The sequence below is a fragment of the Flagellimonas abyssi genome (genome assembly GCF_019457905.1).
Classification (GTDB): Bacteria; Bacteroidota; Bacteroidia; order Flavobacteriales; family Flavobacteriaceae; genus Flagellimonas; species Flagellimonas abyssi.
Window position 1 is genome coordinate 1 of record NZ_JAHZSV010000002.1, and the last position, 57,671, is coordinate 57,671.

Consider the following 57,671-nt stretch of genomic DNA (forward strand, 5'->3'; position numbering starts at 1 on the left):
GGCAGATGCTCTATCCAGCTGAGCTACGCGACCAAAGTTTGCGGGTGCAAAGATACTAATGTAACCGATTGTAAAAAATATTTTTTTGATTTCTTGTCTTTTTTATCAAAAGTCTTTTACAATCGGTTACCAACTCTTTTACTTAAATCCTATCTCTTTCAATCCTTTATGGCTGATTTTGATTACTTCCAAAGGTTTCTTGTCCCATGTCATATCCTGTTCAACAAAGTACTTTTCCATTCCAGATATGTCTTTTTTATCCAAAATTCTTTTAAAATCTATAGTACCCTCACCTACAGGAGCAAATTTTCCTTCTTCATCCATATCCTTCACATGCCATAGTTTAAATCTGCCTGGATATTTTTCAAAATAGGATACCGGGTCTGCTTCCGCTCTGGTAACCCAATACAGATCCATTTGGAAGTTCACATACTTAGGGTCGGTATTCTCCAACAAGTAGACAATAGGCTTTATCCCATCTTCATTGTCCTTATACTCAAAGTCATGGTTGTGATAAAGGAGTTTTAAGCCTGCAGCTTCGCATTTTTTCCCGATTGTGGTCAAAATTTCAGTAAAGTCCTCCATGGTACCTTTCATACCCATAGTACGGCTCTCAGGGTCAAAAGTGAACATTCCCATAGGTGGTACCGGAATAGTGAAATATTCAAACCCAGCTGCCTTTGTATCCGCTATCTGCTGATCAGCATTTTCCAACGTAACACCTCCCATGTGCGTGCTGACAGGAGTTAATCCAATACTCTCTACATACGATTTAAAATCCTGGGGGTCCATTCCATAAAATTTTCCATCCGCATAACCTGCCGCTTCAATATAAGCATAACCGGCATCCGCAACTTTCTGCAAGGTTGCCTTGGCATCTTCTCCCATATTTTCTCGCACGGTATAAAGGGCAAGTCCACCAAAGTTCTCTTGAGCATAAAATGTAGTAGCGAAAAACATTGAGGCCAGGGCAAGAATCCCTTTTGTAATAATTCTTTCTTTCATTATTAAAGTTTGAAGTTAATTTTAGTTTCTATGTGGTTACAAGATACTGATTATTGATTTTATGAAATGTGGGTAAAACTAAAAAATCCGTTAAGTAATTAGCTACTCAACGGATTCTTCAATACCAGAAAAAACAGATAATTCTATATCTCACTCATTCGTATGGCTAAATTAACCTTGATTTCGTTGTCCACCTTAATCATGCCCAGCATTTTTTTGGGCGGTTCCAGTTCAAAGTCACTCAATTTGAGCTCCAAGGTTCCCTTAACTTGAATGTTTTTTGTTTGTTCGCAATAGAGCTGAGTCTCAATAGTACGCTTAACACCTGCTATTTCTATCTCCAAACCTACATCTACCCTTCCTTTATTTGCTGCAGGAGGGTCTACGTAGAGTAGTTTCAAGTTTACCTTTGGGTGACGTTTTGTTTTGAGCAATTCCTTAAAATCCTTGTTGATGGCCTTTCCGCCACAATCAAAACAATCGTTCACTAATTTCAGCTCCGCATTTTTAAAGACGATATGCTCGGATTTTTCATCGTAGATCAAACGGATGGGCATTTCCAGTTCCTCCAAATTGTATACGCAGCTGAACTGATTTACATTGGTAGTGCCCGAAATCACCACCTCGCTTTCCGAGGCTACCCTCACCTTGGTTTCTCTTTCGGGGTCGTTGAAGCTTAGCCCGATAAAAAAAAGCAATCCGAAGAATATAGTTTTTGTGATATGTGGCATTGAGGTCAACATGATAACTAAAATACTAGTTTTAAGGGTAAAGACCTAGGACATTGCTGTCCCAGGCCCTTTTAAAATCAATTGTATCGGTTAGAAACTGATGACAGCTTCCAATAAAAGTCCTTTGAACTCACCATCGTGGAAAATACTTGTGGTGTCATAACCATCGTATTGTTGGTTTACGTATTCTATTTTGGCCAAGATGTTCTTGGTCAAGAATACACCTCCGCCCAATTGGAATCTGTCAATGGTAATCTCTGATCCTGATGGGTCATCGGATGTCACGGTATTGTAACGGGTACCTACGAAAAAGTTCTCTGTGCCCCCAAATCTGTAGATCAGTTCACCTGCCAATTGAGTGGCGGTTCTGTCATCTGTTTCGGCATCTGCCTTTCCTGAAGCTGTCTCAAAGGTTCCAAAGAACTCCAATCCTTTATATTTCACAAACGGGTTGATCATAAAGGCGGTAATCTCATTTCTAAGACCGGGGTTGTATCTACCTGATCTAAAGTTACCAGAGGTTGATGCCTCAGTGTCCTCCATTACCAAGTAGTATCTAGAGCCTGAACGGTCCGCACTGTAAAGGTATACGTTACCTGATTTGCCTGTACTGTACATGGAACCTGTAAGTCTCAACCTCAAATCCTCACTAACTTGGGCATCATACCCTAGTTTTGCCAAGATTGAAGCTCCAGTGGTTTCTGGATTGTTCACCGCTTGGTTCAACTTACCATTGGAAAGTCCAAACATGGCAATGAATCCATTTTTTCTGAAGTAAACTTCACCACCCACCTCTGTGGTAAACGCATCCATGATCAAGTTACCAACAAATGGGTTGTGCATGGCTTGGGCGTTATCGGTTCTTCTGAAGTGCGCATCACCGTAGTTGTTTTCCATATGACCCACTTTAATGGTCAAATACTTCATGGCTTCTTCCAAGAATCCAGGGCTGATAAAGTCCAAATTATCTACTTGAAAATAACCTCCTTTAACATATGGCTCTGGGTGGTGACGAGATGATAAATAAGTTCTTAAGTGCATTCTCACACCCTTGGCCAATGCCACGTCCAAATCCAAGTTGGCGGTTGCTAGGTTAAAGTTATCGCCGATTGGAATAAGTTCCACAGCTCCAGAGTTCTCATGATCAATAGCTTGAAATTGTAACGTGGATGATCCCCCTACCCTAACTTTAATGCCATCAAAGGTGGAAACTGTATCTTTTGGAGCTTCAAATACATTCACTCCATTTTTGTCAGGAGATCTAAAATTATCCAGTTGTCGGTTTTGGGAATATCCCATAAGGCCTACTAAGAAAGCAGCAGCTAATAATCCGTATTTTGTGTATTTTTTCATCGTTGTATATTTATTAGTTGAGTATTAAGATTAAATTATTTCCAAATTGTGTTGTAGTGAACCTCTATTTCATCACCGGTAGTGATAGTGCCCAAAAGAGCTTTAGGAGGATCAATTTTATAATCGGTCATTTTTAGGCCTTTCTTACCTTCCAGCAACACCTTTCCATCATTAATGGTCAAATTGAAAGGAAGGTCTATTGTATTTGTGCTTCCTGCAATGGTCAGGTTACCTGTAGCGACCACTTTGTATTTGTTGGAAGCTGATGTCACCGGAGATATACTCTTCACGCTTTTGAGCTCAAATACTATTTCCTTGTGATCTTTTGTCTCCAAAGCCTTATAGGTATTCTTGTCCATGGCACCCTTACCGCTTTTTAAACTTTCGGACACCACTGTAAACTTTAGGGAGGTGATTTTTGGAAGCTCTCCGGTATTGTCCAAAGCAATCAAGCCTGATTTTTGCTCCGCAACCTCTTCCCAATCATGCAGGGTAGAAGTTCCTGTCACTTTAACTTCACCTTCCCCGTTGTTCAGCTTAAAACTTTGTGCTGAAAGTGCCAAGGGAACCAGAGTAAATGTTATCCAAAGGATAGCTGCCTTTAAAAGCGATTGTCGATGTGATGTATGATATTGCATAGTTTTTGGTTTTTGTTGGGTCAAAGATCTATTACTGAGTTTTCCTAAAAGATGATATATGTCAGGTTTTTCCTAAATGGTTGGTTTTTAACAGCAGAACCGTCAAAATTTTCTTTCTTTTTCTAAAAAAAGTTGGATTAATCATTTCTGTGGTATACAAAAATCATTCAACCGATCGTGTTTGTCCAGCGATTTTCCCAAGAGTGAACTTTGACTTCTCCTCAGAGCCAAAAGGCTGATTTTTATCATATTCTAACCTTCTTCCAGCCACTACTTTTACGTATCAATTTTAACACATATCAATCTTTAATAGATATACATATGGACACACTTGTAGAAAAACAGCTCAGCGTATACTCATTTGGCAATAAAAAGGCAGATGGTGGACGCGATATGAAGAACCTGCTTGGGGGCAAAGGCGCCAACTTGGCCGAAATGAGCCGAATCGGTATTCCTGTACCTCCCGGCTTTACCATTACAACTGAAGTTTGTACACAATATAATGAAGAGGGACGTGATGCGGTCATTGATCGCATAGAGCCCGAAGTAAGGAATGCCATAAATCATATTGAAGAAACCATGGGGGCCATATTTGGCGATGATGAGAACCCATTATTGATATCCGTCCGCTCTGGTGCAAGGGTCTCCATGCCCGGTATGATGGATACCGTGCTTAATCTTGGACTTAATGATGAATCCATAAAAGGTGTCATCAAAATGACCGGAAATGAAAGATTTGCTTGGGATTCCTACCGAAGGTTCATTCAAATGTACAGCAGCGTGGTGATGGGACTAAAACCAGAATCCAAGGACGACCTTGACCCTTTCGAGGAAATCATCGACCACTTAAAGGACAAAAGAAGAATTGAGCAGGACACCCAGTTTACCGTTCAAGACCTTCAGGATTTGGTGTATGACTTCAAGGACATCGTTAAAAAAAGAACAGGAGAGCCCTTCCCCAATAATCCTTGGGACCAACTTTGGGGAGCCATTGCAGCGGTGTTTGACAGTTGGAACGGGGATAGGGCGATATACTACAGAAAAATGCACGGATATCCCGAAGATTGGGGAACCGCCGTTAACGTACAGGCCATGGTCTTCGGAAACATGGGCGAGGATTCCGGTACAGGAGTTTGCTTTACCAGGGATGCCGGAACCGGGGAAAACAAGTTCAATGGTGAATATTTGATCAATGCCCAGGGCGAGGATGTTGTGGCCGGTGTCCGCACACCACAACAGATCACATTGCTGGGTTCTCAACGTTGGGCCAAATTGGCACAGGTGGAAGAAGAGGAACGCAAAGAAAGTTATCCTTCCCTAGAAGAGCTCATGCCCGACATTTACAAGGAACTGTTCGAGTATCAAAATAAGCTTGAAACACATTACCAAGATATGCAGGATATGGAGTTTACCATACAACAGGGCAAACTATGGATTTTGCAAACCCGTAATGGTAAACGTACTGGAGCTGCAATGGTAAAGATCGCCATGGACTTGCTCAAAGAAGGTTCCATAGATGAAAAAACGGCCCTAATGCGCATAGAGCCCAATAAACTGAACGAACTTCTCCACCCCATCTTTGACCTAGAAGCCTTGCAAGAAGCAGATGTGATCGCCCAAGGACTCCCCGCCTCTCCCGGTGCGGCCACAGGACAGATCGTTTTCTTTGCTGATGAGGCCAGCAAATACAAGAACAGTATTTTGGTACGTGTGGAAACATCTCCCGAAGATGTGGAAGGCATGAACATTGCCAAGGGCATCGTAACGGCCCGTGGAGGTATGACTTCCCATGCTGCCGTTGTTGCCAGAGGTATGGGAAAATGTTGTGTCTCAGGTGCAGGTGCTCTCAAGATCAACTATAAGACCCGGACTTTAAAAGTCGGCGACCACGAGTATCACGAAGGCGACTGGATTTCCATCAATGGTTCTACCGGAAATATCCTGGAAGGAAAGGTTGCGACAAAGGAACCTGAATTGAGTGGCGAATTTGCCGAATTAATGGAACTCTCTGACAGTTATGCCACCATGGAGGTCCGAACCAATGCCGATACGCCCAAAGATGCGCTTATCGCACGAAACTTTGGGGCAAAAGGAATCGGGCTTACCCGTACCGAGCATATGTTCTTCGAGGTGGACCGAATCAAAGCCATGCGTGAAATGATTTTGGCGGACACCATAAAAGGCAGGAAACAGGCCCTTAAAGAGCTGCTCCCTATGCAACGTAAGGACTTTGAGGGAATTTTTAGGGCCATGGAAGGTCTTCCCGTTACCGTGAGGTTATTGGATCCACCGTTACATGAATTTGTGCCCCATCAATTGGCCACACAAAAGGAGTTGGCAGAAGAGCTGCACATTTCCTTGGCCGCTGTGAAAGGAAAAGTGGCGGAACTGGAAGAATTTAATCCGATGATGGGCCATCGTGGCTGTAGATTGGGAAATTCATACCCAGAAATCACTGAAATGCAGACGCAGGCAATTTTGGAGGCTGCCCTCAATGTGAAGAAAGATGGCATCAACATGAAGCCCGAAATTATGATTCCTTTGGTAGGAACCGTGGAAGAATTCAAACAGCAAAAGGCCATAATCGATACAGTTGCGCAAGATATCTTTAAAAAGAGAAAGGATACCGTGGAATATTCCGTAGGTACCATGATCGAGGTACCAAGAGCAGCCTTGATAGCGGACAAGATTGCCGAAACAGCAGACTTCTTCTCTTTTGGAACAAATGACCTTACCCAAATGACGTTTGGATACTCTAGGGACGATTCCGGCAAGTTCTTGCCCACCTATCTTGAAAAAGGTATTTTAAAAGAAGATCCATTTGAAGTATTGGACCAAGAAGGCGTAGGACAATTGGTGGAACTTGGAACCCTACGGGGACGTATGACTAGGGCCAACCTAAAAGTAGGCATATGTGGCGAACATGGTGGCGAACCAAGTTCTGTTGGCTTCTGCCAAAAAGTGGGAATGAACTATGTGAGCTGCTCACCCTTTAGGGTACCCATTGCGAGGGTTGCAGCGGCACAAGCAGCAATAGCATAACTGGCAAATACCTAACCATTCTGTTTTTTAATCCCCGACGCTTTATTTTATAGGGTGCCGGGGATTTTCATAAGTAATTTGCGTTCTTTGTCCCATGCAAGCGGAGAAAAACATGACCAACGAAAAAACTGCGGTCCGAACAACATACTTCAGCATTGCCGGTAACATAACACTGGCACTGGTCAAAGGGGCTGCAGGATTTTTTGGAAACTCATACGCCTTGATTGCGGATGCCATTGAGTCCACTACGGATATTTTTTCATCTGCCTTGGTCCTTCTAGGGTTCAAATATGCGGAAAAGCCCCCGGATGAAAACCATCCTTACGGACATGGGAAGATAGAACCGCTCATTACGTTTATCGTTGTGGCATTTTTGGTGACCTCGGCAACCATAATCGCCTACGAGAGCATTCAACACATACAGACGCCGCATAAAGTCCCGGAACCATGGACCTTGTTCGTATTGACGGGTATAATTATCTGGAAGGAAATTTCGTTCCAGATAGTCATAAGAAAAAGTAAACAGACACAGAGTTCATCACTGCGAGCGGATGCTTGGCACCATAGAAGCGATGCCATCACCTCTGTAATGGCCTTTCTGGGCATTTCGATAGCACTCATATTTGGTGAAGGCTACGAAACCGCGGATGATTGGGCTGCACTCTTGGCTTCAGCATTCATCCTTTACAACAGTTATTTGATTTTCAGACCTGCACTTGGTGAAATCATGGACGAACACCAATATGATGACCTCATCGAAGAAATTAGACAAAGGGCGCTGGAGGTAAAGGGTATATTGGGTACGGAAAAATGCTTTATCCGAAAATCAGGAATGAAATACCATGTAGATCTTCATGCTATCGTAAGTGGGGATATATCCGTGGAAAAGGGACATTGGATCGCCCATGCCCTAAAAGATCATTTACGTAAGGTAATTCCAAACCTTGGGCATGTACTCATTCATATAGAACCGGACCAATACACTTATAAATAATACGTTACAGTTTGGTCTATCGGTCAAATGAGCTATCTTTTTACTCTAATCCGACCGTTATGACCAGAATTTCCCTTTTATTTTCCTGTATCGCACTTTTGGTGATATCCTGTGGACAGCCAGAAAAATCAAAATTTGACATCGCCGTTAGTTTTGATGAATCCGTTAGCACCGAAAACAAAGATGGACGATTGTTGTTGATGCTTTCAAACGACGATTCAAAAGAACCTCGATTTCAAATCAACGATGGACTCAATACCCAACTCATTTTCGGAATGAACGTCGAAGCTATGGCACCGGGGCAACCCATTACTTTTGATGAATCCATTTTTGGGTACCCCTACCCTAGCCTAGATAACGTGCCTCCCGGAGAATACCAAGCACAAGCGCTGTTGCATATTTATGAAACTTTTGATTTATCTACAGGACATACCGTAAAGCTGCCCATGGATAATGGCGAAGGCCAGCACTGGAACACTTCGCCCGGTAATTTGTACAGCAAACCTTTTAAGGTCACCATCGGTGACAATGGTATTGAAAATGTTTCGATTGTGATGGATCAAGAAATTCCTCCCATTCCAGAACCCGAGGATACCGAGTGGATAAAGCATATTAAAATCAAGTCCGAAAAATTATCGGATTTCTATGGACGGGACATGTATTTGGGGGCGCATGTTCTTCTGCCGAAAGGTTTTGACGAGCATCCCGAAGCCAAGTATCCGTTGATGGTATTTCATGGACATTTTCCCAGTGACTTTGGCGGTTTTAGGACCACACCGCCAGACCCGAACCTAAAACCGGAATATTCTGCCCGTTTTGATTTGGAAGGATACAACATCATACAACAACAAGAAGCTTACGATTTTTATCAAAGATGGAACGAGCCCGATTTCCCACGCTTCCTTATTATCGAGATACAGCATCCTACCCCTTACTATGATGATTCTTATGCGGTGAACTCGGCCAGCCAAGGTCCATATGGTGACGCCATTACCTACGAGCTCATCCCAGAAATCGAAAAACAGTTCAGAGGCATGGGTGAAGGATGGTCGCGGTTTTTATATGGAGGTTCCACAGGGGGTTGGGAAGCCCTTGCCGTTCAGGTCAAATATCCGGAGGAATACAACGGTTGCTTTGCCGCCTGCCCGGACCCTATCGATTTTAGGGCATACTGCCTTACCAACATTTATGAAGATGAGAATGCCTACTATTATGATTCCGCTCACAAAAAGCTGGAGGTTCCTTCCCATCGAAATTATTTGGGCGATATACAGTCTACCTTAAGACAGGGCAACCATTTGGAACTCGTATTGGGTGACAAATCACGTTCAGGGCAACAATGGGATATTTGGGAAGCCACTTATTCCCCGCAGGGCGATGATGGTTATCCCGTTCGGATTTGGGATAAAATGACAGGGGATATAGACCACGAAGTGGCTGAGTATTGGAAAGAGAACTATGACCTTCGCCATATACTGGAAAGGGATTGGGAAAAGCTCGGACCGCAGCTCAAAGGTAAAATCCATATCTATTGTGGTGACATGGACAATTATTATCTGAACAACGCCGTGTATTTGATGGAGGACTTTCTGGAAAGCACTACCGAGCCTTATTATGATGGAGAAGTATTGTACGGGGACCGTGCAGAGCATTGCTGGAACGGAGACCCCGACCAACCCAATGCCATCAGTAGATTACGGTACAATTCGATGTACGTCCCTAAGATCATGAAACGAATTGCCGAAAGTGCACCGCAAGGCGCAGATTTGACCAGCTGGAGGTATCAATAATAAAAAATGGGGGCTTTTTTGCCCCCATTACTTTGATTGGATATTTAGTACGTTTACCTGTACAGGGTAAAGTGCCCAACAAATTCCCTGGTATCCTCATCACCATTTAGTTTGATGATATACCAATAATCACCTGTCGGCAAATCAGCCTGATTATAGAAACCGTCCCATGGATCGGTATCTTGCAACATTTTGTATATGCTTCTTCCATACCTATCAAAAATGGATATGGTGATGTTCGGGAATACTTCAATGTTCCTTGGCTTCCAAGTATCGTTCAACCCATCACCATCTGGTGTAAAGAAATTCGGGATCTCAATATCGATGAACTCCATAAAGATTTCCTGGGTAACGCTACATCCATTTTCATCGGTAACGGTTACAGCGTAAGTCGCTGTCTCACGAATCAAGAATGTATTGTCATCTCCATAAGACACCCCATCTACCTCAAAGGTGTAGTCAGGATTACCTCCTGTGACGGTGGCCGTTATCTCATTGATGTTGTCATTACTTAATTCCAAGGTCAATGGATCAAATCCTTCCACTTCAAAAGTAAAGGTACGGTCACAACCATTGGCGTGGGCCACGGTAAGGGTATGTTCCCCTGGTGCCAAGTTGGTGAAATCCGGGGTCAGGACCATATCGTTCGGGTCATTGGAATCCAAGCCGTACAATAAGTCTGCGATAACACTTTGGTCTTCAAAACTGATATCTAGATAGTTCGTTGGTGAATCACCATCGCACTCGTAGACCACCTCCACGGTGCCTTCCAAGTTTACCCCTGGGTTTATGGTAACAATTTCGGTCGTCATACAACCATTCGCATCTCTTATAAATACTACGTAGTCACCACTGGCCAGGTTGCCATAACCCATCTGTCCCTCTACAAAATTCTCATCTTGACTAGAGTTCAAGCTTGTGCTATATGGAGCTGTTCCGCCTTGGACTTCCAAGTTGATCAAACCATCCTCACTGCCAAAACAAATCTGATGTTCCGCCGTGGAGGTAACGGTGAGGGCATCCGGTTGGGTAATGGTAAAGTCCAATACTTCAAAACATCCGTTGGCATCTTGTACTATCACCGTATAATCACCGGCCGCAAGATCTGTGAATGCTCCTTCATCAACAAATTGGTTCAGGTTGGGTGAAATTGCATACTGATAGCCTGCTGTCCCCCCAGATACATTAAGAACAATGCTACCATCATCAGCACCCATACAAGTAACATCGGTAAGATCGCTGGTAATTGCAAGAGGTGCTGGTTCCGTAACATTTATGGCTCCTGATACCCATTCACAATCACCACTGATTACTCCTGCATAGTAGGTACCTTGCGCAAGTCCATCAAAGTAGCCGTTTGAATTGGTCGGTGCCACTGGAATGGTCATGGCACTATCTTGGTACAGTCCATAAACGTAGTTTCCTAGACCTCCATCCGCATCTACGGAAATGAATGCGGTGCTATCACCATTACAGTTTACATGAGGATTATAGTTTTCTACTACGGCGGTCAATGGAACAACATCGATTACGGTAACGCCACTACTTAATACGGGGTCACAACCGTTCGCATCAATTACGTAAAACTGATATGGGGCAGTGCTCGGACTTACATCAAAAACGTGGGTGGTTCCACCAGACATATCGGTAAAAGGACCTGATTCTGATGTACTATATTGATACACATTCCCGGGCATTAATGGGGTTCCTCCCGATACCGTTAGTGTCAACTGGGCAGGGGTATCACAGGTAAGTATACTTGACATAACCAGATTCGCCCTCACCGGGGTAGGATCATTAATTACAACCTCGGTAGTTGTAACGGTACAACCCGCATCATCACTTATATTGATGGAATACGTTCCGGCGCTCAAATTACTAAAAGTGTTTGCTATTTGTGTTGAAGTAGTCGTGACGACACTTCCATTTTCAATTCTATTTAAGCTATACAATACAGTTCCCACACCACCAGATGTCAACGTAGCCGCAATGCTTCCGTCGGAATCACCGATACAATCCAAAGTTTGGGTGGCCGGTGTAATATCCGCCAATAAGGGATCTACGGTTTGAATGGTTCCGCTCAACGTGTCGTTGGTACAACCCGCCGCATCGGTAACTTCGATGGTATAAGTTCCGTCGTTCAAATTGGTGAACACATAACTGTATACATTGGTCTGCGATATTCCCAAAGAAGGTATCGAAATTGTGTACGGAGCAATACCTCCCGTTGGCGTAACCGACAACCTTCCTTGGTCGTTTGCGCAAGATGCATTGCCAATCTCAGTGATGGTCGCATCCAAAACAGCATCTGCTCCGCCTACGGTAATCGTGGTTTCCTCGGTACAGAAGGGGAAGTCGCCCTGAACCACCTCAACACGGTAAGTGCCCTTGGGCAAATCAATATTTCCGCTGGTTGTTCCGCTTCCGCTTCCTGAAGGACCGTATTGCGTATCGTCACTTGTATCGCTCAATGTGCCATTGGTATTGTAAACGGTCCAAGTGAAATCACCGGAATATCCTCCTGTTAGTTCAAAATGATATTGGGCATCGTCACCTGCACATACCACTGGAGCATCTTCGACCATATTGATTTGGAACTGTTCGATTTCTTCCACATTGTGAGTAACGATTATGGAACAGCCCGTATCTGTATTGGTTACTCGGTAGGAATGCAATCCTACCTGTAGTCCCGTGAAGGTTCCGACAGCGTTGGTATTGCCCGTTGAAACTTCCTCAAATTCATAGTCATGAGGCCCTGTAGTGGAATCCGACAACAAACCTTGTGCGGTAATGGTGATAGTCTCTCCTCCGTTGGCACAAGAAATGTCGTAATCCACATTTATGGTCGCATCCTGTAGCTCATCAAACTGTTGAATAGTAGCGGTGGTAGTTCCCATACATCCCGTATCATCATACACATTGATGGTATAGGTACCTCCTGCTCTATTTGAAATTATAAGTTGGTTGTTGTTTCCATTTTGAACCACATTGCTTGATGGGTCAACAAACTCATATCGAACATAAGTTCCGGTTCCACCGGTAATTGAATTTACCGTTATGCTTGCATTATCAGGGTTATTTCCTGCGGCACATCCAAACTGTACCACATCCGCAGCTGGAATGGTCACAGCGATTGGAGTTGGTTCATTGATTGTCGGAACACTAATGTCCGAAGTACAATCATTGGTGCCTGTTGCCCTTACCACATAATCTCCAGGAGCCAAATCGTTGAATGTCCGTGTGGTGGCATCCCAAGCGAAATCACCTGATGGTATTGGGTTCAATCCGCTATCCAACAGTTCATAGGTCAATGGGGTGATACCATTATCGGTCTGTCTTAGTGCAATACTTCCATCATTTGCTCCATGGCAGCTCACATCTTTTGGTGTGGCGGTGAAGTCTGGTTCTATTGGGTCGGGAACGACTATTGTAAATGTACGCTCGCATGCTTCATGGTCTGTTGTCGCATCCACGTACACTTTGATTTCATATTGTCCTGCGGTTGTGGGATGGAATTCAATGGAATTACCTCCCATGGATGTTTTAGCAACCTCAGGAGATGATGTGGTCAAGTTTTCCACTGAATAATCGTAACTGCCCGAACCTTGTAACGCTTCGATTTCAATAGTGCCATCCGGTGTACTGGAACAATCGATAAGTTTGGTCAATTGGGCATTTGCCTGAAGTGGTGGATTAACTGTTAAAGATTGTGTGGCTGAACAGCCATTGTCATCTATTATGGCAACAGTATAAGTACCAGGAGTGATTCCATTGAACACTCCACCATTATTGAGATATGTGGTTCCACCATCTATGGAATACAAAATATTAGTTGATGAGCTGTTTACCCTAACCGTGGCGGGCATGGCGCAATTTTCCACGCTTACGCCATCTATTACTGGTTTAGGGGCCAAATCCAAATGCACTGTTCCCAAACTTACTGGGCAATCACCATATTGGTCATTGATTTCCACAGTATATGTTCCGGAAGGCGAATTTGCGGGAATTTCAATAGGATTGTCCGACGTAGCTGTTATAGTTGTAAATGGCAGAGGTCCTGTAACTGTATAGGTATAGATTCCACCACCGCCAGTTGGGTTTTGTACTTCAATCAGTCCTGGATTATTGCAGCTGATATCCTGAAGAACATTCAAAGTACCATTGAGCGGTTCAAGTTCTGTCAAAATAGCATTTTCACTTCCAACAAAACAATTATTTGGAGACGCACCTTGGATTTCCACATAATATGTGCCAGGTTCAAGACCAGACAATGGAGCTGTAGGTGTGGTGAAGGAATCTCCTGAAGTGAATCCACTGACTGTTCCTGAACTAACAGGTACAGAAGTATTGGAAATTTCGAAAAGTTCCCAATCAAATGTTCCTCCCAATTGTCCAGGTGTATCTTCTGTGATGGTATAAGTTATTTGTCCGTTGTCAAGACCACCACAAGAAGGTGTTACCTCACTCGTGATAGACACAGGGGGAGGGGCAATATTATTTACATTAACCGTGCTTTGTCTTGTACAACCATCTGTGCCGGAGTCATCCTTTACATAGAATACATAGGTTCGTCCGGGTACCAGTCCCGTCCATGTAAATTTTCCATGTCCTGCTGGAACCGAAAAACCTTCATTATCAATATTCTCACCTGGAATCCATGTGGCTGTTGTGGGGTCAAAATTTGCCGGGTCATCAGAATAGGCATATTCATAGGGGGCAAGACCTTCCTCACCTTGTACAGTTACCTGAAGCTCATTACAATCCACTATTATGGCAGAAATGGTAATGTCCAAATCATCCAAAGGATAAGGCATAATGAACGAGGGTAAATCTGTTTCACAAATTACGTTGTTTGACCCATCAATGGTTCGAATGGATGGGTTTACTGTCGTTCCCGACGCAAAAGCTGCTCCCATAAAAGTGTCACTCGTCTGCCAAGTCAAACCACCATCTCCACTAAATTCAAGAGTTCCGTTAAGTGTCAAAGGATAATTATCAAACTCAAAGCCATAGAGGTTCGGGTCGGGATCACAATTAGAAGGTAAAATGGGTAGGGTATCCGCAGTCAACTCATCTGGATTGTTTATCGTTTGTGTATCAGTAATGGTACAACCTGTGGCATCGGTTATGTTGATGGTATAGTTTCCAGGTGAAAGATTATAATAAGTTCTGCTCGTCAACAACACATTGGTATCTGTACGATTAGAAGCCCCTCCATTATCCACATCGATGATTTGAATGGTATAAGGGCTTATTCCAGAAATGATGTTGATGAGCATGCTGCCATTTCCATCATGACATTGGGGATCGGATGGAGAAGCTGTCATGGTCAAAGGGGTAGCCGGGTTTATTGTTACCGTCTCCACATATTCACAATATGGGCTATTGTTCGAATTGTCCCTTACATATACATCATAATCTCCTTCATCACCTGCAACTACTGGAAAGGTATCCGTAGTTGAGAACGAACCACTAGGATCATCCCCTGTCGGTACAAAAGCATATTCATAATTCGGTGTACCCCCTGTTGCCGTCACATTGATAGAACCATCCGCGCAGCTACTAACATCCGTTGCAGTAACATTTATCAATAATTGTGCATCAATGGTAACTTGGGTTACTGTATCCTCACATCCAAAAGCATCTTTTACATTAATATCGTACGTACCACTGGCCAATCCTGAAAAGGTATAGGTATCCGGTGTACTTGGATTTGGACTTTGCCATGGTCCTCCATCAATCTGGAAGAGATATCCTCCATTTCCTGAAGTTACGGTAATATCGATTGATGCATTATTGCCACCGTCATAACAACTGGTGTAACTTACATCATAGGCCAATGTATCTGGAGCATCCAATGTTATGATGTTACTTCTTATCTCACAACCAGAAATATCACGTGCAATAATCACATAATCACCAGCAGCAAGACCGTTGAATGTATTTCCTGTTGGATTTGGGAAGGCCACAATAGAACCTCCTAAACCATTCTCCAAGGCATACTCGTATGTTGGTGTCCCTCCTGTTACCGTTGCTTCGATACTTCCCAATGGATCATTACAGCTTGGACTTTGTAGAATACTTGGGTTTATGGCAAGAACTGCTGGCTCGTCAATATCTTGGTTGAGTGCAATGGAGCAGCTTGTATCATCTGCCTTACGGACAATTACACTTTGGGTACCGCTGGACAACGTTGTTGCCGTAGTCACAGGTGATGTTGTTGATGCAATCCAGTTGCTTCCACCATCCATGGAATACTCAAAGCCTGCAATGGCATCAAAATTTTCCACTTCAAACGTGATGGAACCATCGTTTGCTCCGTTACAAGAAATATCTGTATGACCGATTACCGTTGCGCCAAAGCCATTTCCTGCTTCTATGACTACGGGAATATCCATGGTTCTTGGACAAGATTCTGGTACCTGTTCCACCAAAATATCGTCGATGGCCACATCGTTACCGCTATTGCCTATTTTTTTGGAAATCAGAATAAAATCCAGTTCGGTATGCACCCCTGGGTTTATGGTAAAATCAAAGGTGTTCCAAATTCGGTTCTTTGGGATATCATTGGTCTGAACTTCACCTATTACAGTACTTGTGCCAGGTATTCTCATCTGCACATAAATATCTGGGTCTAATTGACTTCCGCTTCCCAACAAATTGATTGCCGCGAAGGAAATACGCATATCTTGATTGGGTATAATGTCCTTAATTGGTTTTTGATAGATTATTTGACCTGGTGCCGGAGAACCTACATTGATTACCAAATATCTACCATTGGAATCGGAGCCTCCAGAAGTATGGTCCGTTGGCCTTATCCATGGCCCAAAAGGAGAAACTATATAGCTAGTAATGGAATAATCGAAATCATTGATTTGTGTATTACTACCAACTTGGTCTTCATAAGTATAGCCCAATACATAAGGACTATCAACGGTAGGTCCGCTCCCAAAGTCCTCTAGCAACAGTACACTTGGGTTTGGCGGGTCACTCTCTGCATATTCTGCAGTAATGGTATAGGTTCCCGGTGCAATCCCAGAAAAAGTACCATCGGTGGATGTTGTTGCACTGGGCGATGTATTTATGGAATAGCTATAATCGTAAACCGTTTGGTCCGGAGTTAGCACCACATTTCCATTCCCGTCACAATCATAAGCTAAATCCAAATCAAAGTTTGGAATTGGCAATGGTGGGTCTATGGTTATCGGCAATGTAATTTGGCACCCCCTGGCATCTCTGGCAACCAAAATATGATTCCCTGGTGGCAACAGACCAATTCTTACCGAAGGATCCATCGGGTCGTCGGCAATGAAGGAACTTCCCCCATCAAAACTAAATTCGTATGGTGCGGTCCCTCCTTCAATATTGGTAAACCTTACTTCAGAATTACCATTTGCGTCACAAGTCCCAGTACTGGAAATACCAGCATTTGCCTTGAAGGTTTCCGGGTCGTCCAACGTAAAAGTTGTGCTGTCTTCGCAACCATCAGCGCTTCTCACTCTAATGGTATAGGTTCCCGGTGATAAATTCACAAAAGTCGGGTCGCTTTGTTGCGTGGCCCAATCATCGATACTATAAGTATAAGGAGTTTGGGACCCTGATACGTTCATGGTAACCTGTCCTGTATTGGATCCTTCGCAGGTAATCTCCGAGTCGATGGTCGGAGCTGCTACGGTTAGACTTCCCAAATCATTAATTGTGACTTCATTGGAAAGTGCCCAACAATTGTTACCGTCCACCACCACAAATTGGTACGTCCCTTCTTCCCCCGATGGAAAATTGAAAACTCCCGGGGCAATGGTATCCCTTTGAAATTCAATGGAAGGGATATCTGAGATACCCGAGTAAGATGTGCTGCCATCTTTTGCCCAAATGGCATATAAATAGGATGGACTTGGATCACCTTGTGAAGCACTCAATGTTATAGTACCATCAGTACAGGTTATTTGTTTGGTGGTTGATGCAGTAACTAATGGATTGGGAATTTCCACTATGGTAAACGCCTCGGTTTCTACACATCCATCATCTGTACCCACAACTACCACATAATCTCCAGCAAGAAGGTTTTCGAAGGTAAAGTCACTATTGGCATTTGCCAAATTCTGATTTACAAAGGTTCCCGGATTTCCAGAACCGTCATCCTCGTATAAAACATAACCATAATTGGCCCTTGCTTGGGTCGCCTGGATTCGAACACTGCCCTGCCCCAAACAAGTTACCGGTTCTGTGGTCAGACTGATACTAAGGTCTCTTTGTTGTATCCCTATTTCTTCGGTACTGAAGACACAGCTACCGTCCAAAGGGTCTCCTGTGACTGGGTCCAATTGGGTAAAATCAACACGGTAAGTTCCTGGGGTACTAATGTTAAAATTAGGTCCATTGTTATCGGTATAGGAAATCAAGACTGTTTCCGATGATGTATCCACCAATTGATAGCCATATCCAGAACCTACATTTTGAATTCTGATATGTCCATCAGTGGAACAAAAAATATTCTGCGTATCATAATCAAAATCAAGATTGTTCTGAAATACATCAAAGTAGAAAATGCTGTTACATCCACCTGCATATGACAATACGAGCCTATAACGCCCTCCTGTATTGGCTGTGAAGGAGTTTCCTGTCTCCACTTGATTCCATATACAGCCCATTTGCGTATTTGGACAATCGGGATTGGTCGCGGCACAGCTGGCTTCGTCCAATTTTTCCCATCTAATGGCCTGGGCATCCGTAATATTCAGGACGATATCCTGCGTATCGTTTGTTCCGCATAGAAATATTTGCGGCAGCTGTGAACCATCATTCGCACAGGTCACTATTTCACCTTGTATATCGTTTGTGGTATCGGCATCCCCATTCAAATTGTTGAAGTAAGTGATTATTGGGTTTACCTGAGTTGTTCCAAAACGTGTCACCTCCATAGATTCAATATTGGTTCCACAACTGGCAGATTCTTTTCTAACCAAGTAATTTCCTGTCTCTTGCACAGTAACCGTTGTTGGGTCATTATCTGAATCTCCATCGGTATAAACCGTATCGGTTGCATCAATTTGGCCATTTTGGTTCAAATCACGGTACCAAGTGTAGGTATCGTAGCCCTGTCCTGCTGTAATTACGGTGCTAGCGCCACAGATTTGGATTTCACTTTCAAAAACACAATTGGTCAAATCGTCCAATAAAAAGTTGGTGGCCCCATTGGTCACAAAGCCACAACTGTTCACATTGGATACACTCGGGTCATTTGAAATGGTCTGACCGCTTGTAACTCCATCGTATGTGGAGAATGCGGTATTATGAATGGTAGAACTACAGGCTGCAACAAAATCGTGACAGTTATCGGATACCTCGACACGAATGATTATTTCATAAGTGTTTCCTCCTTCCGTTACCAATGCATCCGGTACTTCAAAAATTATTTCTTCTGGATCCGTACCACTGGTTGTCATGGTAACACCAGGAGCACCGGATAAATCTATATTGTTTAAATTGACATTATCAGGAAGTACATCACGAATGGTAAAATTGGTAGCATCGTCGTTACCCCGGTTCCAAAATCGTAAAACATACTCCAAGGACTGTCCAAGATTGACACCATCTCCGGTGATATCGTTTCCAACAAGGTCTTTTACCTTTTTCTCTACTATAATTTCCGGGTTGATGATTTCAACCGCAACTGTGGTAAGGAAAAGAATAACACCTTCACTGGATGTACTGATCAATACTTCACCGCTATCATGATCGTTGGGCAACACTGAGTTTCCAGCATTGGGCAGGTTCAATATATCGGCATCCCAGCCCAAAGTGTTCCTACTTGCAGGGGTACGGGTATCCACCCAGCTTCCAAGGTGACTTATAGTACTGTTAAATACGTTGTTGCTGGGGTTTATCGCATCGCTCAGATAGGTCCAGCTATCGGTTGGATTTGCCCTAAAACGCATACTTGGTCCATTTATGCGGTCACCATCAATTGTACTGGCCCCAATTACAGCATTGACCGGTAAAGGTGCCGGAACAGTTTTAAAACCGCTGAAAGGTACGTTTGTTTGGGAATAGGTACTCCCCATTGCTGCATACCCATCAAAAGTGGAAATATACTTGCTTGTCGAGTTCTGGTTCTCGTATATCACTACCATGGTCCAACCTGCACTTACATTGCTCTCCGCAGTAGAAGCTACTACATTGGCCACTGTATACTCACCATTGGGATCGCTAAGACCTGAAAGTAAATGTGTGACCTCCGCATAATTGAGATAAGAGGTCATATTGACCCCGCTCAAATAATCCACATCCACAATGCCCGGGTCCGTTACACCGTCTCCGTCCCTATCACCATCCTTATCATAGATTTGTTCATACTGAAACTCTGGATCACTGTTGGGGCCTATATCCACATAAGAACCTCCAGGAATTTTAAATTTTACCTGTTTGTATGGGTCGTCCCTGTTAGTATCCCTGTATATACCACCCCAATATAGGCCCGCATATACCACCGCAGAACAACTTGGTGCGTTCAACTCGGCACTACTGGAACTAAAAGTAGTCGGGTCCCCATCAATATCGATATAAGCCATAGTAACGTTCTGGTTACTAGAACTTCCATTATAATTAGTATTAGGATCACTGGCAATGCTCACAATATTATTGGCCACATATACCAAATCTCCTTTTACCTTCATATTGTCACCTGGCAATCTGGGTTCGAATGGTACAGAAAGTTGTGCTTGGGACAGCGATACAAAAGCTATAAAAAACAACAGGGATAGGCCCCTTTTTGAGTTCATAGCAAAGAACTTATAATTCATGCTTGAGGTTTTGGATAGTGCTTGGTTATTTAACTGCGGTAACAAATCTATCCAAAGAAGAAAACGTGGTGAATCTTATGTTGTGGAAGACTAGTAATATGTTGCAAACCCTACGTATACTGCTGTTTAGAACTATTCTAAATCGAAGAAATCCCTTAAAAACTAGGGATTTGCTGCATACGACATGGCTTAATAGTTGTAAATCAGGACGATAATTTGGGCTCCAACCATAACCAGCCCAGCGATAAAAGAAGTATGAGATAGAACCAAAACGGAGTTATGGCTTGAAGTTCCTTTTTTGAGACCGACTTTAAATCATCAAAAGTGCTGCTTGACCCGAATTTTTGATGATTGGCATTCCTTAATTCGGATTGATGGATGTTTTGAAGTTGACCGTCATCATACACAAAATAGAACCATGGCGAAATGGAGTCATTGGCAACCTGAAGCTGGTTCCATCCCGTTTTTCTAGGGTAAACCGTACCCGTAAATTTACCCGGTATCAAAATATCTTGAAGCAATGGGATTCTAGCACCTTCTTCCGTGGTAACCTCGACATCCGTTAGCAATGTTTGTAATTCAAACTCAAAGGGCTCATCCAGTTTGGGAATTTGGGTAAGCGACCTCCACACTACCGCAGTTTCCTGCTCCCGTGCAATAGTGTTGAGTATCTTGGTCCAGATTCGGGCATAAAGTGTTTCCTTGCCATCCAAAATCAATTGATACGTATTCTGGAGCAAGGTTGTACCGATTTTCCCTTTTTGAATTGGTAAGTAGGCCGCCACGACAACGGAATCCATCAAAATCTCTTGGGTGCGCAAGTTTTGTTGGAATGCGTAAGGATATTTTGGCAAGGTATGCACGGGCTGACCCAATGCGATTTCGGTCACATAATCCCGATTGAACCTAAATGGCGATTGCCTTTCTGAAAGCCTGAACAAACCTTCGTCGGCCTGAATAAAAATTCCAAGACCTTCCGAAGCAGAAATCTCTTCCATCGCTTCTTTTGAGGCACGTCCCAAACTGGTGTACGAATCCGTATCGATAATCAATAGGTCGTAATCCTTCAAGTTTTCAGAAGTGAAACCATAAATGGTGCCAGATGCCCCATTGAAATACTCAAACTTGTATTTGCCCTTAGTCAGTTGGATCCGTGCCAAAACTTCATGCCCTTTTTCGGTTAAGAAGTTTTTGAGGTATTTCGTCTCAAAAGTTGGAAATGTATTGACCATTAGAATTTTTAAGGGTCTTCCCTCCTTTACCTGAATAGGTACCGGCTCATTGGATAGAACTTCACCATCTCCATTTTTTTCCAAAAGATGGTATACAAATTGGCCACTTGCTTTCGGCTCTGCGCTGAGCGTTACCATCTGAGCATTTGTTTCTTCAAAAAACACCGAATCCAAAGGATTTTCGGTATTATCAGCTAAAATGGCCCAATGACCTGCTTTGGGCTTCGCGTATTTGGCCCTTATTTCCAAAGGTTCACCTAAAATCATTTCGTTATTTCTGGAAATCACGATCCACCCTTCCATCTCATCACTCCCTAAAAAAGCAACGGATTTATTCTCTACCTGCCAAAAATCAAATGGTTCCAATCCATGTCCCAACAGAAAAATGGAATCCACCTCCGTTAAAAGGGACAACGTACGCCCTTTTGAATATTCTTCGGTTTTGATACGTTTGTAGATGGATTTTAAACTATCCAGCTGGGAAGAGCGATACCCATCCGTCAATACAATTCCCTTTCCTCGCACGGAATCTTGATAGGTACTTGGTTTGAGGACAATCAGCATCAATGAAACTATAGCCAAAAAAGCGGCTACCAACTTAAGCCAAAACCTACCCTCCGCGCGTTGGGACCATTCCTTCCAGACAAAAACTGCCATCAGGACCAGTCCTACGATGATCACGGGCCAAAAAAGATTCTGGTTCAAAAACACCACACCATCATTCATAAACGCCCAGTTCTTTTAAGTACAACAAATTGATCTCACTATCATATCTGGTCCTTTTCATGGGAACGTCCTCCATTTGGGGCAAAACCGACAACAGATTTTTCTGTACTTCCATATAGTTTTTCTTGGACCTGTTGGCGGCCTTTTCCAAATCGCGTAGTCCTTGCAACACCTTAATATATTTTAAGGGTTGCGAAATGGCCTTTTGTGCCAGTTCGTTTCCTGCATCAACAAAAAGAGCACTATCCATGGCATCAAATGGTTTTTTATCTTGGATGAGAGCTTCCAAACGGGATATGGCTTCCCTTGTGGATGCAAAAGATTTTTGATACTCGAATTCCTGTCGCTTATCATAATTGGTGATGTCTTCAACATCGCCGCTCAACCTATTTTCTTCTTTGATGGGTGGAGGGTCAAAACCAATACGGTGGACATAAATACGCGCACTGTTTTTAATTTCTTGTATGATTGCCAGGGCATCGTACTGGAACGGCAACGATTTTTCGGGCTCATATAGTCGCAGATGAAGTTCTGCATCCCACATAATGTTCAAGGCATCCCGAAGCTTTGCTTTCAAGGATTTCTCGAACAAGGTGGATTCTTCCGGGTCGGAATGGTTGTGCAGATAATCGTGTAGTGGGTCTTCATCTTCTTCCTGTCTCTCATTTTCATGGTCATGTTCTTCCACTAAATTGTGCTCGTTTTCGCTATCGTGTTTGTGGCTGTACTCATCCAGCAAATCCTCTTCTCCGTCTTCAGTACCGTGTTCCGCTTCGCCCTGCTCATGGGAAACTGCTCCGGCCGCCGCTTGCATTTCGGTCTCGTCCCCCATAAACTGACCGTATTTTAATCGCAGCTGTTTCTGGTCAAACCCCAGTTCGTTGCTCCTAAACTTAAAGTCTTTTTCAGAAATATTGGGTTTATCGGCAATAAGTTTTTCGGTATCGATAATTAATTGGCGCTGGCTCCTAAAATAGTCGGGCATCAAATCCACCCCCAAGTTGCCTTCTACTGCGAACATATCGGTAACCGTATCCCGGATTACCGCAAAATAGGTCTCGCTGCGCGCAACGTTTGGCGAAGGTATTTTTTGGTCCAATGCCTCCACATAAAAATAGAGCTCATCACCAGGGTCCATTTTTAGGGCGGCCAAATCCAAAGGTTGCTTTAATTCCATTTGTTTGTTACCCTTTGGAATGGTTTTGGTAAAGCGAATGGTCTCTTCCCTAAACTTTACGGATTCCCCAGAGCCTTTGCTCACTGTGGCTATAATGTAGGCATCATCAATCCCAAAATCATCGGAAATGTTGGCATTGAGCATCAATCGTTTGTCGTCATCAAACTCAAAATAGCTGTAACTATCCAATCCTTCAATCTGTACCATGGGAGGTTCATCCTTCACCATTTCCAAGGAATATAGATCACTTACATAATTGTTCCCTTCGGAATCTTTAAATGTAAAACTGTAAAATCCAGAAGCTTGCAAATTTTTGGTCAATCGGTATAATCCATCAATTTTAGCAAAATCTATAAGTTCGCCCATTAAATCCAGCTGCACTCCTTGAACATCTCCATCAAATTCCAAGTTCCATTGAATACTGGAACCTTGCACCGCTTTAATATTGGGGTCGGATGTGTTCAATGCTGATTTTCCAGTGTAACTTGGATATCGAACCGTAATTTTGGTTCCTGTCAACTCTGGAATTTCAATTGATGTTGACAAGCTATCCTTTGGTGAAAACGTGATTTGCTCTTTTGTTGATTTATTTCCGTCCAATGAATTCCCAACTTTTGAAAATACAAACCTTCCCGCAAGCCCCAAAAGAATCAAGGCAAACATAATAAGGGTTGCTTTCAACAAGTTCTGAGGCGGTCTCAATTGCGACAAAATAGGTTCCAATTGCGAGGCAACACGATATTGCTGTAATTTGGACAAATCCGATAGCTCGTTGGAGGGCGACAATAAAAGTCCGCTACTAAATCCCGCTTGGGGCAAATGGGCATCAATGTAGCTCACGGCATTCTCTTGACTTATGCTCCACGGTCTCAAAACAAAAACGGCTATAGCGGCAGATACAATAAAACCTATAACTCCATAAATAAGATGATGGGTCAATAAGTAGACAAGGCCACCAAATCCAATTGCGTACAGAAGCGCCTCCATGTATTTGGATTGCTGCCATCGCTTTTGAAATCGTTCTATGGATGCTGCTCCCATCATTGTTTTTTATAGTTTGATAACACCCGTTCCACAATCATCAGCACGGCAAGGATTCCAAAAACCCAGAGAGAAATATCCAAAAAGGACGCTCTTTCCCTTTTTCGCTTAGGTTCCACGTAATTCGGTCTGAGTTGTGACTCATCCAATTGACGCATATCGGCACTCGCCAATAAATTCTTAACATCCTCATCCAAATCCAATATTTCCAACAATTGCTCCGGTAAACGCTGTTCCACCGTATTTTTTGGGTTCAGCCTTGATATTAGATAAAATACATTTTTCTCCTTCCCGGATTCAATCAATTCCTCGGACAACGGATTTTCTTGATACACCAACCGTTTACCCTCCTGTTTACTGTTGGGTTCTTTTCCTAAAAGAATATTCAGATCAGCTTGATCATGCATCGATTCGACCTCTCGGTGAGTACTAATTTCCCATTTCAAAAATGTAGATAATGCCCTGAGCGATGCTTTGATATAATTTGCTTCCCGTTCAAACTCTTCTTCCACGAACATATTAATGTGAAGCGTGTCCAACTTTGTTAAAGGAACTATTTGAGGTTCATCGGAAAATAAAAGCAGACTATCGCCATTGGTGGTGAGTTCAAAACCATCTACTATACGTTCATGGTTTATTTTGGTCGCAACACTATTGCTTGAAGTCGTCACCAAATCCACTTTGGAATCCCAATGAAAAGCCATTACGGGACGGGTCTGGGTTTCTTCCGAATCCATAACCACCCAATGGATTTTCTTTTGGGTATTGGGTCGCATCGACCGAAAGCCTTTTTGCAATGCCTTGGTGAAGACCACAATACTATCGGAGCGTAAAGAATCCATTTTTTGCACCAATTGCCAATAGTTGGGCTGTTCCTTGTGCATTTGATAATCCCCGTCAGCTTCCCAATCTGGAAAACCATTTGCTAACAGGAAAACCGGAGAATTCTCTTGTAAACTATCTAATATTTGGCTGATGGATGCATCGTTGGCAAGAGAAGCCTCCACAAGGTATGTGACTTGCTTCCTATCTCCTTTGGTTGGCCATTGGGGACCCGCCATCAACAATGCGATAAGCGCTACCATCAACATCCGGAGCAATAACAACAGCCACTCGTTCAATTGAATGTTGCTGAACTGCCTTGAATTGGATTCATCCAAAAGTTGGATACTCCCAATTTTAATGGTTTTGGCTTCCTTTTTACTCCACAAATGGATGGCCAAGGGAACCAAAACTCCCAAAAGTGCCCACAGATATGACGGATTTGCAAAAACCATTTATACCAATCGTATTCGTTCCTTTAAAAAGAGCTGTAAGGCGTCGCCGAGGTCGTTGTCCATCCGAAACAAATGATAGTGCACTCCTTGAGACAGCAATTGCTCTTTGGTCTGTTCTATTTTTTCTTCCAAAGACTTTAAATAGACCGCTTTGGCCTTGTTAACGTCCACTTTAACCTTGGCCCCAGTTTCCAAATCTTCAAAAGTGACCGATTTTTTGTAATCAAAATCCATTTCGGCACCCGACATAATTTGAAGCACCACCACTTCATTGTGTGCCGTTTTCAAGTTTTTCACAAAGTCAGACAGCTCGGAAACATCCTCGTACATATCGGTCAGGAAAAATACCAGTTCCTTTTCTCCCCTGTTGTGAATCCTTCGGGAAGCAATGGAAAGTTGCGGCCATTTGCCTTTGGTGGAGATGTTCAACAATTCCAAAAGCAAACGGTTGAAGTGTTTTTGGTCAGCTTTTGGGTAAATGCTTACAAAATCATCTTCATTTAATGCAAAAAGGCCTACCGAGTCACCTTGTTTTTGTGCCATATGGGACAAGCAAGCAACCACAACGCGGGCAAACTCCAATTTGGAAATCCCATGCTCTTCGTGCTCCATGGAAGCGCTGGCATCCACTATAAATTTTATGGTAACATGACTTTCCACTTCGGATTGTTTGATGTAGTACCGACCCGACCGGGCCAACATTTTCCAATCCAGTAGCCGAAGGTCGTCCCCAGGTTCGTATCCTCTGTATTGACTGAATTCCATGCCAGGGCCTACGCTCTTGCTCCGGTGCAGACCGGAGGTATAGCCTTCCACCACAATACGCGAAATCAGACTAAGGCCCGATACGGTGTTGATGACTTCAGGTTTTAAAAGGTCGTGGTAGTCCCTTGAGGCCATTATCTATCCTTTAATTGAACTGCCTTCAATATCTCTTTTGTGACCGTGTCTGAGGTTATTCCTTCGGCCTCCGCCCTAAAGTTTACGAGCACCCTGTGCCGCAATACGGGCAAGGCAACGGTTTGCAGATCTTCCAAAGTCACTGCCAAACGGCCTTCCAAAAGTGCATTGGCCTTGGCGGTCAATATCATGGCCTGTCCTGCACGCGGGCCTGCACCCCAGTCCACCCATTGTTTTACATAGTCCACTTTGGATGTATCTGGGCGGGTAGCCCTTATGACATCGCTTACATATTGGATGAGTCCATCACTGATGGAAACCTCTCGTACCAACTGCTGCAATCTCACAATATCTTCTCCCGACAATACTTTGTTCAGTTGGGCTTTTTTGGTTCCCGTAGTGGCCTTTAAAATTTGGGTCTCTTCTTGGTCTGTAGGGTAGCCTATTTTGATGTAGAGCAAAAATCTATCCTGCTGAGCTTCTGGCAAAACAAAGGTTCCCGATTGTTCAATGGGGTTTTGGGTCGCCAAGATGAAAAAAGGTTTATCCAAAGGATAGGTTTTGTCCCCATAGGTCACCTCAAACTCTTGCATGGCTTCCAAAAGGGCTGCCTGCGTTTTAGGGGGGGTACGATTGATTTCATCCGCCAAAATGATATTGGAAAAGATGGGTCCCTTATTGAATTTGAAGAATTTCTTGCCCGTGGTGTGGTCCTCCTCCAGAATTTCGGTACCAATAATGTCCGATGGCATTAAATCGGGCGTAAATTGTATCCTTTTGAACTTTAAATCGATGGCATTGGAAAGTGTACGAATCATTAAGGTCTTGGCCAATCCCGGAACTCCTTCGAGCAAGGCGTGCCCACCTGCAAGAAACGTAATGAGCAGTTGTGAAACTGTATCCTCTTGGCCAATGATTACTTTGCCAATTTCTTTTTTAAGGGCGGTCAGCTTTTCGGAGAGCCCTTCTACTTCACTTGCAATTTGTTGTAATTCTTTATCCAAATTAGTATTCTTAAGAGGTTAAAGCATATAACACAATATTCACCCCGAATCGGGTATTGTCAATTTTGTACCAGCGTTTGTTTCTAAAATCGTAATCCCATTCGCAACCATAATCCTTATTGCTGTAGAGCACCCCAATTCTTCCATCGATCACAATGGCCTTGAGGTATTCGTGTACGAGGTCGTCTCCCCAGCCGTTCAGCTCTTGGGATGTTGTGGGCGGACCATCATCAAACTCAAAGAAAATGGTGTAGATTTCGTGGTCGTTGGGTATTTTTTTTAATTCTCCTGGCCCGAATATTTCATCCATCTGGCGTTCAAAGGATTTGGCAAAAAGGCCATCAATATCATGGTTACAGTCATCGGCAAAGACAAAACCGCCATTGCGCACATATTTTTCAAAGTTTTCCCGTTCTTTTTTGTTGAACTGTACCAATTTATGCCCAGAGATATAACAGAAAGGACTTTTAAAAATATCATCGCTCGCCAAAGTAATAATCTTCTCTTGGGTATCCACTTTTAAAGTGGTGTACTCGACCAAAGAATTCAACAGATTGGAAGGCATACGCTGGTCTACGTCCCAATCTCCTGATTCATATTGCAATCGTGTAAAAAAGAATTCGTTATCCAATGCCATTTGGGTAGTTGGCTAAAAAATTATTGTCAAAATAAAAACTGGCGATCAAGGATAACCCGACCACCAGTTTGTTTTGATTTTATTGTTTATACCGCGTCCGAAAGACTGGTGAACGTAAAGTCACGAATCTTCATATAGGGAATCAAGTTACCTTCAACACGAACTTGTTGTCCTAGCGATTCCAAATTATTCAGCATAATGATGGGGCTTTCGTTGAACCTAAAGTTCTTGACAGGGAACTTGATTTGACCGTTTTCAATATAAAAAGTTCCGTCCCTGGTCAAACCAGTGTACAATAAGGTTTGTGGGTCTACACTTCGGATGTACCAAAAACGGGTTACCAAAATACCTTTTTTGGTTCCTTTGATCATATCTTCCAAGCTTTCGTCGCCGCCTTCCATAATAGCGTTACTGGGGAATGGAACGGGTTCCACACCTTTTTGTTCGGCCCAATAACGGTCATATGCCAAATTTTTCACGACACCGTTTTCAATCCAACTGGTTTTCTTAAGTGGTTGTCCAGCGCCGTTCCATGTAGCCGTGGGCACATCGGGATTCAAAGGATCTGACCAAATATTGACTCTTTCATCCACTATTTTTTGACCGAGTTTGGTTCCTCCATCTTTAGCGGACATAAAACTTCTTCCTTCATCGGCAGATCTTGCATCGAAAGAACGGAACATGTTTTGCAACAGACCAATCGATGCTGCTGGCTCCAAAATCACTGTATATTTTCCCGGTTCAATGGCACGTGCTTCTCTGGACATTACTGCTTTGTCTATCGCTACTTTTGATGCTTCGGAAGCATCAAACTTATCGATATCGTTATAATCTCTTGTCACCCAACCAGAACCAGTACCATCGTTGGTACGCATGGTCACCGTAAAGTCTACACCTGTAGACTGGTTGTAGGCAAACAGTCCATTGGAATTGATCATTGCTGAAAATTGTGCCGAATCGTCCAAGAAACCTGCTGCAGTAACATCCTGCTCAGCTGCCGGCACAATACTTTTACTGGCCACTTCCGCCCTGTACTCTGGTGTAACATTGGCGGTTGACTCTTTATAGGTGATGGCCTCATCATAGGTCTGTGGTCCCAAAGGCGGCATAAATTCTGGGTTTTCAGGAGATAGCTGGGCCAACTCTTCAGCTCTCTTAACTACCTTTTCCAGTGATGCATCATCAAACTCATCAATGGTAGCGGTTCCCACTTTTTTACCAAAGCTGGATTGTACCACCAAACTTTGTGTAGATCTATATCCTGCGGTGGACACGGTATTTCTAGCATATCGGATATTACCGCTATTACTTCCACTTAGGTTTATTTCGCAGGCATCGGCCTTGGAGAAACTCAAGGCTTTCTCCAAAATCTTTTTTGCTTCTTCTTTAGTATATATAGCCATTGTCTTATTATTTAATTTGAATAAACCTTAAATGGTCCTACCTGTATTGATTACGTTGATTCCGTTAAATCTTGATGTGGAACTACCATGTGAAACGGCACTTACCTGGGACGGCTGTCCTTTGCCATCAAAGAAAGAACCGAACAATCTGTAGTCGTCCTTATCACATATTTTAGCACAGGAATTCCAGAATTCTTGGGTATTGGATTGATAGGCCACATCCTCTAGCATGCCCACAATCTCACCATTCTTTATTTCATAAAACAAGGTTCCCCCAAATTGGAAGTTGTAACGTTGTTGGTCAATGGAGTAAGAACCTCGACCCAAGATGTAGATTCCTTTTTCCACATCTTTGATCATATCCTGCAAGGAATATTTTTCCTTCCCAGGCTCCAATGAAACGTTTGGCATTCGTTGGAACTGCACATCTTCCCAACTTTGGGCATAGCAGCATCCGTGCGATTCGTTTTGGTCGATCATATGAACTTGATCTCGGATGGCTTGGTAATTCACCAAGGTTCCGTTTCTGATCAGATCCCATTTCTTGGTTTTTACGCCTTCATCATCATAACCAACGGCACCTAAAGAACCTTCTTGGGTTTTATCGGCTACAATGTTCACGATATCGCTACCGTAGTTAAAGTCCTTGGACTCCCATTTGTCCAATGTGGCAAAACTGGTTCCTGCGTAGTTGGCCTCGTAACCCAATACACGGTCCAATTCCAATGGGTGCCCCACAGACTCGTGGATAGTTAATCCAAGATGGTTGGGTTCCAGTACCAAATCATATTTACCGGCCTCTACGGATTTTGCGGATAGCTTTTCCTTGGCCTGTTTTGCGGCCATGGTAGCATCTTCAACAATATCGTAGCTTCTATTGTATAGTTTGATACCTTCCGGACCTTGAAGTTTTTCAGATTCCAGACCGTCCATATATTCGTAGCCCATGCCCATTGGAGCACTCAAGGCCTGACGGCTTCTGAACTTACCTTCTGCACGATCGATTGCGGTAACATTAAAGGTCGGCCAAATTCGATGCACGTCCTGATCAATGTAAGAACCGTCGGTAGAGGCAAAATACTTTTGTTCGTTCACCATAAAAAGGGCGGAATTCACAAAATTGGCGCCATTTTCCATAGCGGCAGCGTTTGCACTCAAAAGCAAATCTACTTTTTCGGAGATAGGCACTTCTTTAAAGTCCTTTTTTATTGGTGTTTTCCAAGATACCTCTCCATGTCCTTGAACCGGTGCCAGAACAACGGGTTCTTTTTGAATCTTTGAGTTGGCCTTGGCAATGGAAACCGCATGTTGTGTAGCCTTTTTGATTCCATCCTCGGTCACATCATTGGTGGATGAAAAACCCCATGTACCATTGGCGATAACACGGATTCCAATACCAAATGATTCAGTATTCACCACATTTTGGACTTTATCCTCACGGGTAAAAACATACTGGTTCAGATATCTTCCAATTCTGGCATCTGCATAGGTGGCCCCCATGGACTTTGCCGTATTCAGGGCGACATCCGCCATTTTCTTTTTAAGGACGGTGTCCATACCTGGTTCGAGCAATGCCTCCGCAGGGATGTCATTTCCCAGAAGAAGCGAGGGCATCATCATAGCCCCTGCACCCATACCAGCGTACTGTACAAAATCTCTTCTTTTCATTTTGATTAGTTATTTGATTTATTTTGAGTTATTAATAGGTAAGAACATTTTTTATAAGATGATGGGGTCAAGTCCATGCGTTTTAAAATTAAACAGCGTACCCGTAGCTTTATGTTAATTTTAACCTAAAATCCTTGAACAACAGTCTACAGGCCCCAAACGACTAACCATTATTACGAATACCTTAAAATCTGACATTGTTTATTCATGACTATACAACCAAATGAACAAGCTAGGTACAAGATTCATCTAACAATGGCATTGACCATTGTATCTGTATTGATTTTCCATATTTTGTTACAGCACATTCCAAATTGATTAGAATGTTTCGATAATCTTATCTTTGAAACAAACGTGGATTATATGGACCACATGCTCATACCTATCCTCATTGCACTCTACATTCTGGTTGCACTGACCATGGTCGTAAGCTTATTATTAAATGGAGTGAGACCCAGCAAGACCTTGGCTTGGCTGTTGGCCATCTTTACCATCCCCGTAGCAGGTGTCCTGCTCTATATTCTGTTCGGCAGAAATAGGAGAAGGTCCAAGATGTTTTCCTTGAAAAATCAGTTTAATCCCATTAAACCATTGGAAAACGCAAATTGTGATCCCCAAATCTCTGACGATAAGCTCAAAATAACCCATTTGATCAACAAGACAACCCATTGCGGCATAACTTGCCATAACGATCTAGAGTTGTTGAAGGATGGAAAAATCACCTTTGAAAGCATCTTTGAAGCCATCGAAGGGGCAAAAGAGCACATTCACTTACAATATTACATTTTTGAAGATGGCGAACTGGCCGATAAACTTCTAGATGTTTTTGAAAGGAAGGTGGCCAATAACGTTACCATAAGATTACTCTACGATGGTATCGGCAGTTATTCACTTAGTAAAAAATACCTCAAAAAACTCAAGGATATCGGTGTTGAAACAGCACAATTCCTTCCCTTTAAGTTTGGAAGGTTTCTGGCTTCATTAAACTATCGGAACCATAGGAAAATAATCGTGATCGACAATAAAATAGGGTTTACGGGAGGCATCAATATTTCGGACAAGTATCTTAAGGGTGACCAAGCATTGGGAAAATGGCACGATACCCATTTAAAAATAGAAGGTGAGGCCGTTGACTTTTTGAACCGATTATTTATCACGGACTGGTTTTTGGCCAGTGGCAAAAAAGTGGATGCTTCCAATTTTAAAATCCATGCGATCCATAAGCGTAAAACTTCACTACAAATTGTACCCAGTGGCCCGGACGACGATTTTGATGTAATGGAACAGGTCTATTTTTCTATTATCAATAGCTCTCAAAAATACCTCTACATCGTAAATCCGTACATAATTCCTAACCATGCCATATTGCAGGCACTCATGACGGCAGCTTTGAGTGGTGTAGATGTGAGGATTTTAATGTCGACCACCACCGATATCAAATTGGTAGACTGGTGCGTTAGGGCCTATTTTGAGTCATACTTAAAAGCGGGCATTAAAATATATTTATATGCAGATGGCTTTTTGCACAGTAAGGTGATGTTGTGCGACGATGAGATTGCCAGCATAGGAACGGCAAACTTGGACAATAGGAGTCTGCAGCAAAATTATGAAGCACAAGTGTTTGTTTATGACAGTGACTTATGCAAAAGAATGAAATCAGATTTTTTAAAGGATTGTGAAAAATCTTTGATTTTGAACGATTACAACAAATACAAGGAAAGGCCTTGGATTCAAAAATTGATTCAGGGCTTTGCCAAATTATTGAGTCCGCTACTATAAGGTCACCGTTTCAAAACCCAGTTCATTTTTACAGATTTTCCCTTCTTCCCAACAGTCCAAATTATACATTGTGGTCTCGGCAATCCTCAACAAGGCCTCTTTGGTGGCAAATGCTTGGTGTGGGGTTAGAATCACGTTGGGCATTTCTATTAGTTGCTTTAGGAGGTCATCGGTAATGCCCGTTTTTCTGTTATTCTTATAGAAAACACCTCTTTCATGCTCGTATACATCGGTGGCGTACCCTCCAAGGTGTCCTCCTTTCAGCACCTCAACAAGGTCTTCTGTTTTTACAATGCCACCGCGCGCCGTATTGATCAACAGCGCTCCTTCCTTCATGGCCAAGAACATGGGTTCATGTAGTATATGGTGGGTTTCGTAGTTCAACGGTACATTGATGGTGATAATGTCTGACAGTCTGCACAATTTCTCCAAAGGAAGGTATTCCAAATCATAATGGTTTTCCAGATAAGGATTACGATGCAGGTCATGTGCCACAACTTTGCATCCAAAGGCATGGAATATTTTCACTAAAATAGAGCCGATTCTACCCGTTCCAAAAATACCGACTGTTTTTCCGTTGAGGTCGAACCCCATTAAATTGTCCAATGTAAAATCGTATTGTTTTACTTGGGCATTTGCCTGAATCAACTTCCGATTCAGTGCCAATGTCAAGGCTATGGTATGTTCAGCAATGGCGTGGGGGGAATATTCCGGCGCATAGGCTACTTTTAGCCCTATACGTTTGGCAGATTTCACACCTATGTTGTTATAGCCCGTTGATCGTAGCGTAATGTACTTGACGCCAAGGTCGTGCAGTATTTCCAGTACTACCAGACTTGCATCATCGTTCGAGAAAATACAAACGGCATCGTAACCTGCGGCCATTACCGCCGTTGTGGAATCCAAGGCCTCGGGCACAAACACCATTTTGTGCTTACCCGCGTTCAATTTCTCCAAGTTTTTTATCTCAAAATCCTTGGCACTGAAAACCAATACTTTCATACGTGTTCTTCATTCAATTTAATTCAACAATCTTTTTTGTTTTCTGTGCTTGATCACTTTTGATATGATATCGAACATGAGGTTCTTGGTATGCCTGTACTTCATAAAGTAATCGGACACATCCATGGACAAATCGTTGTGGGTATCCAGATAGGCTGCTTCCATTTTTTCTTGATTGATATCATCTACCATGATCTGGAGCTGATTTTCATGCAATTGCACCCTTTTGAACAAGTCCACCAAATCCTTTTCGGATTGGTTCAAGGATTGCACCAAGGGCTGTACACTTTTGAACATGTCCGAATCTATAATGTCCAATGTATAATCCTTCACCATGGTATTCAGAAATTTTTGCTCATCTCTGGCAAATTTCAATTCAGAAAACCACTTTTTTGATTCCTCGTGCAACTCCTCTGCACTGAACCATTCTTTAAGCCTCCTTTTGTTTGATTTTGTTTCCATAACGGTAATTTGTACATAGTTACATGTCATGTATCGCCTAATTCAAGGTCAATCAAAAATAGACCACAATCATTTGATGTATAATGATTTAAATCATATCAAGCGATAATTATCTGGATTCTTGCTTTCGACCGCTCTTCCCAAAGGATTCTTTTACCAATGCCTTTATCTGGTTCTCGGTCATACTGTCCGCAGTCTCTTTCTTCTTTACTTTTTCGGCTACACGGGAATGCCTTGTTTTTAGGGCGTCCAAAAACTTATCCGGTGTTTCGGCAGGGCCAAAAATGACTATTTCGTCGGCATCTGAAACTTGCTCGGCTATCTCTTCAAAGTATTTTTTTAATTGGTGTTTCTCCCTTTCAAGATATTTTCTGTCCTGTACCACATCCTGTGGACCCCATTTTGTTTTGGAACGCGCACCTCCTTTGGGGTTAAAAAAGTCAAGTTCCGAGGAAATATTAAAAAAACTTTCCTTGTCATTGTTAAGGACCACTCCTTTGGCTTCTTGCTTATCCATCCATATTCCTACTTGTTTCATACCATCATCTTTTTTAATTATAATTCCTTTTAACATGGGTGTTCTTCTCCCCTAACCAGTATATCGGTTTTGCTAGAAAATACATGGATTCATACTTCTCTGCAATGATTTATATCACTTGATGGAGACTATTTTACTCAAGTAGTGTATGGGAGTACCATAAAAGGCACTTTACTGTACAGACCTATTTTTTTGATGACGGGATCCAAAAAAAGACGCTCCAAAAATGAATGTTTGTTCTTTACCATGACCAGCAATTCAACTGGGTGTTCTTCCTGAAAGGCATTGATGGCCGGTATCAGTTCTTGGTCGGGCAGGTCGTAGAATTCATGGTTATGTTCCAACAGTTTTCCTTCCAATCGTACTTTTTGGTTTACTTGTCCTTCATCAAGTCCTTCTGGTGAGGAAATGTGCAATATATGTAGCTTGGAATGCTCTAGCTTGGAGAATTTGAGCAGAAAATCCAGGTGGGCTTTTTGGTAATCCACTTCATAATCGGTAGGGAACAAGATGTTTCTTGGTGGTTCATACTCAAAATCGTTTGGAATGACCAAAACAGGTACTGCAGATTTTTGGATTACCTGAACCGTATTGGAGCCAAAGAGAATTTCCATAGCACCTGTGGCTCCTTGTGTTCCCATCACAATAAAATCGATACCTTCCTTATGGGAAATGGAATCCATCTCTTCTGCCAGTGTGTTAAAAGCGGCATGGGACACAAAAGTATGCTTGGCGGGATTGGACAGGGGCTTGATTGTTTTTATGGTATCTTCCAGAGCTTCCTCTGCACTATTTCTTTGAACATCCGGTAATCCCAACTGTCCAGGGCTGCCCAGTGTATAATCAACTCGGTAAATGGGCGGTGTGTAGGTATGCACCAAATAAAACCTGCAGGTATGATCTTGCAATAACTTTAAGGCATAAGCAATGGCATGGAACGCATTTTTAGAAAAATCGGTGGGCAATACTACTTTGATCATTACTCAGACTATTTTAAAACCCTAATTATATCAAAGTTACACAAGCTTTCCCAGTCATGGTATGATTTGCATCACATGGTTTCAAAAAATCGGAAGGATAATCTTCCAAACCTTATTCGTGTATCACATAGAAGGGTATTTTTGTATGAAAACTGATTTGTTCCACGATGGAATCGAACAAAACCTGCTGTATAAAATTGATATTCTTGGCCACCATGAACATCATATCAATTTCCCGGCTTTCCACAAAACATTGAATGGCAGACTTCACTTTTTTGTTGGTAATGGTGTGAAAGCTATGACCCTCTTGGAGAGTTTCCTTTACAAAGTCCAAAAGATATTCTTTATTGTTCTTTTGTTCCTCGGTCAGGTGGTCGCCCTCCTGTATTGCATGCAAAATACGAAATTGCGACTTGCCCAGCCTCACCATTTCCATCATGGGTCGAAGGATTTTTAAAGAATAGAAAATGTTCAAGTCTGTGGGAAAGGCAATTTCCCTGGGTTTGGACAATTCAACATCCTCGGGAACCACTAGGGTATTGCATTGAACCTTGGTGATAACATCTCCAGTATGGGTTCCCACTACCTTTTCCTTGATTCCCGATGCTCCCTTGGTCCCCATCACAATAAGGTCGATATTGTTTTCCTGTAGATGCTTTTTGATGGTGGAAATAAAAAACCCATATTCGTGCAAAGGGAAAAAGAAATGATTGGCCTCCAAACTGTGCGCCCTAGTTTCCTTGACCAGATCGGCCAATTCCTTTTTGGTGCTTTCGGTGACCTTATCGGTTTTCGGGTAAAGACCGGCATCGTTTTTAGTATCTAGGAGCGTACCAACATGGAGCAAATAAAAGTTGCATTCCAAAGAGCTGAACAGCATCTGTGCATACTTGAGTGCCCTGATGGAGTTCTGGGAAAAGTCGGTCGGTACCAGAATATTCTTCATTATGTCATAAATTGTGGGCACAAGTTTATCATTCACAAAAAAATAAGGAATGATAAATATCACTTACACTATTTATGGCATTGATTTAATTAATGTACCTGCTCCAGAGCCTCTTTGTCGAGTACCAAAATGTTTCTATTTTCGATGGCAATAAGTCCTTCTTGTTTAAAATCCGACAACGTTCGTATTAAACTCTCCGTTGCAATGCCGGCAACGCCTGCCAAGTCGCTTCGCGTAATTTTTAAGGCCTGTTGCTTATCCCTGTTTATTGCTTTGGAAAACAGCAAAAGCGTTTGCGCCGTTTTTTTTCTCACCGAACTGTATGCCATTTGCAACAACTGCTTTTTTATTTCTGTGAGGTTGCCCGCAATAACATCCATCAATTCCAGAGAAATGCTTTTATTGTCCTCTAAAATGGCCTTGACTTTTTCTTTGGATATACCCGCAAGTTCCACATCATCGATGGCAATGGCATATTCCTGATATGGCAAATGGTCGGTCAATGAAGTAAACCCCAGAAAATCGTCCTCGGCGTATATGGAGGTAATCAATTCCTTTCCTTCTTCATCCAGACTACAACTTTTGACGACGCCTTTTAGGATAAGGAATACCATGTTTGAATGGTCTCCGCTGTTATAGATGACCTCGTCTTTTTTAAAGGAGAGCTGTTCTCCATGATCATCAAAGAAGTTTTTCAGTTCGTTCAAGGTACGTATCTCATCCTCCCTTACTTGTTCTGGTCGTTCTTTGAGCAAGGTATCCATTTGTTTTGCCTTCTCTAAGCGGCACTCAATGGCAGACAAAAGTTCCTCTTCTTCAAATGGTTTTGTCAAATAATCATCGGCACCAAGGTTCATGCCCCTTCTCACATCCTGTTTTTCGGTTTTGGCAGAAACAAAAATAAACGGGATATGGCGTGTGCTTTTGTCTGATGATAATTCTTCCAAGACCCCATATCCGTCCAGTTCGGGCATCATAATATCGCAAAGCACCAAATCGGGAAGTTCCTTTTTTGCCATATCCACAGCTATTCTTCCATTTGATGCCGAACACACATTAAAACCGGACAATTCCAACAATTCTGCTACATTTTCGCGTAGCGAGGTGTCATCTTCAACCAGTAATATTTTTTTCATTTTCCTTGTTATTTATTGGTATGAATAGAGTGAACGTTGAGCCTGTCCCCATTTCACTCTTAAAAGTTACATTTGCGTTTAGGTTGTTCATATGTTGGCGCACAATATTGAGTCCTATTCCCGTCCCTTGAACTGTCAGCACATTGGTGGCCCTAAAATATCTGTCAAAAATAAATGGCTGATCCTCGGGCGGTATACCAAACCCATTATCCACAATATCAATTTTCAGTTGGTCATTTTCTTGGGACACCTTCAATTCAATATCCGAATGCTCAGGAGAATATTTTATGGCATTGTGAACTAAATTGGAGAGTGCCAATCCCATGATTTTTTCATCAAATTCTACCACAATCCCATCGATATCCCTTGGATAATGTATACGCTGGCCCTCTTTTAAGAGCATATTGGCGTCGTACACTACCTCATTTATCAACTTGCTCAGCGGAAAAGAGGTCATGGAATAATTCACCTTACCGAGGTCCAAACGCTCTATGGAAAGGAAATCCGTAAGTATATTATCCAGATACTTTACCTTGGACTTAATGGTGGTAATGTGTTTGTCCCGCTTATCCTGCTGTTCCGATGTGGTATATTTTTTCAAAAGGGATGTTGAGGTCAAAATACTGGAAAGCGGGGTTTTAAACTCATGGGATACCAAGGAAAGGAATTTGGTCTTGAGCTCGTTGAGCTTTTTCTCGGCCTGTAGCGCCTCCCTTAATTGTTGGGTTCTTTCCTCTACGGTATTTTCCAGTTGCTGTGTGTAATTTTTCCTCTCGGTAATGTCCAGAACAATCGCTACACATACCCTTCTTTTCCCAATAAAGGAGAGTTGAAGGTGTACCTCAACCGGATATAGGGAACCGTCCTTTCTTTTATGGATGGTTTCAAAAATCACCTTTTCCTTTCGTCCCGAGAGCAGTGGCGATATCAAACGTTCCAACATTTCCTTGGTGACCTCTGGTTTAATATCCGTTACGGACATCTTTCCCAAATCCTGCATATTGTACCCCAAATTCATTTGGGCACCACGGTTCACATTGATAAAAATAAAAGATTCCGCATCGAACACATAGATTTCGTTCAGTGACTCATCAAAAATCTGGAACCAATAATCTATGGTCTGTTCGGCCTTCTTTTTTTCAGTGATATCCATGATCAGGGCCAAAACGTATTGTTTTTCTTGAATCTTGAACGGGTTAAGACTTATTTCCAATGGAAACTCTTCCCCTCCTTTGCGGATTCCAACCAGGTCCAAGCCTTTTCCCATTTGTCTGGCCTTGCCCTCGCCCATAAATTTATCGGCCAGTTTGCCATGTTTGTGCTTTGCACGTTGTGGAATTAAAATGTTCAAAGGTTTGCCGATAAGCTCTCCCTCCCTATAATCGAACATTTTATTGGCCGCTTTATTGCTCGCAGTAATTTGCTGTTGGGCATTGACAATGACTATGCCCTCGGAGATAACCTCCGAAAACATACCCAATATGTTACTTTCTTCAAATTTTTTCAAAACAATTCCTAAAATTACTGATTTTGATCATGCATTTATGTCAATTGGATCAGTATATTTAATCTTGAGTTAAAAATTAAGAAAATGTTGGAATCTGGAAAAAAACAAGTGAACGAATTATACCAAAACCTAGGAAAACTCTTTTATGCTGTGGCCATGGCAGACCATAGTGTCCATATGAAGGAAATGGAAAAACTGAACGAAGTGGTCCGCGACCATTGGCTCGAGGTTGATGATATTGAAGATGAATATGGAACTGATTCTGCTTTTCAAATTATTTCTGTTTTTGATTGGTTATTGGAATATCAAAAAGACAGTGAAGAGATTTACGAGGAGTTTGAAGCATTCTATATGGAGCAGGAAATTCTGTTCACCCCAAAAATCAAACATTTGGCCATGTCCACTTCAAGAGCGATAGCCGCTGCATTTTATGGAAGCAATAAATCGGAACTTATCTTATTGGGTCGTCTCCAGTTACTCTTCGAAGAATAATTAAATTTTGATGGTCATTACCGGTATCTTGGCGTGATTGGAAACATTCTCGGCCAAGCTTCCAACAACAAAGTGGTCCAATCCTTTGCGGCCATGGGTTGGAATTACCAATAGGTCGGCGCTTCTTTCAAAACAATAACGCAGTATGCCCCGCTCCACGGAATTATCGTCATAAAAATGGATATCGATTTCCTTGCCCAATTCTTTTTTAAAGTTTTCCATTCGTTTGACCACATCATCCCTGCCCATAAAATTGGCGCCGGCACTATGCACATATACCACTTCCAAGGAAGCGTTGTTCAATTGGGCAAATGCCTCGGCTTTGCGATATACCGGAATGGCTTCCTTCTCCAAGTCACAGGCCATCACCATTCGTTTAACATCAAATCCACTGGAGCTTGCCTTGATCACGATAACGGGAAGTTCAGAGGAACGCACCACTTTTTCCGTGTTGGACCCAACAAATAATTCCTTCAATCCACTGGTTCCATGCGACCCCATTACGATCATATCACAGTTTTGCTCAAGGGCCACCTGATTTACTTCTTCAAAGTCCTTATAATTTTGGATAACACCGTCCACAGGAATACCGTTGAGATACTTCTTCTTGGTAAATTCATTGATTTTCTCCTTTGCCAATTTCAAGAAATACTTGGCTTCTGCCTCTTCGCTTACATCGGAATTGGCCAAAACGGAATCGGACATTCCGATCATGTGGAGCAAAACAATTTCGGCCCTATGTTGTTTCGCAATTTTTGATGCTGCTTCAAGGGCGTATTCGGAATGTTTTGAGAAATCGACAGGTACCAATATTTTTTTCATGACATCGAATTTTAGGGGTTGGAATGTTTCCCAAACCAACTTATCCTTAAAAGTAATCTCTAAACTATTCTTTTCCTATGACGTCTGTCATGTCAAAAAAAAACATGCTCATTTCAATGTATTGAGTCTTCTTTTTAAAGCTGCAACCTCTTGTTGTAGGCTTTCCACTTGACCTAACAAGTGATAAATGGCCTGAATTCCTTCAGGGTTTATATCGAGTTCGTTGTGCAGGCGGACCATTTTTTCCAAAAGTGGCAAATCCTCCAAATGTAGCTTTCCGTCTCCTTGTTCAAAATCTATATGTAGAATCTCATATTCGTACATGGAACGAACAAAAGATTCACCAACTCCATGGTGTTCACAAAATGTTTTTACCGATATATACTGTTCTTCCTTCATTTGCACTATGCTAAGTTGGTTTTTTCCAGGGATTCAAACAACGACTTTTGTTCCGGGGTCAGGTTCTTGGGCATTTGTACCATATAAGTTAGGTACAGGTCGCCAAACTGTCCCTCCTTTTTATATTTCGGGAACCCTTTCCCCTTGAGTTTCACCTGTGTTCCGTTATCGGTCCCGGGAGCTACTTTTAATTTCACTCTTCCTGTCAGCGTCTCCACCTGTATCTCTCCGCCCAAAACAGCTTTGATCAAAGGGATTTCAATGGTTTTGTACAGATTTTCCCCGTCGCGTTTAAAAGTTGTATTGTTAACGATGGAAAAGGTAATGTAGAGATCTCCTGCCGGGCCGCCTTCGATACCAGGACCACCATGCCCCTTGATTTTAATGGTCTGACCATCTTCTACACCTGCGGGAATGGTCAAGCGGATATTTTTTCCGTTCACCGTTAGCGTTTGTTTTTGGGTTGTGTAGACATCCTTTAGGTACAATTTTAATTCAGCGTTGTAATCCTGTCCCCTAAACCGTACCCTTTGGCCACCGGAACCAAACCCGGCACTTCCGCCGCCGAACATCGACTCAAAAAAGTCCGAAAAATCCTGGGCAGAACCTCCAGAGCGACTGTACGTATACCCCGAACCAGTATTTTGACGTGCATGCTGTGAACGTGATTGCTTTGCTTTTTCAAACTCTTCTGCATGTTGCCAATCCTTACCATACTCATCATATTTTTTTCTTTTGGAGGAATCGGATAATACTTCATTAGCTTCGTTCACGCGCTTAAAGTTCTTCTCCGCCTCCAGATCGTTGGGATTAAGATCAGGATGATATTTCCTTGCCAACTTCCGATAAGCCTTTTTAATCTCATCGGTGGATGCTTTATTGTCCACCCCCAATACTTTATAATAATCGATAAAATCCATAAGTCAATCTAGCTAGAAATCTGAGTTTGGTTGAACCGTAAACTACCTTGTCAAATTTCGCTAAAATCTTCTTTCTTCACAATGACCTATGTCAGAACATCCCACTTTGCCTTCAAAAGTTTTTGATTTTCGTATCTAAGCTGCAAGAAGTACCTTTAAGTTGATAAATCCAAATACATGATCATCCATCAATTCGACCAGACCAATTCCATTTTGAACAGTTTTATTGCTGAAATAAGGGATGTCAATATCCAAAAAGATGCCATGCGGTTTCGCCGTAACATTGAACGCATTGGAGAGGTTCTCGCTTACGAAATGAGCAAAACATTGGATTATGATCCAAAAGAAGTCACAACTCCTTTGGGCGCCAAAAAATCGTTTCTATGTTCGGATAAGTTGGTGCTTTGCTCTGTGCTCAGGGCCGGTTTGCCCTTGCACCACGGAATTTTGGGATATTTTGACGGGGCCGAAAATGCCTTTATTTCGGCATACCGTAACCACCCTAATAACGATGATGCATTTGAAGTCATTGTAAACTATTTTGCAGCACCTTCGCTTGATGATAAAATTTTGGTGTTAACGGACCCCATGCTGGCCACGGGTAAAACTTTGGAAAATGTACTTAAGGCCCTAAAAGGCCATGGTTCGCCAAAACAGATTCATATTATATCCGTAATCGGTTCCAAAACCGGCGTGGCAAAAGTGGCAGAAACATTTCCCCAAAACACCCAGTTGTGGATCGCTGCCGTTGACGAAGGACTCACCAGCAAGGGTTATATTGTTCCAGGTTTGGGCGATGCCGGTGATTTGAGCTATGGAGGCAAACTGTGATCTAACCTTAAAGAATCACCTCGAAGACCTCGTAAATTTTTGGAATATGGCAATGCCACCCGTATTTTTCATGAATTTTGTCCCTATAAGCTTCCATTGAAGAAAGTTCCCCATGTACCAAAAACACCTTTTCCGGAATGTTTTTAACAGCACCCATCCAAGTCAATAGTTCCGATTGGTCCGCATGAGCAGAAAGACTCTCCAAATGATGGACCTTGGCCTTGATAGGAACATGTTTCCCGTAGACTTTAAGTTCTGTGGCTCCCTCCAATAATTTTCTTCCGCGCGTCTCCTCCGCTTGGAAACCTACCAATAAAATGGTGGTAGATTCCTTTTCCGCCAATTGCTTTATGTAGGTCAGTACACGCCCCCCTGTTACCATGCCACTGCCAGCAATCACAATTTTGGCCCTTGGGTCGTCAATCGTTTCCCATGTCTCCGCATAGGAGCTCACCAGATTGATGTGACCGTTCATATTTGAATATTCCGTTGGGGTCAATTTGTGCCAATTCGGAAAATTCTGGAATACTTCTAGCACATTGTTTCCCATAGGGCTGTCCACGAAGATGGGAATATTGGGAATCTTGTTCTTCCGGTAAAGTTCCCATAATTGATACATAAGGGATTGAAGGCGTTCCACGGCAAACGAAGGAATGATAAGCGTACCCTTTTTATGTAGGGTCTCTTTGATCAAACCGATCAAAATATCCTCTACATCCTCTTTTGGGTGCAAGCGGTCGCCGTATGTGCTTTCCACAAAAAGATAATCGGCCCATTCGGGTCGCTTCGGCGAGTCGAGAAGTTTATCATGCTGCCTACCTACATCCCCGGAGAACACCAACCGTTTTCCATACAGATTGATTTCAATATAAGTGGAGCCTAGTATATGACCGTTATATAAAAAAGTTGCAGAACAATGGTCAGAAAGGATAATTTCTTCTGCTTCTTCTACCTGCTCAAAGAACTTTAGGGCAAAGGCAGCATCCTTTTTGGTGTACAAGGGCAGTGCGGGACTGTGTTTACTGTAATCCTCTTTATTGGCCCTGGCGGCCTCTTCTTCCTGGATTTTGGCGCTGTCCCCTAAAATAATACGAGCAATTTCCAAGGTCGGGCCGGTACCCAGTATCTTTCCCCTAAACCCTTGGCGAACTAAAAGCGGTAAATATCCACAATGGTCCAAATGCCCATGGGTAAGCAATACATAATCAATTTTAGAGGCATCAACTGGCAATTTCTCCCAATTCAAGGCACGTAAGGCCTTTACCCCTTGGAACAGTCCACAATCCACCAAGATTTTGACCTCATCCGAATACAGATAGAATTTTGAACCGGTTACGGTTTCAGAGGCGCCTAAAAAATGGATTTGAAGCTTTTTCATGCTATGGTCACAAATTGCAAAGTGATTTCATCTCTTTTAGAATTCGTTGCTTGCGGCCATTTGACACCCCTAAATGATCGAGTAGAAAACTACTTTTTATCAATTGCCTGCAAAGGACTATATCTCTCTCCAACAAAAATTGTTTTTCCCGATTTGAAAGCAAGGTGGACACTGTAATGGGATACAACCGTAACCTGTCAATTCGTTCTTTGAGTCCATCACCTTGAGGGTAATCCCAGCTCAATAGGTATAAGCCAGCACACTTTCCATATTCCAGTGCATCTTGCGAAAACCTAGTGTTAGTGACCACCCAACCCTGAATGGTTTTATAGGTGCTGTTCCTTGTTGATTCCAATGGCCGCTTTACATCGATGTACCTGGAATTGATGTACAATGGGACCTTTACATTACATTTAAGACCATCTTCACTGTGAAACTTACATTCTATAACATTCAAGGTTTCATTTTTTGTAGCAAGTACATCAATTTCGTGAGAAACGCAGGTGCCTTGTAAAACTTCTCCTGTTTTGGTATCAAAACCAGAATAATGCAAAATGCCACTAATGAATTTCTCGAATGGAAATCCAGTGGGCCCAAGTTCATAAATGGCCTTTTTTAGTTTATACTTGGATGCGTAGACAGATGCCTTCTTCTTTAGAAGGGCAAAGGCTCTATTATAAATTTCTTTCGTGGTGATGCCTTGATAGAGTTCATCTTGAACACGACTCAGAATCTCTTCAACCATTTCATCGGAAGCTCCGCTGAACTGCAATGAGTTTTTCAGCTTTTCCATGGAAAAATCCACTTTCTCCCCTGATGATTTGGTAATATGAAAATGTTCTGCGCCCATACCACTAAAATACGCAAGGTTTTGATCATTAATCACATTTAGCGCGGAAATGATTTCTGAAAAGAGCTAAATCAACATCAAGAAATGGCACTCTCCGACACGTCCACTTCCTTGACCGTTCTTCCTTTTTGAATGGACAACCGCGCATCTTCAAGAATCAGGTATAGACATGGCACTATAACCAATATGATTGCCGTGGCAAACACAATACCGAATCCAAGTGAAATGGCCATGGGTATCAGATAAAATGCCTGACTTGAGGTTTCCAAAATAATGGGCGCCAAACCACCAAAAGTGGTCATGGTAGTTAAAATTATAGGTCGGAATCTTCTCAGCCCGGCTTCGTGAATGGACTTGTAAATAGGGTCGCCTTCTTTCCTACGCTTGTTTGCATAATCAATCATGATCAAGGAATCATTTACAACTACACCAGACAATGCAATGACTCCCATCAAACTGACCAAAGAAAGGTCGTAACCCAATAAAATATGTCCAATAACAGCTCCTACGATCCCGAAGGGAATGGCCGTCATCACAATCAAAGGTTGTACATAACTGCCAAAAGCTATGGCAAGTAATGCATAAATTAAAAGCATGGCTATGGCAAAACCGGCCCGAAGAGTACTTGTACTTTCCCGCATATCTGCCTGACTTCCCTCAAAAGTCCATGTAATCCCAGGGAAATCCGCCCTCAGTTGGGGCAATGTTTCCTCTTGAACTTTTGCAATTACCCTGTTGACAGCATTAGCTGGTTCCACATCCATGCCGACATTGACGACCCTGCGGCCGTCCCTACGGTTGATACTGGTAAATGCCTCTCGTTGTTGAACCTCGACCACATCCATTAAGGGTACCTCCACTCCATCTTGTGTCCGAATCAGGAAATTTTCGAGGTTTTTGATATCCTTACGTTCTTCCATGGGAAGTTTTACCCTTACTTCAATTTCATCCATGCCTCGGAGCTGTCTCATGGCCAATGCACCAAAAAACCCGTTCCTTACCTGTCTTCCCACTTCATTTGAGGTTAGCCCCAAATTTCTACCTTGTGGCAGGAGCTTAAAATCGTACTGTAATTTTCCTTTATTGTAATTGTCTGTGACGTCCCGTGTATTGGAAAACATCTCCATTCTTTCAACAAATGCCGTACTGGCCTTTTCTAGCACATTGATATCGGTATGGCTCAAATCTATACTGATTGCCTGTCGGGCACCTCCGGGACCTCTTTCGGCTTCAAAGGTAATTTGATCAACACCTTCTATGTCCCCAATATTATCACGCCAAAGAGCAATTACCTCCCCGGCGGTAATATCCCTCTGGTCCGGCGGCAACATTACGATTTCCACATCAATAAAATTTTGTCCACGCACATTGGTCTTGATTCCTTCGGCAACCTCGTATAAATTATGTTCTTCGAACATTCTTTGGGTAGCATCGGAGATATCGTGGGCTACCTTGGCAGCTTGGTCCGGAGTTGTTCCTACTGGCAAGCGGACACCTGCCTCTATTTCATCCGCCGCTACTTCCGGCATCATGATCATTCCCATATGACCACTGTAACCATATCCTCCAACTATCAATAAAAGTGCAATGGCACTTGAGAGTGTAATGTATCGATGACGAAGGCATTTATCCAACAACGGGCGATACCATTTGTCGACCAACTCGTTGAACTTATTGGCAAAAGCGCCCTGCCAGTTTTCCAGTTTGTGTACCCATTTGTTTTTGCTCGGGTCTTTTTTTAAGTGAGCCAAATGTGATGGTAGAATAAACAAAGCCTCCAACAATGAAACCGCCAATATTACAATGACCACCGCCGGAAGGGGTTGCCAAAACTTACCTGTTTCCCCTGGCATAAAAAGCAGTGGTACAAAAGCGATAATGGTGGTGGTAATACTAAAAACCACAGGCAACGACACATCTTTGGTCCCTGCAATAGCCGCTTTTATGGGGCTCAACCCTTTTTTCCTGTATTCATAAACGTTCTCTCCCACTACAATGGCATCATCAACCACAATACCAAGTACCACCAAAAACCCGAACATGGATATCATATTGACACTTATGCCTATGAGTGGAAGAAATATCATTCCTCCGATAAAGGAAACCGTCATACCCATCATCACCCAAAAGGCCAATCTGTATTCCAAGAACAAGGTGAGAATCAACAATACGATGATAATGGCCAGAACCCCATTCTCCGTAAGCAAGGACAACCGTTCCCGGTAATCGGAAGCCCTATTACTATCGGTACGATAATTCACACCTGGTGGCAATTGGAAGTCTTCCAGTATTCCCAAAGCTACATCCTCAATTTCCATAGGCGATTGGTCACCTATCCTAAAAATTTGGAGCTCTACGTAATTTTGTTGATTAAACTGCCCGTGAAATCCGGTTTCTTCAAAATCATCGGTAATGGTAGCAATATCGCTCAAGCTTACCTTGGCCCCAGCAGGTGTAGATACGATGGTAATGCTTCCGTATTCATCCGCCCATTGTTTACGTTCCTTCATTCTCAGCAATATCTCACCACTCTGTGTTTGTACTGCTCCTGCGGGAACATCGTTACTGCTCTGTCTTATTATGTCCGCCACTTGGCCAAGGGTCAAGTTATATTTTTGAAGATTGTTCCGGTTTATTTCGATACGGGTCTCATAATCGGGCACGTTGTTGAGCTCCACTTGGGTAATGGCCGGATTGCTCAACAAAATGGTCCTCAAACGTTCGGCTAGTATCCGAAGTGTCCAAATGTCCGCCTTTCCATAAAGACCGATTTGGAGCACATCACGTTGTCTGGAACGTAGGCTCACCTCTGGCCGTTCTATATCATCAGGGAAAGTTCGAATTCTGTTGATGGCCTGATCAATGTCCTGAAAGGCTTTCATTCGTTCGGAACCTGCAATAAGTTCTATACTGATTTGGCCCGACCCCTCATCTGCCTGTGAAACGATTTCCTTTATGCCCTGAACACTTCGTACGGCTTCTTCCACGGGTTGAAGGACGCCTTGTTCCACCTCTGCTGGCGAAGCTCCCGGATAGGCCACGGAAACATCTACAAAATCCAATTGAAACTCTGGAAAAACTTCTTTTTGGATAGTATACATGGTAAAAACACCACCACCCAAAAGTATCAGCATCAATAGATTTGTGGCGATTGAGTTTCGGGCCATGTAACCTATGGCTCCTTCTTTCCTCACATTCTTGTTTGTATCCTTATCCTTCATCTTCCCGGTTTTCGTCATCTTTATTAACAGGAGTTTCTTCTGAACGCGTCCGGAGTTCCACCCCATTGGTTACAGTACTTAGATTTGTCGATACGACTTTATCTCCATCTTCCAGACCTGATTTGATGTAAGCATATTGGTTGTCGGTCAAGATTATATCCAATTCACGGATTTCCAACAGATTGTCCTTCATTACCCATGCCGTTTGATTATTTCTGACCAAATCACGGTCCATTCGAACCACATTTGAAATGGAATCGGCCTGGATGTTCACTTCCACGAAGGTCCCGATCATCAATTTTGGAGCTCCTTGCAGTTGGTCGCTTGTGGCCAAAGGGTCATCTACACGTACCAAGACCCTTGCCAATCGTGTCTGGTTGTCCAATGCGCCTATCTGTCTGTCCAAATATCCTTCTCGATACATGCCTGACGGCCAAGCTGTTGGGTTTTCAATACGCACCATTGAACCCTTTTTTTCTTCTGATTCTGGAAATTTCAACCATTGTAATCTTGAAACGGGGACCGTTGCCAATACCCAATAGTTATCGGTTCCAACGATTCTGCCAAGGTCATCGCCCTGAGAAACTTGAGATCCCACCGTTACATTTTGACTCAGGATATGTGCATCGAAAGGTGCACGGATGGTAGTCCTATCCAAGTTTAACTGAGCTTGGTTCATAGAGGCCCTTGCCGCTTCAATGTTGGCTTTAACGGCATTCAATTGTGGTTGGCGAAGTACCAATTGGGTCTCGTTATCGGACAATGGGTTATCCCCGAACAACGAATCGTTATTGATGAGTTCAAGGTCTTGTTCGGCAATCTGCTGACGGCCCATTTCTGTGGCCAAAGCGGTCTCTGATTGCAGCAACTCGCTTTTTCGCAATTCCAATGTATTGCGATAATCCGAAGGGTCTATTTGCAACAAGACCTCGCCCTTTTGTACAAAACCTCCTGGGGTAAAGGCCGGGTCCCTGCGAACAATCTGTCCCGGTACCAAAGGGCTGAGAATAACGTCTTCTACTGGCTGCACTGTTCCAGTGGCCACTATGGTGGGTGCATATGTTCCCTTTTCCGTTGTTACCACATCAACCAAAATTGCGGTTTCAATGGTGGCTCCCTCACTTTGTGCTTCGGGCTCGGTAAAAAAAATGAGAGTAGTCACTAAGATTCCCCCAATCAATATGGCTAAACAAATCCAGATTACTTTTTTATTGCTCATATAATTCGTCTACTTTACTTTTTTGATTTTCTATAGTTCTACCGGTATCAAATCCTCCTGCCAATGCTCTGTATAAAGCTATCCGGATCTGTATATGCTGTAATTGCGCTGATACAAAATCCCTTCGGAGCTGTTGTTCCTGATCTAAGCCCAACAGCACGTCCAAATATGGAATGAATCCATTCAGAAACTCTACACGTAACTGTTTGTTGCTCTTTTCGGCCAATTCCAATTGCCTACCAATATTCTCCAATCGCTCCGTTTGTTTTATATCTTGCACCATGGCATCTTCAACCTCCCTAAATGCAATCAATGTGGCCTGACCGTATTCATAGAGGCGTTGCTTTTTGATGGCAGTTGCCCTGTCTGCTTCGGCACTGAGCCTTCCGCCATAAAAAATCGGGGCCAAAAGGTTTCCTGCCAAGGAATAGGCCCAATTATCAAAAAGGTTATCAAAATTGTTGGAACGCAACTGTCCTCGACCACTCAACGAGAGTCTGGGATATTTACTTTGTACCGCAGAGGCCATATCCCTATCAGCTGCCAATAAGAGTGCAAAGGATTGTTTTACATCGGGTCTTCGCCTTACCAGATCCAATGGTAGACCGGCATCTGGCAGTTGAGGTATGTTTGGGAGCGAAGACCCTTCCAGTGAAAGCTGAATTTGTGGTTGCTTACCCAAAAGAACAGACAATTGGTTCTTCAACAACTCAACATTGGTCTCGAAAATAATCTTCTGCTCCTTGGTGCTTTCCAATAGTTGTGCTTGCCGTAAAATATCCACTGCCCTGATCTGGCCTCCCACGAAGCGGGAACGAATCAACTTGATGATGGCTTCGTTGGTCTTGATTTGATCCTCCGTAATCTTTAATTGCTTTTTTGCTGCCTGTAATTGATACCAGGTGGTGGCTATTTCTGCGGAAAGGGAGAGGGAAAGTGCTTCGTAGTCAAAATAACTGGCTTCTGACCGAAACCTTTCTGCATTTATTGCTGTTCCAATACGTCCCCATAAATCCACTTCGTAGCTGGAAAAAAATCCCAATTGTGTATTCTCACCACCTACAAAATCAGGTTCGGGAAGTGTTCTTGCTGTTTGGGCGGATGCTTCGAGTGTGGGCCATCTGTTAGAAGTTTGCGACCTCACCGAAGCTCTGGAAGCTATAAACTGCTGCCACCTAGCTGCTAAATTTAAGTTGGACTGCATCGCGGTATCTATCAAGGTATTCAACTTCTCATCGTTAAAAACCTCCCACCATTTGCCGGATACCAATGTATCGCCACTTGTACTAAATTCCTGAAATTCTTCTATTGGAGGTGATAGATTCGAATATTTGGGAGAACAATTAAAATAAAGTGTCCCTACGAAAAGAATACAGACAAAAATCCAAAGGTTTCGCCAACGGCCAATTTTGGGATTCACCCGTACCATGTTGTTTTTTACCATTACCTTGATTTGATGGATGTAGTTTTATAAAAACTCTACCTATATAATCTCGTGAATTTCAATGGATTTAAAAAATAAAACCGTTCCAACTACGCTACCACACCTCTCAACGTCAAGTTTATACTAACAAGCCGTTTGTACCATAAAGAAAATTTTATCGAGGTGATGGCCGCTAATGAACAATACATAACAAAATATGAGTTAGAAGTTGATTGGGTCAGAGTTAATATTCCAAATAAGTTGGTATATTATACCGCCTTAAAAAACTGAACAACTTTATTATCATGAAATACTTATTTTACACCTTAGTTGGACTTTTCATGTTTATTTCTTGCAAGGAGAACAACGAGAAAACTGCGGAGCAAGAAAAAGACGAGCAGAAACGACCAAATATTGTTTTCATCATAAGCGACGACCATGCCTACCAGGCCATTAGCGCGTATGGTGGCAGGCTGGCTGAAGTGGCCCCTACCCCGAACATTGATAGGATTGCAGAAGAAGGAATGCTCTTTGAGCGCTGTTTGGTCACCAACTCCATCTGCGGGCCTTCCAGGGCAGCTATCCTTACAGGAAAGTACAGTCATTTAAACGGTTTTATCGACAATACCATCGGGTCCAAGTTCAATTTTGACCAGCAGACCTTTGGTGAGCTGTTGCAACAGGCGGGATATAAAACCGGGGTTCTGGGGAAATTGCATTTGGGAGATACCCCTTCCAAAGGGTTTGACTATATAGATATTTTGCCCGGTCAGGGATCCTATTACAATCCTACCTTTATAAATGAACAGGGGCAATACGAACTGGAGGGCTACACCACGGAAATCATCACTGAAAAGGCCATTAAATGGATGGACTCCGTAAAATCGGAAGAACAGCCCTTCATGTTATTTTTGGGACATAAGTCGCCCCATAGACCATGGCAGCCCGGTCCCAATGAACTGGGAATGTACGAGAATGTTGAAATTCCCGAGCCCGAAACATTGTTCGATGATTATTCCGGGGGCCGTGAGGTTGCCGGCATGAACTACATGTCAATCTCCGAATCCATGAAAATGGGACCGGACCTAAAAATCACAGACCAGCCCCATAACGGGTTTACCGAGGAGCAGCAACAACTGTGGGATTCCATTTACGGTCCCATCAATGAAAAGTACAATAGGGAAAAACCTACCGGCGATGCATTGACCCGTTTCAAGTACCAACGCTATATGAGGGATTACTTGGCCAGTGTGGCCGGGGTCGACAAAGGTGTAGGGCATGTGCTGGATTATTTGAAAAAGGCCGGTCTCGATGAAAACACCATTGTTATCTATACCTCCGACCAAGGTTTCTATTTGGGCGAACACGGTTGGTTCGATAAGCGATGGATGTACAAGGAGTCCCTACGAACCCCTCTTTTGGTAAAGTGGCCCGGCAAAATAAAACCGGGCAGCGTAAATACGGACCTGGTGTCCAACATAGACTTTGCCGAGACCTTTCTGGACATTGCGCAAACCGATATTCCTGGGGATATGCAAGGAAAAAGTTTGGTTCCCATCCTTGAAGGAGAGACCCCAGAGGATTGGAGGAACGAGCACTATTACCATTATTATGAGCATCCATCAGAACATGATGTTAGAAGGCACTACGGCATAACCACAGACCGTTATAAACTGATTCATTTTTACTATGACCTTGACAAATGGGAGTTGTACGACCTAAAGAACGACCCGAACGAAATGAACAACATTTATGATGACCCACAATATGCAGACGTTCAGGAAAAATTACACCAAGATCTTGAGCAACTCAGGGCCAAGTACAAGGACAACGATTCATTGAACCAAAAATTCATCGAGGAATATCACGAAAAGGTAAAGGACAATCCTTTGATAGAGTATTGGAAAATAGAGCCTGAAGAAAGGGAAAGATTATTTCAAGAATACCTGAAAAGTAGGGACAAATAATATCACATCAATTCTTGACTACGTTATAATTTTAGTGGATTTGAATTTGCTCAAAGTTTATTTAATGACCTACTCCCTCCCAAAAAGTATTTGTTTCGCTTTGATAATCTTGATTATCGGTTGTAAGACCAAATCCGAAAATCAGGATAATACCAATGATAAACCACATAAAGAGGCTCCAAGAAAAGCACCGGAAGGAATGGTATGGATTCCGGGGGGAGCGTTTGTTCAGGGAGCCGTTCCCAACGACAAGATGGCCATGGGGCACGAAAAGCCGGCCCATAAAGTTCATGTTGATGGCTTTTTTATGGACATTCATGAAGTGACCAATGCCGAATTTGCAAAATTTGTGGAAGAAACGGGCTATGTTACCGTAGCAGAAAGGGAAATTGATTGGGAGGAAATGAAGAAACAGTTGCCTGCCGGTACGGAAAAACCCCATGATTCAATCCTACAACCAGGTTCGTTGATCTTCAAAAAAACAAAGTCCAGTGTTCCCAACCTCTATGATTACTCCCAGTGGTGGGAATGGAAAATCGGGGCCGATTGGAAGCACCCCAATGGACCTGAAAGCACCATCGAGGGCAAAGATGACCATCCCGTGGTGCACATAGCCTTCGAGGATGCCATGGCCTACTGTGAATGGGCCGGACGGAGACTGCCCACCGAGGCCGAATGGGAATACGCCGCCCGTGCGGGGAAGACCGACAGCAAGTTTTCCTGGGGGGACGATATTTCCCAATTGAGCACACATGCCAACTCTTGGGAAGGAGAGTTTCCCGTAGAAAATACCATGAAAGATGGTTTTGAGCGCAGGGCGCCAGTTATGAGCTATCCCAAGAACGGATTTGGACTGTACGATATGGCAGGGAATGTCTGGGAATGGACAAACGATTGGTACAATACCAATTATTACAAGGAATTGGCCTCAAATAATAATATCGCCCAAAATCCACAAGGAGCCACAAGTGCCTTTAACCCCAATAACCCATATGCCAAGGAAAAGGTAATAAAGGGAGGGTCGTTCCTATGCAGCGCGTCCTACTGTGCAAGTTACCGGATTTCTGCGCGCATGGCCACCAGTCCCGATTCAGGACAGGAACATTTAGGATTTAGAACAGTGCTGTCCGAATAACTATTCTTTTTCCTTTTTGAGAACGGCTAAAGGAGAGTTCCTAACAATTCCTACACTATTACCTACACCTAGGGCAAATACCAAAAATGTAATGGCCGGTAAAATAATGGCAAACGGTATGACTGAGGGGACAAAAGTGGTATCAAAGAGCATCCACGCAAGCAAAGTGCTTCCCAAGACCGCTAGCACAACACCCATTAAGGCTCCCAAAAATCCTAAAATGGTATACTCGATTGCAATCATTTTTAAGATTTGAAAGGTTTTGGCCCCTAGGGTTCTAAGCAATGCTCCTTGTTTTACCCTTTGATGTTTGCTACTATATATAGCTCCCATTAACACCGCGACACCAACAAATATGCTGAAAAATGCCATAAAATTGATGATCCAACCTATTTTGGCCAAGATGTCTTCCAAAAGTTCAAGTATCCGTTTTAAATCCAAAATGGATACATTAGGGAAATCACTCACCAGTTTTTGCTGGAGTTTGGCAGAACTGTCATCATTAGGTGTTCTAAGGGTCATAACACTAAACTGTGGGGCATTTTCCAACACACCGGAGGGGAATACCACCGAGAAATTAGGCTGCAATCTGCTCCAATCCACCTCTCTTATGCTTTGCACAACCGTATTCATGATTCTACCTTGAACATTGAACGAAACCGGGTCACCGATCGTTACCTTGGCCATGTTGGCAAAATCACTGCTTACGGAAATCGGTATATCCTTATCTGAATTGAAATTGTTCACCCATTTACCCTCGATCACTTTTTCGGAACCTATAAGACTGTCCCTATACGTAACCCTGAATTCATGGTTCAATATCCATCTGCCCACTTGTGATGTAGTATCCTTTCGAATATCTTCCACATATTTTCCATTGAGGGTCTCCACCCTCATGGTCACAATAGAAATTTTATCTATCACAGGCATGCCCGAGGCTTCAATAGTGTTGGATACGTCTTCGACCTGCTGACTTTGGATATCCATGAGAATCATGTTCGCACTGTTTGCACTATCCTCAATGGCAGCCTTTTCCAACAACATATCCTTGGTAAAATATAACGTACTGATTAAAAATGTGCCTATTCCTATGGCGAGTACCAATACCAAGGTCTGGTTTTGCGGACGAAACAAATTCTTTAGGCTTTGTCGAGGAACAAAACCCCATGAATACGGGAAAAATCTTTTCAACATGGCCATAAATAATCGGGCAACTGCGGTCAAAATCAAAAACACAACCAATAGGCCTACCACAAAAAAGAAAGACCTCAATGAATCATCCAATAACCAATATGAAAACCCAAAAACAAAAGATATAATTCCAAATCCCACAAGTAACGTGGCTCTTTTTGAACGGGTTTGGGTTTCCTGTACCACTCGCAATGCTTGCAATGGAGATACATACAGGGTTTTCATTAATGGATAGAGGGCAAACAACACAGACATGGCCAACCCGAGCGATAGTCCCAAGACGATACTTTGGAGAGATAGTGCCATGTCCACCTCAACGGGAATCAAATCTCCCAATAGTACGGGAAACAGTTGTTGTAGTCCATAGCCTATAATGGTTCCCAAGAGACCACCAACGATTCCCATACAAGCTATCTGAACAAAGAAAATCAAATAGCTCTGCTTTTTTGAAGCACCTAAACATTTGAGCACGGCAATGGATTTCACCTTCATTTGAACATAGATGCCCATACCGCTGGCAATACCTACACACCCCAACAACAATGCAATAAATCCGACCAGATTAAGAAACTTTCCGAAGTTTTCATATCTCCTGCCCAAACGCCGAGCCTCGGACAAATGGGTGTCCAGGTCGGCGTCTTCAGCATCGAGAACAGGTTCTACTTTTTCACTCAACAGTGCCATATCCTGACCCTCATCTGCCTTGAAATAATATTTGTACTCGATTCGGCTACCCGTCTGCACCAACCCCGTGGTCTGTATAAATTGAAAAGGAATCATTACGGGTGGGGCAATGGCCCCAAACACAGAAGTACTTCCTGGCACATTTTCCAAAGCTCCTGCAATAGGTAGTGTGACTGCTCCCAATTTAATGCTGTCCCCTTTTTTTAAATTGAGCTGTAGCATGGTAGTGGCATCAACCAAAGCTCCACCAGCCTTAAAGCTTGTCTTCGCCGAGGATGGGTTTGTTTCCAAATCTCCGTAAAATGGAAAACCGCCTTCAACTCCCCTAACTTCCATCAACTTGGTTCCGTTGTTTCCTGGAAAAGCGGCCATGGACAAAAAATTGATCTCCTTGGCATCGGAGCCGCCCAAGGAGTCCATTATTCCTTGAACCTTATCATTTACAGGTCTATCGCTTTCTATGACATAATCCGCACCTAAAAGAGATTTGGATTGTAGGGCTATATTTTCTTTCAACAGTCTACTAAAAGAATGGACACTGACCACTGCGGCCACCCCCAAGGTAATGGAGAAGACAAACAGTAAAAGTTTACCATAACTTGCCTTTCCATCGCGCCATGCCATTTTTAGCAGCCATAAAAATCCAGCGTTGTTTTTTCCCATGATCAACCTATGGTTTCTTCTATCTTACCTGACCTCAACCGGATACTTTTATCTGTTTTTTTGGCCAATTCCAAATCGTGGGTCACAATAACGAGTGCCGTACCCTGCTCTTTGTTCAATTCAAACAACAACTCCTCTATCCGGGCACCTGTATCATCGTCAAGGTTCCCAGTGGGCTCATCGGCAAAAAGAATGGATGGCTTATTGGAAAAAGCTCGGGCAAGGGCCACGCGCTGTTGCTCCCCGCCTGACAATTGCGATGGATAATGTTCTGCCCTATTCAACAAACCTACCTTTTCCAGCAGCTCCCTACCATGGTCGGAAGCATTTTTGACCCCTCGGAGTTCCAAGGGTACTATTACGTTTTCCAAAGCGGTCAAAGTGGGCAATAATTGAAAGTCCTGAAAAACAAACCCTACGTTTTGGTTTCTTAAAACTGCTCTTCCATCTTCATTGAGCCCCGACAAACTTTCACCACAGAGCCATATTTCACCGTCATCCGTGGTATCCAATCCGGCACAAAGCCCCAATAATGTAGTCTTACCACTGCCCGAAGACCCCACTATGGCAAAACTTTGACCTTTGTCCACATCAAACGAGACGTTATTGAGTACATTTAGGTCGTGTTCACCGCTCCGATAAGTTTTAGAGAGGTTTTGAACTTTTAATATCTTTGACATACCATGCTTTTGGTTAAAACTCTCAA

The 57,671-nt window shown here is 42.9% G+C and carries 38 protein-coding genes; 8 read left to right on the forward strand and 30 right to left on the reverse strand.

Annotated elements, in window-relative coordinates:
- Positions 1-138: 138 nt before the first annotated feature.
- The 4 genes from K1F36_RS02390 to K1F36_RS02405 form a co-directional block, all read right to left on the reverse strand.
- The gene (locus tag K1F36_RS02390) at positions 139-960 is read right to left on the reverse strand and encodes a sugar phosphate isomerase/epimerase family protein (protein ID WP_258538915.1); all 822 of its coding nucleotides are present in this window, start codon (positions 958-960) and stop codon (positions 139-141) included.
- 188 nt (positions 961-1,148) lie between these two features.
- A complete protein-coding gene (locus K1F36_RS02395) occupies positions 1,149-1,736 on the reverse strand; it encodes a YceI family protein (protein ID WP_220112383.1) in 588 nt (195 codons plus the stop codon).
- A 90-nt stretch (positions 1,737-1,826) separates the two neighbouring features.
- Positions 1,827-3,089 (reverse strand): hypothetical protein, encoded by a 1,263-nt coding sequence (locus tag K1F36_RS02400; RefSeq protein ID WP_220112384.1) that lies wholly within the window; start codon positions 3,087-3,089, stop codon positions 1,827-1,829.
- 35 nt (positions 3,090-3,124) lie between these two features.
- Positions 3,125-3,727: a YceI family protein gene (locus K1F36_RS02405; RefSeq protein WP_220112385.1), complete on the reverse strand. Its 603-nt coding sequence runs from the start codon at positions 3,725-3,727 to the stop codon at positions 3,125-3,127.
- A 321-nt stretch (positions 3,728-4,048) separates the two neighbouring features.
- Between K1F36_RS02405 and ppdK the strand changes: the two genes are divergently transcribed.
- From ppdK to K1F36_RS02420, 3 genes are all read left to right on the forward strand, one after another.
- Positions 4,049-6,769, forward strand: coding sequence for a pyruvate, phosphate dikinase (gene ppdK / locus K1F36_RS02410; RefSeq protein ID WP_220112386.1), 2,721 nt, complete (start codon positions 4,049-4,051; stop codon positions 6,767-6,769).
- Positions 6,770-6,881: 112 nt separating this feature from the next.
- Positions 6,882-7,763 (forward strand): cation diffusion facilitator family transporter, encoded by an 882-nt coding sequence (locus tag K1F36_RS02415; RefSeq protein WP_220112387.1) that lies wholly within the window; start codon positions 6,882-6,884, stop codon positions 7,761-7,763.
- A 59-nt stretch (positions 7,764-7,822) separates the two neighbouring features.
- Entirely contained in the window at positions 7,823-9,553 is a 1,731-nt protein-coding gene (locus K1F36_RS02420; RefSeq protein WP_220112388.1) for an alpha/beta hydrolase-fold protein, read from the forward strand.
- 53 nt (positions 9,554-9,606) lie between these two features.
- Here K1F36_RS02420 and K1F36_RS02425 read toward each other — a convergent pair whose 3' ends face one another.
- The 9 genes from K1F36_RS02425 to K1F36_RS02465 form a co-directional block, all read right to left on the reverse strand.
- Positions 9,607-20,355: a T9SS type B sorting domain-containing protein gene (locus K1F36_RS02425; protein WP_220112389.1), complete on the reverse strand. Its 10,749-nt coding sequence runs from the start codon at positions 20,353-20,355 to the stop codon at positions 9,607-9,609.
- A 203-nt stretch (positions 20,356-20,558) separates the two neighbouring features.
- Positions 20,559-22,313, reverse strand: coding sequence for a hypothetical protein (locus tag K1F36_RS02430; protein ID WP_220112390.1), 1,755 nt, complete (start codon positions 22,311-22,313; stop codon positions 20,559-20,561).
- Positions 22,306-24,534, reverse strand: coding sequence for a tryptophan-rich sensory protein (locus tag K1F36_RS02435; RefSeq protein WP_220112391.1), 2,229 nt, complete (start codon positions 24,532-24,534; stop codon positions 22,306-22,308). Before K1F36_RS02435 ends, K1F36_RS02430 begins: the two co-directional genes overlap by 8 nt.
- Positions 24,531-25,808, reverse strand: coding sequence for a BatA domain-containing protein (locus tag K1F36_RS02440; protein ID WP_220112392.1), 1,278 nt, complete (start codon positions 25,806-25,808; stop codon positions 24,531-24,533). Before K1F36_RS02440 ends, K1F36_RS02435 begins: the two co-directional genes overlap by 4 nt.
- Positions 25,809-26,708: a DUF58 domain-containing protein gene (locus K1F36_RS02445; protein WP_220112393.1), complete on the reverse strand. Its 900-nt coding sequence runs from the start codon at positions 26,706-26,708 to the stop codon at positions 25,809-25,811. It lies immediately after the preceding gene.
- Entirely contained in the window at positions 26,708-27,712 is a 1,005-nt protein-coding gene (locus K1F36_RS02450; RefSeq protein WP_220112394.1) for an AAA family ATPase, read from the reverse strand. The genes K1F36_RS02445 and K1F36_RS02450 overlap by 1 nt, the downstream gene beginning before the upstream one ends.
- Before the next feature lie 10 nt (positions 27,713-27,722).
- Complete coding sequence (locus K1F36_RS02455; protein ID WP_220112434.1) at positions 27,723-28,343, reverse strand: DUF4159 domain-containing protein; 621 nt, start codon at positions 28,341-28,343, stop codon at positions 27,723-27,725.
- A 92-nt stretch (positions 28,344-28,435) separates the two neighbouring features.
- Complete coding sequence (locus tag K1F36_RS02460; RefSeq protein ID WP_220112395.1) at positions 28,436-29,752, reverse strand: TldD/PmbA family protein; 1,317 nt, start codon at positions 29,750-29,752, stop codon at positions 28,436-28,438.
- 27 nt (positions 29,753-29,779) lie between these two features.
- Positions 29,780-31,420: a TldD/PmbA family protein gene (locus K1F36_RS02465; RefSeq protein ID WP_220112396.1), complete on the reverse strand. Its 1,641-nt coding sequence runs from the start codon at positions 31,418-31,420 to the stop codon at positions 29,780-29,782.
- Between the two features lie 372 nt (positions 31,421-31,792).
- Between K1F36_RS02465 and cls the strand changes: the two genes are divergently transcribed.
- Positions 31,793-33,199 carry a cardiolipin synthase gene (cls, locus tag K1F36_RS02470; protein WP_220112397.1) on the forward strand — a complete coding sequence of 469 codons (1,407 nt, stop codon included), beginning with the start codon at positions 31,793-31,795 and terminating at the stop codon, positions 33,197-33,199.
- Here the strand turns inward: cls and K1F36_RS02475 are convergent.
- The 7 genes from K1F36_RS02475 to K1F36_RS02505 form a co-directional block, all read right to left on the reverse strand.
- Entirely contained in the window at positions 33,194-34,201 is a 1,008-nt protein-coding gene (locus K1F36_RS02475; RefSeq protein WP_220112398.1) for a 2-hydroxyacid dehydrogenase, read from the reverse strand. The two genes, cls and K1F36_RS02475, sit on opposite strands and share 6 nt — an antisense overlap.
- An 18-nt stretch (positions 34,202-34,219) precedes the next feature.
- Entirely contained in the window at positions 34,220-34,663 is a 444-nt protein-coding gene (locus K1F36_RS02480; protein WP_220112399.1) for a hypothetical protein, read from the reverse strand.
- A gap of 109 nt (positions 34,664-34,772) precedes the next feature.
- Positions 34,773-35,201, reverse strand: a complete 429-nt coding sequence (locus K1F36_RS02485) for a hypothetical protein (protein ID WP_220112400.1) — start codon at positions 35,199-35,201, stop codon at positions 34,773-34,775.
- 137 nt (positions 35,202-35,338) lie between these two features.
- Entirely contained in the window at positions 35,339-36,181 is an 843-nt protein-coding gene (locus K1F36_RS02490; protein ID WP_220112401.1) for a universal stress protein, read from the reverse strand.
- Positions 36,182-36,293: 112 nt separating this feature from the next.
- Positions 36,294-37,127: a universal stress protein gene (locus K1F36_RS02495; RefSeq protein ID WP_220112402.1), complete on the reverse strand. Its 834-nt coding sequence runs from the start codon at positions 37,125-37,127 to the stop codon at positions 36,294-36,296.
- Positions 37,128-37,216: 89 nt separating this feature from the next.
- Positions 37,217-38,263 carry a response regulator gene (locus K1F36_RS02500; RefSeq protein WP_220112403.1) on the reverse strand — a complete coding sequence of 349 codons (1,047 nt, stop codon included), beginning with the start codon at positions 38,261-38,263 and terminating at the stop codon, positions 37,217-37,219.
- Entirely contained in the window at positions 38,241-39,770 is a 1,530-nt protein-coding gene (locus K1F36_RS02505) for a sensor histidine kinase (RefSeq protein WP_313790059.1), read from the reverse strand. The genes K1F36_RS02500 and K1F36_RS02505 overlap by 23 nt, the downstream gene beginning before the upstream one ends.
- A gap of 84 nt (positions 39,771-39,854) precedes the next feature.
- Between K1F36_RS02505 and K1F36_RS02510 the strand changes: the two genes are divergently transcribed.
- The gene (locus tag K1F36_RS02510; RefSeq protein WP_220112404.1) at positions 39,855-40,262 is read left to right on the forward strand and encodes a hypothetical protein; all 408 of its coding nucleotides are present in this window, start codon (positions 39,855-39,857) and stop codon (positions 40,260-40,262) included.
- Here the strand turns inward: K1F36_RS02510 and K1F36_RS02515 are convergent, their stop codons facing one another.
- From K1F36_RS02515 to K1F36_RS02525, 3 genes are all read right to left on the reverse strand, one after another.
- Positions 40,263-41,084 carry a universal stress protein gene (locus K1F36_RS02515; RefSeq protein WP_220112405.1) on the reverse strand — a complete coding sequence of 274 codons (822 nt, stop codon included), beginning with the start codon at positions 41,082-41,084 and terminating at the stop codon, positions 40,263-40,265.
- Between the two features lie 108 nt (positions 41,085-41,192).
- Entirely contained in the window at positions 41,193-41,483 is a 291-nt protein-coding gene (locus K1F36_RS02520; RefSeq protein WP_220112406.1) for a chaperone modulator CbpM, read from the reverse strand.
- A gap of 5 nt (positions 41,484-41,488) precedes the next feature.
- Complete coding sequence (locus K1F36_RS02525; protein WP_220112407.1) at positions 41,489-42,403, reverse strand: DnaJ C-terminal domain-containing protein; 915 nt, start codon at positions 42,401-42,403, stop codon at positions 41,489-41,491.
- Between the two features lie 177 nt (positions 42,404-42,580).
- Here K1F36_RS02525 and upp point away from each other — a divergent pair, with 177 nt between their 5' ends.
- Positions 42,581-43,234 carry a uracil phosphoribosyltransferase gene (upp, locus tag K1F36_RS02530; RefSeq protein WP_220112408.1) on the forward strand — a complete coding sequence of 218 codons (654 nt, stop codon included), beginning with the start codon at positions 42,581-42,583 and terminating at the stop codon, positions 43,232-43,234.
- A 7-nt stretch (positions 43,235-43,241) separates the two neighbouring features.
- Here the strand turns inward: upp and K1F36_RS02535 are convergent, their stop codons facing one another.
- The 5 genes from K1F36_RS02535 to K1F36_RS02555 form a co-directional block, all read right to left on the reverse strand.
- On the reverse strand, positions 43,242-44,612 hold the full coding sequence (locus K1F36_RS02535; protein ID WP_220112409.1) for an MBL fold metallo-hydrolase RNA specificity domain-containing protein: 1,371 nt from the start codon (positions 44,610-44,612) through the stop codon (positions 43,242-43,244).
- 7 nt (positions 44,613-44,619) lie between these two features.
- A complete protein-coding gene (locus K1F36_RS02540) occupies positions 44,620-45,462 on the reverse strand; it encodes an ATP cone domain-containing protein (RefSeq protein ID WP_220112410.1) in 843 nt (280 codons plus the stop codon).
- A 77-nt stretch (positions 45,463-45,539) separates the two neighbouring features.
- The gene (locus tag K1F36_RS02545; protein ID WP_220112411.1) at positions 45,540-48,683 is read right to left on the reverse strand and encodes an efflux RND transporter permease subunit; all 3,144 of its coding nucleotides are present in this window, start codon (positions 48,681-48,683) and stop codon (positions 45,540-45,542) included.
- Positions 48,673-49,902 carry an efflux RND transporter periplasmic adaptor subunit gene (locus K1F36_RS02550; RefSeq protein ID WP_220112412.1) on the reverse strand — a complete coding sequence of 410 codons (1,230 nt, stop codon included), beginning with the start codon at positions 49,900-49,902 and terminating at the stop codon, positions 48,673-48,675. The genes K1F36_RS02545 and K1F36_RS02550 overlap by 11 nt, the downstream gene beginning before the upstream one ends.
- On the reverse strand, positions 49,892-51,346 hold the full coding sequence (locus tag K1F36_RS02555; RefSeq protein WP_220112413.1) for a TolC family protein: 1,455 nt from the start codon (positions 51,344-51,346) through the stop codon (positions 49,892-49,894). The genes K1F36_RS02550 and K1F36_RS02555 overlap by 11 nt, the downstream gene beginning before the upstream one ends.
- A 284-nt stretch (positions 51,347-51,630) precedes the next feature.
- On the opposite strand from K1F36_RS02555, the gene K1F36_RS02560 reads away from it, so the two are divergent.
- On the forward strand, positions 51,631-53,292 hold the full coding sequence (locus tag K1F36_RS02560; RefSeq protein WP_220112414.1) for a sulfatase family protein: 1,662 nt from the start codon (positions 51,631-51,633) through the stop codon (positions 53,290-53,292).
- A gap of 64 nt (positions 53,293-53,356) precedes the next feature.
- On the forward strand, positions 53,357-54,427 hold the full coding sequence (locus K1F36_RS02565) for a formylglycine-generating enzyme family protein (protein WP_220112415.1): 1,071 nt from the start codon (positions 53,357-53,359) through the stop codon (positions 54,425-54,427).
- Here the strand turns inward: K1F36_RS02565 and K1F36_RS02570 are convergent, their stop codons facing one another.
- Positions 54,428-56,965 (reverse strand): ABC transporter permease, encoded by a 2,538-nt coding sequence (locus K1F36_RS02570; RefSeq protein WP_220112416.1) that lies wholly within the window; start codon positions 56,963-56,965, stop codon positions 54,428-54,430. It lies immediately after the preceding gene.
- Positions 56,966-56,967: 2 nt separating this feature from the next.
- The gene (locus K1F36_RS02575) at positions 56,968-57,645 is read right to left on the reverse strand and encodes an ABC transporter ATP-binding protein (protein ID WP_220112417.1); all 678 of its coding nucleotides are present in this window, start codon (positions 57,643-57,645) and stop codon (positions 56,968-56,970) included.
- Positions 57,646-57,671: the final 26 nt, after the last annotated feature.

Excerpts from the sequence above, each read along its gene's own strand:
- K1F36_RS02520 (WP_220112406.1), bottom strand. The coding sequence starts at position 41,483 with ATGAAGGAAGAACAGTATATATCGGTAAAAACATTTTGTGAACACCAT.
- K1F36_RS02395 (WP_220112383.1), bottom strand. The coding sequence starts at position 1,736 with ATGCCACATATCACAAAAACTATATTCTTCGGATTGCTTTTTTTTATC.
- K1F36_RS02430 (WP_220112390.1), bottom strand. The coding sequence starts at position 22,313 with ATGAATGATGGTGTGGTGTTTTTGAACCAGAATCTTTTTTGGCCCGTG.
- cls (WP_220112397.1), top strand. The coding sequence starts at position 31,793 with ATGCTCATACCTATCCTCATTGCACTCTACATTCTGGTTGCACTGACC.
- K1F36_RS02465 (WP_220112396.1), bottom strand. The coding sequence starts at position 31,420 with ATGAAAAGAAGAGATTTTGTACAGTACGCTGGTATGGGTGCAGGGGCT.
- K1F36_RS02555 (WP_220112413.1), bottom strand. The coding sequence starts at position 51,346 with ATGGTAAAAAACAACATGGTACGGGTGAATCCCAAAATTGGCCGTTGG.
- K1F36_RS02500 (WP_220112403.1), bottom strand. The coding sequence starts at position 38,263 with ATGAAAAAAATATTACTGGTTGAAGATGACACCTCGCTACGCGAAAAT.
- K1F36_RS02570 (WP_220112416.1), bottom strand. The coding sequence starts at position 56,965 with ATGGGAAAAAACAACGCTGGATTTTTATGGCTGCTAAAAATGGCATGG.
- K1F36_RS02445 (WP_220112393.1), bottom strand. The coding sequence starts at position 26,708 with ATGGCCTCAAGGGACTACCACGACCTTTTAAAACCTGAAGTCATCAAC.
- K1F36_RS02485 (WP_220112400.1), bottom strand. The coding sequence starts at position 35,201 with ATGAAACAAGTAGGAATATGGATGGATAAGCAAGAAGCCAAAGGAGTG.
- K1F36_RS02495 (WP_220112402.1), bottom strand. The coding sequence starts at position 37,127 with ATGAAGAATATTCTGGTACCGACCGACTTTTCCCAGAACTCCATCAGG.
- ppdK (WP_220112386.1), top strand. The coding sequence starts at position 4,049 with ATGGACACACTTGTAGAAAAACAGCTCAGCGTATACTCATTTGGCAAT.
- K1F36_RS02565 (WP_220112415.1), top strand. The coding sequence starts at position 53,357 with ATGACCTACTCCCTCCCAAAAAGTATTTGTTTCGCTTTGATAATCTTG.
- K1F36_RS02440 (WP_220112392.1), bottom strand. The coding sequence starts at position 25,808 with ATGGTTTTTGCAAATCCGTCATATCTGTGGGCACTTTTGGGAGTTTTG.
- K1F36_RS02490 (WP_220112401.1), bottom strand. The coding sequence starts at position 36,181 with ATGATCAAAGTAGTATTGCCCACCGATTTTTCTAAAAATGCGTTCCAT.
- K1F36_RS02540 (WP_220112410.1), bottom strand. The coding sequence starts at position 45,462 with ATGGGCGCAGAACATTTTCATATTACCAAATCATCAGGGGAGAAAGTG.
- upp (WP_220112408.1), top strand. The coding sequence starts at position 42,581 with ATGATCATCCATCAATTCGACCAGACCAATTCCATTTTGAACAGTTTT.
- K1F36_RS02390 (WP_258538915.1), bottom strand. The coding sequence starts at position 960 with ATGTTTTTCGCTACTACATTTTATGCTCAAGAGAACTTTGGTGGACTT.
- K1F36_RS02420 (WP_220112388.1), top strand. The coding sequence starts at position 7,823 with ATGACCAGAATTTCCCTTTTATTTTCCTGTATCGCACTTTTGGTGATA.
- K1F36_RS02545 (WP_220112411.1), bottom strand. The coding sequence starts at position 48,683 with ATGAAGGATAAGGATACAAACAAGAATGTGAGGAAAGAAGGAGCCATA.
- K1F36_RS02400 (WP_220112384.1), bottom strand. The coding sequence starts at position 3,089 with ATGAAAAAATACACAAAATACGGATTATTAGCTGCTGCTTTCTTAGTA.
- K1F36_RS02435 (WP_220112391.1), bottom strand. The coding sequence starts at position 24,534 with ATGATGGGAGCAGCATCCATAGAACGATTTCAAAAGCGATGGCAGCAA.
- K1F36_RS02525 (WP_220112407.1), bottom strand. The coding sequence starts at position 42,403 with ATGGATTTTATCGATTATTATAAAGTATTGGGGGTGGACAATAAAGCA.
- K1F36_RS02475 (WP_220112398.1), bottom strand. The coding sequence starts at position 34,201 with ATGAAAGTATTGGTTTTCAGTGCCAAGGATTTTGAGATAAAAAACTTG.
- K1F36_RS02550 (WP_220112412.1), bottom strand. The coding sequence starts at position 49,902 with ATGAGCAATAAAAAAGTAATCTGGATTTGTTTAGCCATATTGATTGGG.
- K1F36_RS02535 (WP_220112409.1), bottom strand. The coding sequence starts at position 44,612 with ATGAAAAAGCTTCAAATCCATTTTTTAGGCGCCTCTGAAACCGTAACC.
- K1F36_RS02515 (WP_220112405.1), bottom strand. The coding sequence starts at position 41,084 with ATGAAAAAAATATTGGTACCTGTCGATTTCTCAAAACATTCCGAATAC.
- K1F36_RS02575 (WP_220112417.1), bottom strand. The coding sequence starts at position 57,645 with ATGTCAAAGATATTAAAAGTTCAAAACCTCTCTAAAACTTATCGGAGC.
- K1F36_RS02460 (WP_220112395.1), bottom strand. The coding sequence starts at position 29,752 with ATGGCTATATATACTAAAGAAGAAGCAAAAAAGATTTTGGAGAAAGCC.
- K1F36_RS02510 (WP_220112404.1), top strand. The coding sequence starts at position 39,855 with ATGTTGGAATCTGGAAAAAAACAAGTGAACGAATTATACCAAAACCTA.
- K1F36_RS02560 (WP_220112414.1), top strand. The coding sequence starts at position 51,631 with ATGAAATACTTATTTTACACCTTAGTTGGACTTTTCATGTTTATTTCT.
- K1F36_RS02415 (WP_220112387.1), top strand. The coding sequence starts at position 6,882 with ATGACCAACGAAAAAACTGCGGTCCGAACAACATACTTCAGCATTGCC.
- K1F36_RS02480 (WP_220112399.1), bottom strand. The coding sequence starts at position 34,663 with ATGGAAACAAAATCAAACAAAAGGAGGCTTAAAGAATGGTTCAGTGCA.
- K1F36_RS02405 (WP_220112385.1), bottom strand. The coding sequence starts at position 3,727 with ATGCAATATCATACATCACATCGACAATCGCTTTTAAAGGCAGCTATC.
- K1F36_RS02425 (WP_220112389.1), bottom strand. The coding sequence starts at position 20,355 with ATGAATTATAAGTTCTTTGCTATGAACTCAAAAAGGGGCCTATCCCTG.